Genomic DNA, 57,671 nt, shown 5'->3' on the forward strand with positions numbered 1-57,671 from the left:
CTCGGCGGCACCGCTGCCAGAGGCACACGGCCCGCCGCGAGATGGTCTGGCTCCGGCACCGGGGTGCGATCCCCCGGCGCAAATTGTCGGGAGCGCTGTTCGCCCGGCGTCTTAGCAGTTGATAAAATGCTATGCTTTTTGGAACGGCTCTACGGTACCCAGCAGTTCATCCTGGAAGGCGTGCCTATAGTGGTCAAGAAGCATGGTAAGGACATCGGTTCTTCAGCACGAGATACCTGTTAAATGTGCCTCTCACAAAACCGGCGGCAGCGTACAGGCGCCTGCGCCCATAACGCCTGTCCCGGGCATCGAGATACCTGGGGACAAGAAGGCTGGCACAGGCTACCTTGTGGATGAGATCAAGGCGGTCAGAGCCAACAAGGGCATGAGGCGGAAGCACCTCCACATAGCCGGTGCAGGTGTCCATGATAAATTCATTGAGGGCGGAGTGGAGTGTGCCAGGGCTTGGATGGAAGGAGACAGCAGAGGCAAGGTAGACCTGGCTAGGCTGGAGGAGAGATTCAAGGCGCATGCGGGCCTGGACATTACTGACCAATCTCAATGAGGGCGGGACCAAGTACTAAAACTTCCTCGTGGTGCTGGTGGTTCCCTGGTTTTCTGTTAGCGTGTCAACACTAACCCTACAAGGTTTGGCATGCATTGAGGCGTAAGGGCCTCTTAACATGCGAGACAATGCGCAACGGATAGCCGGTTGTCACAAGGCGGAGCTAGTGGTGTGCGTGGGGTCGTTGAAGGTGAAGAATATGGTGCAAAGCCACACAGGTGCGAAGGCCGTCCAGAAGAGTGCTGGACTGAAGTGGGCTCCAGAGAAACGAATCCCGGAGGAGATGTTCAAGATGAGGCTTTCCAGGAAGATCGGCCAGGTCACCGCGGGCATGAAGGAGAGGGGCATGGACCTGCTCCTCATAGGTACAGGCACTGATCTGGAGTACCTGACCGGCTTGAGTTCCATGGCCTGCGCGCGGTTCAAGGCCCTCGCCATACTCAGTGACGGGAGGCACTTCTTCATCTGCCCAAAGCTCTACTACGAGGAAACCCGAGAGGCCATGGGGGAGGGTGAAACCATCCTTGTGTGGGATGATGCCGAGGGGTTTCTGAAGGCCTTGAGGGAGGCCGGCCAGATCTACGGGCTCAAGAAGAGCAACATCGGGGTGAGCGACGTAATCAGGGCCGTTGACGCCATTGCCATCAAGGCGGAGACTGGTGCTGAACTGCTGGATGGAACCGGCGTGATGGAGGCTGTGCGGCAGATCAAGGACCAGGACGAAGTGGAATGCCTCAAAGGGGCCGCCCGCATAGCGGATAGTGTCTTTGAGGACATAGTGGGGTGCATAAGGCCTGGGATGACCGAAGGGAACATCGCCAGGAGGATAAAGGAGCTATTCGAGGACAAGGGCGCGGGGGGACTTGCCTTTAATCCCATCGTTGCCTCCGGGCCCAACAGCTCCCGGCCTCACTACAACGATGACAAGGGGGTCATCCAGGAGAATGACATCATAGTCCTGGATTTCGGGTGCCGCTACAAGGGTTATTGTTCCGACATCTCCCGGACGGTATTCGTGGGAAAGCCCAGCCCGGAACAGGAGAGGATCTACGACATTGTGCTCAGGGCCAATAGCGAGGCTGAGCTCTTGGTAAGGCAGGGGGTAACCGCCGGTGCCGTGGACAGGACCGCCAGGGACCTGATATCCCAGGCAGGTTACGGACGTTACTTCCTGAGCCGCACCGGGCACGGCATTGGGATGGCGGTGCATGAGGCCCCCTATATCAAGGAAGGGAATGACGTGGTGCTGGAGAACGGTATGGCCTTCAGCGTTGAGCCGGGCATCTACCTCCCAGGGAAGTTTGGCATGAGGATAGAGGATATCGTCCTGGTAGAAGAGGGAAAGGGCAACGCGCTGAACAAGGTCACCAAGGAGATGATCTGCCTGTAGGTCTTGCTCCAGGAACCTGGCCTCTCTAAGAGAGCGGGAACAGGTGATCCCCTGGGTTACAGGCCCGCTGGATCACCCGCTGCGATCCTGTGGGGGAACCTCTTTAATGGAGTCTAGGGGGACGGCCTGTACTCCACCAGCCGGGATTCCTGGATTTCCGCATCCTTCTCCATCCTCACGTACAGGGCCAGGGGGACACCAGGGGCAACGCACACCTCCGCCTTGAGGCTTCCGTCCTCCACCCACCGGCCAAGGTAGCCCTGGACCCCGGCGTACTCCCGCAGTTCAACGATTTCGAAGGAGGATGAGCCCAGGTCAGAACGGAAGGACCACCCGGCTCCCAGTTCCCAGCTATGGCCTACGAAGAAAATCCCCCACCAGGGTGCCAGGAGGGTGGAGACCACCGGTGCCGCGGAGGGCTGCATCATCAGGCCAAAGAGCATGTGAGCCATGACGTCTTCAGAAGGGGCCGTCAGCGTGGAAGAGAAAGACCCCCCATCCATTTCCCCTTGCCACCGGGCGGTGATATGACCGTCCTGGGCATCCACGAAGTCTACCGAGAACCAACCGGTTGTCCAGGTGCCATCCCGGGGTCCACTGCTGATCTCGTACTTGAAGTACTGGCCAGGCTGGAACAGGAAGGGCTCCCAGTATTGTGCCTGTGCCGGGCCGGGGGTATTGCTCTCTTGTCCTCCCGGCTCCTCTATGCCAGCAGGCAGTCCCTCCAGGCCAGGTGAAGGGTCCGGAGCGGCGCTCCTGGCGCACCCCGCCGCCCAGGCCACTAGCACGCACACCAGGAACCAGTAGAGCAAGGGGGGCGAAGAAAGCCAGCGCACGTTTCCACCTCCGTGCATATCTTCCCCGGTCCAGCAAGGTTTCTTCCAAGGGATACGGGGACACAAGGGCAAGGGCACCTCGGCCCAAGACTACTGGCCCTATTCGCCCGGTCCCTGTGAAACCCCTGCCTCATAAGTCTACCCGGGCCCGCACGCTATGGCCGGTGGAGGATTCGAGCAAGATAGAGCGAAGGCTTCTGCCCAGGAGAGTACTCTAAGGGGGACCGGTCCATGGTCATATCCGTACCGTACGGCAGTGGGCACCTGAGCATACCCCTGCCCCCAGGGGTAAAGGCCAGGGTTCTGGAGACCAGGGTGCCGCCTGGGGCGGCCGGCACCCGCGAGGCCATAAGAGAGGCCCTCATTAAACCCATAGGCGCTAAACGCATCAGTGAATCGGCTCCTGCCGGGGGGCAGGTTGTAATCATCATCAACGATATCACCAGGCCCACGCCAACCAGGCTGATGGTCCAGGAGATACTGGAGGAACTGGACAGCGCTGGGGTTCGCCGGGATGATGTGACCGTGGTGGTAGCTACCGGGAGTCACCGGCCTGCGACTCCCGGTGAGCTCTTGAGTATCCTGGGGGATGACCTGGCCAGATCATTGCGGGTAGAGAACCACGACTGGCGAGCCAAGGACCTGGTGTTCCTGGGAACCACCACCAGGGGGGTCCCGCTGTACATCAACGCCAAGGTGGCCAGGGCTTCCTACAAGATAGTCACCGGGGTCATCCTGCCCCACCAGGCTGCCGGCTACAGCGGGGGCCGGAAGAGCATCCTCCCAGGGGTTGCCGGCGAGAAGACCCTGGTAATTCATCACTCCCTTCCCATAAGGATGTTTGACCCGGCGCCCGGCATCATCCATGGCAATCCATTTCACGAGGAGGCCCAGGAAGCGGCCTTGAAGGTGGGCGTGGACTTCATGCTGAACGTGATACCAGTGGATGATTCCAGTGTTGTGGCAGTCGTGGCAGGCCACATTGTCCAGGCTTTTGAAGCTGGAGTGAGGTTGGCCGAGGACCTCTACACGGCCAGGGTGGAACGGGCCGCAGGCGTGGTTGTTGTAAGCCCAGGGGGTTACCCTAGGGACATCGACCTGTACCAGTCGGTAAAGGCGCTCTCCATAGCCCAGATGGTTGTGGAAGATGGGGGTAATCTGGTGTTGGTGGCCGAGTGCAGGGAGGGTGTGGGAGGGGGTGCCTTCTACCAGTGGTTCAAGGATGCCTCGTCGCCTAGGGACGTGGTGGAAAGGTTCCGCCTGGAGGGTTTCACTGAAGGCTCCAATACTGCGTTCATACTGGCAAGGGCACTCCTGAAGGCTCGCGTGGTAACTGTATCCTCAGGGATCGGGGCGCCCACTCTCAGGGACATGTTCATGGAGCCGGCCCCCAGCCTCAACGAGGCCCTGGAGGTGGCCCTGGTAGGGCAGCCCCGGGGACAGGAGGTGCTGGTGCTTGCAGATCCCGTCCGCCTGGTGCCCACTATGGGTTCTGCCGGTTCCCGCTAGCCCCAGCCTGCCTAGAGCCATCTCCCGTGTTACCAGGAATCACTCTCCTGCACTGTGAAAACAAGGCTTATCAAGGCAGTCTCTCCGTTTGCCGCACCTTCGCCTCCCCTGCCGTCCTACGACAGTCCTGCAACTTGGCCGCCTTGACAGGCTAGAATGTTCAAGACCTTGGCGTGCCAAGGCCCCTCGCCCCTTGGGGATCATCCCGTCTCCCACCCAACCCCCATGTCCACGCGTTATCCTTCCGCCCTATCTCTTCTCTTCCCCTCTAGCACCAGCGCTTCACCCGTTGTCCATGGGCTGCAAGCCCGGCCAGAATACCCGGACTTAACAGCATTCACAATTCCTTCGATATAGACATTGGGTACCGTCTGGCCAGGTCGCTCCAGGCAAGGAAGATCGCAGGCCTTTGCCTGAACCCAAGGCTCAAGCTCGTTGATCCATAGGAGACTGTGCCAGCTAAGGGTGCCAACGAGCCCATCTCGAGTGAGGCGCACCAGCATGAGCACTCTGTCTTTGTCCCTGTCCTTGCTCCTTTTCTTTAGCAGCGTCGTGTATTTATACCTGGGAGCCTGCGTGTTCTGGCTCGACCGCAGGGCCGTTTTGAGCATGACGTTCCTGGCCCTCTGCGCCTGCCTTGGCATATGGGCCTTTGCCTTTGCCTTTGCGCTCAACGCCCCCAGCATGGAGGCGGCCTTGTTCTGGCGGCGGGTTGGCGCCGTTGGCTGGTCAACAGTCTATAGCGTGATGCTGCATTTTTTCCTGGTGCTCACCGAGACACATTGGCTGGTACGCAAGGGGTGGACCTATCCCCTTGTCTACCTCCCTGCGGCCGTCTGGGTCTACGTGTTCTCGCTCTCTGACAGCATGGCCACGGCACACCATAACCTGGTCAAGACGGCTTGGGGCTGGTACAACCTGGGTGTGAATACCGGGTGGGGCTGGGCGTTCAACCTCTATTGCCCGGCCGTGGTTATCACCAGTCTTGGCCTCACATGGTACTGGGGGAGAAGGTCCGCACATGCCAGACACAAGAAGCAGGCGACCCTGATCGCATCGACGGTCATGGCTGCTTTCCTGATAGGCTACGTTACGGACATCGTCCTACCTGTCCTGGGGGCGGCGGTCATCCCGGGCATAGCGGTGATCGTGGCACTCGTACCGGCATTGGGCATCTGGCAGGCGATGAGGAAGTACCGGCTCATGCCGCTGACCCCTGAGAACGCATCCAAGGACATCCTGCGAACCATGCAGGAAGGCCTGCTTGTCGTGGATACCAGCGATACCATAAGGATGACTAACCCGAGCACACAGGCGCTCCTGGGCTATGATGAGGATGAGCTCCTGGGCCAGCCCGTGAAGATGCTCTTTCCCAAAGAGTGCCAAGTCTTTGGGACAGGCCCGGCTGGTAGTCAAGACCGTTCTGTTCACTTTGAGGAGACAACGATGATTGCCAAGACGCAGGAGAGGCTTCCCACCCTTTTCTCCATCTCGGTCATGCGAGATGAATGGGGCGATAGCCTTGGGTACGTGTGTACCTTCAGGGACATAATTGACCGCAAGATGGCGGAAGAGGCGCTGAGGCGCTCCCATGACGAGCTGGAGAGAAAGGTGAAGGAGCGGACCGAGGAGCTAGCCAAGGTCAACGAGTTCTTAAGGGCCGAGATCATCGAGCGCAAGAGGATACAGGAGAGGATCGAGCACCTGGCCTATCACGATCACCTGACGGAACTTCCGAACAGGCTGCTATTCACGGATCGCCTTGAGCAAGCCATAAGGCAGTCGCGAAGGGCTGAGAGACCGGCTGCGGTCATGTCCCTGGACCTGGATGCCTTCAAGAGAGTCAACGATACCATGGGGCATGCGCAAGGGGATGAGCTGCTCAGAAAGGTGTCCAAACGCTTGAAGAGCACCTTGCGGCAGAGTGACACTGTCGCGCGGCTGGGTGGAGACGAGTTCATCATCCTGCTGCAGAACCTTACGGATGCAGCTGTTGTCACCAGGATAACGGATAAGATCCTGCGCAGCTTCGACAAACCCTTCAAGTTGGAGGACCAGGACTTCCACATGAGCGCGGGCCTGGGGGTGGCGATCTACCCCATCGATGGCGAAGACGCTGACACTCTCATCAAGAACGCTGACATTGCTATGTACAAGGCTAAGGAGAAGGGCAGGAACCGGTGTGTGTTTTGCTCTTCGCTTATGAAGGCTGAAGTAATGGAGACGATGAAACTCACCAACAGCCTGTACCGTGCATTGGAGCGCAATGAACTGGTGCTTCACTACCAGCCACAGGTGAGTTGCAGCACGGGGAGGATCGTCGGGGTGGAGGCGCTTCTGAGATGGCACCACCCTGAGATGGGGATGGTTTCCCCTGGCCGGTTCATTCGCATTGCGGAGCAGACGGGGTTGATCCTTTCCATTGGAGATTGGGTGCTACGCACGGCCTGCAGGCAGAGCGTGAAGTGGAGAGAGCGTGGCGTCGCCAGGATCCGCATGGCTGTGAACCTCTCGATGTACCAGTTCCAGAGCCCTAGCATTGTTGGGGAGGTGGCGGGGATCCTGGAGGAGACGGATATGGACCCCCGCCAGCTGGAGATCGAAATCACCGAGAGCGTTCTCATGAAGGAGACGGAACACATGGTGGAGATCCTGACCTCCCTCAGGGCACTGGGCATCACAATTGCCATCGATGACTTCGGGACCGAGTACTCGGCCCTGAACTACCTGAAGCAACTGCCCATAAACCGTATCAAGATCGCCATGCCCTTCGTCCACGGTATCTCAGTGAGCGACAGGGATGAGGCCATCACCAAGGCCATCATTGTCCTGGCGAGCAACCTGGGGCTGAACGTGATCGCCGAGGGGGTTGAGACGGAGTGCCAGGTGAGGTTCCTGACCCAGCGGATGTGTGACGAGATCCAGGGCTACTACTTCCACAAGCCGATGCCGGCCTGCGAGGTCGAAAAGGTGCTCGCGCAGCAGAATCGCTAAATCCCCGTGACCCTGGAAGCCCCCGGGAGACCGTTTGGCTGCCCTGCCTCCCCTTGTGGACGTTTCCCTTCCCAGGCTCGGGAAGAGGCATTCAATTTTTCACCGGCACTCTTAACCTTACTTTAACCCTTCTTGAACACAGGCTTGATGACAGCCTGCCCTCTCCGTTGTAGCATGGGTGTGAGAGCACAATCCATTATGATGGGAGAGGGTAGTTCAATGATATCCAGAAGGGGTCTGAGTGTGGCTTGTGTCCTGGTGCTGGTGAGTGTTGTGGCAGGATGTGGCGGCAGCCCGACTCCCGCCCAAGAGCCCTCTGAGGAGCCCGCAAAGGTGGAGCCCGTGGCGCTTGAGGGCTCCATAGATGTGAGGGGCTCCGATACCATGGTGAACCTTGGTGCCACCTTCGCTGAGGCCTTTATGGACAAGCATCCTGAAGTGAGTATAGTTGTTCAAGGCGGCGGCTCTGGCACGGGCATCAAGGCCCTGATGCAGAAGAACACCGACATAGCCCAGGCATCAAGAAAGGCCAAGGACTCGGAAATCGAGGAGGGTAGGGCTAACGGAGTTGACATGGTGGAGACCGTGGTGGCCTGGGATGGTCTCTCGGTTGTGGTAAACCTCTCAAATCCCCTGGACTCCATAACCATGGAGGATCTTGGCGCCATCTACAGGGGGCAGATAACCAACTGGAAAGAGCTGGGCGGGCCTGACCTCGCCATAGCGGCGCTGGCCCGCGATACGGCCTCCGGCACTCACGTGTTCTTCAAGGAGCATGTGGTGCAGATGGGCCACAAGGATGCCGAGTACGGTGACGCCGTGCAGATGCTGCCCTCCACCGCGGCCGTAGTGGCCGAGGTGGAACAGAGCCCCAACGCCATCGGCTACATCGGCTTGGGTTACTATGACCCCAGCAAGGTGAAGATGCTGGGCATACCTGATGCCAGCGGCAACCCGGTCATGGCCAGCATCGAGACGGTCAAGAGCGGGACCTACACCCTTGCCAGGCCGCTTCAGGTTTATACCAACGGCCAGCCTTCTGGCTTGATCAAGGAGTATGTGGACTTCATGCTGGGACCGGAGGGACAGGGGATCGTCCTGGACCTGGACTTCGTGCCCGTCAAGTGAAGGGGGGCCTATAACATTGGGGGGGCAATCTCCCGCCTCTCCGCCCGCTTGGCCTCGCCCTGGGGGGAAAGCAGCCGGGATACCGGCTGCCTTTCCCGGTTCCCGGGCAAGGGTACGGGCCGCTGAGAGGCTAGCCATGAACGTGGCGGCCGCCTCGGGCTTTGCCGTGGTGGCCTTTGTAGCGCTGGTATTCGCCTTCATGCTCCTTGAGGTCTGGCCCCTGGCACGGGTTATGAACCCCTGGGGCTTTGTCGCCGGGCCCAAGTGGTACCCTGTATCGGAGCCTCCCACCTTTGGGATCCTCCCCTTCATAATGGGTTCGGCCTGGATATCCCTGACGGCCCTGCTCTTATCCTTCCCTGTTGGCCTGGGAGGTGCCATCTACCTGGCGCACATTGCCAGGGGTCATGTGAAGGTGGTGGCCAGGGCCTGTCTTGAGATCCTGGCAGGGATACCCTCGGTGGTCATGGGCTTCATCGGTCTTACCATTGTGGCCCCCTTCGTACAACAGGCGCTGGGCCTTGCCACAGGTCTCACAGGGCTCACCGCCTCGCTGGTGCTGGCGGTAATGGTGCTTCCCACCATCATGAGCCTAGGGCAGGACGCACTGGAGAGTGTCCCAGAGGATTACTGGGCTGCCTCCCTAGCCCTGGGCGCCTCACCCTGGCAGACACTGGTACGGGTGGCATTGCCGGCGGCGTGGTCTGGCCTTCGTTCTGCCGTGCTCCTCGCGGCAGGCCGCCTTGTGGGGGAGACAATGGCCGTGCTCATGGTGGCAGGAGGGAGAACCGTGGTGCCCTCGGGAATAGCCCAGCCCATGCGGACCATGACCGCCACCCTGGCGGCGGAGGTAAATAACGCTGTGGTGGGATCAGACCACTACCGGGCGCTCTTCGGCATCGGTGTGGTGCTCTTTCTCATAACCATGACCCTGTCCACGGTGGCTGCCTGGGGCTCCTTCAAGAGGGAGGGAGGTACGGAACATGCATAACCTTTACTGGTTCGGTTCAGGCAGGCGTGAGACCGTGTGGGCCTTGACGGTGACTGGATGCTTCTGCTTGGCCATGTTCACCGTCATTGCCATCCTGGCCTACGTTGTTCTCAGGGGGGTTCCGGGGATGTCCTGGGAGTTCCTCACGGCTATGCCGAAGAACCGTGCCATTGAAGGGGGAATACTCCCCGCGCTCTTAGGGAGCCTCTGGCTCCTTGTGGGTACGTGTGTCTTCACGTTGCCGCTGGGGATCATGGCTGCCATCTACCTCACTGAGTACTCCCGGAAGGGCCCGGGTGTCGGCCTCATCAACCTGGCCCTTGTAAACCTGGCCGGGGTGCCCTCCATCGTGTATGGCCTTTTCGGCCTTGCCTTTTTTGTGCTGCTCCTCAGGTTCGGTCCTTCGCTCCTCTCGGCCTGTCTCACCCTGTCACTTCTGAGCCTGCCGGTGGTGGTCACGGCCGCCCGGGAGGCCCTCCTGGCGGTGCCCCAGACCCACCGCGAGGCCGCCCTGGCGCTGGGGGCGGGAAAGTGGCAGACCATCCACACGGTAGTGCTGCCCCAGGCCAAAAGGGGTATCCTTACCGGGACCGTCCTGGCCATGGGGAGGGCCGTTGGGGAGACCGCCCCTATCCTTGCTACAGGGGTGGCCTTCGTGCTCCCCAGGTTACCGGAGGGGCCGATGAGCCGGTTCATGGCCCTGCCCTATCACCTTTACGTATCTGCCACTCAGATCCCCCAGATGCCAAAGGAGCGGGTTTGGGCCACGGTGCTCGCTCTCTTGTTCCTGGCTGTATTGTTCAACGCCAGTGCCTTTGTTGTGCGCCGCGGGATTGGAAGGGGAGAGGCCAGAAATGGATAAACCACCAGGCAATACCGTAATCCAGGCAACGGGCTTCAGCCTCTGGTTTGGACGTGCAAAGGTCCTGAACGGCATAAACCTGGATGTTACCGAAAACCGTATCACCGCACTGATTGGGCCCTCGGGTTCGGGCAAGTCCACCCTCCTGAGGTCGATGAACCGTATGAACGACCTGATCCTGGGTTTCCGCCGGGAAGGTGACATAACGCTCCGGGGAGAGAGGATATACGATGGCGGCCAGGACCTGGTGTCGCTGAGGACCCGGGTGGGGATGGTGTTCCAGAAGCCCAACCCCTTTCCCAAGAGCATCTTCGAAAACGTGGCCTATGGTCCCCGGGTGCATGGGCAGAAAAGGCGCAGGGTGCTGGCGGAGATCGTGGAGGAGAGCCTGAAGAGGGCCGCCCTCTGGGATGAGGTCAAGGACAGGGTGCACCGGTCCGCCATGGAACTCAGCGGGGGCCAGCAACAAAGACTCTGCATTGCGCGCTGCCTGGCGGTCAACCCCGAGGTCGTTCTCCTTGACGAGCCCTGTAGCGCGCTTGACCCCCAAGCCACCGCCCGGATCGAGGATCTCCTGGTCAGCCTGAAGAAACAGGTCACTGTGATCATAGCCACCCACAACCTGCAGCAGGCCGCAAGGATATCCGATGTCACGGCCTTCCTCCTGGGGGGGACCATGATTGAAGCGGATGACACCGGGGTCATGTTCACATCCCCTTCGGATCCACGTACCAATGAATATATTACCGGGCGCTTTGGTTGATCTCCTAAGAAGGAGGAGAGGCTCATGCAAAGAACTGCCTTCAATGAAGGTCTCAACGTCCTGTACGGCTTGCTCCTGGAGGAGGAGGGCCTCATCGAGGCCATGTTGTCTGACGCTGTCAAGGCACTGAAGACCGGTGACCTCGAACTGGCCAAGGACGTAGTGGACAGGGACCAGCGGGTGGACCGCCTCGCCGAAGGCATTGAGGCCGAGGTAGTGCTACTTATTGCCCGCCACCAACCGGTGGGCTCAGACCTGAGGCGAATGGTGAGCGCCATAAAGAATGTCATAGACCTGGAGCGGGTGGGAGATCTCTCCACCAACATTGCGAGGGCTGTTCCGGAGATTGCCTCACAGGGACTGCTGAAACCCCTGATTGACATCCCCAGGATGGCAGGCATAGCCCAGGAAATGCTCAAAGACGGGATCACCGCCCTGAAGGACGAGGACATGAACCTGGCCAAGAGGGTATGTGCCCGGGATGAGGAGATGGATGCGCTGCACTGGCAGATATTCCGGGAACTCCTGGTCTTCATGATGCAGGATCCCAAGACAATCGGGAAGGCGCTGCCCCTCCTCTTCGTGGCGCGTCACCTGGAAAGGGTGGGGGATCACGCCACCAACATAGCGGAGACCGTGATCTACAATGTTACGGGGTTGCGCAGGAAGGCAAAGGAGTTTGAGGGCATGACCCCGGAGGGCTGAGGGGGTACGCCGGTGGGGAGGAATCTCAAGGTATTGCTGGTAGACGATGAAGAGAGTTTCGTGGCATCCCTCTCCTACGTCCTCTCCAGGGAAGGCTACGATGTCTCCGTGGCCTATGACGGTGAGAAGGCCCTGGAGATGGCCATGAGTGAGCATCCTGACCTGGTGCTCCTGGATGTGATGCTCCCAGGCAAGTCGGGCCTTGAGGTCTGCCGGCAAATCAAAGCCCGTGTGAGGGCCGCCATCATCATGCTCACCGCCAGGGACGGTGAAATGGATATGGTGGTGGGGCTGGAGGCGGGCGCCGATGACTACGTATCCAAGCCTTTCAACCTCAGCGTGTTGCTGGCCCGCATAAGGGCGGTGCTCCGGCGCCAAGCGGGGGCTGAGGAGGCGGTGAGCGTGGGCCCTCTAGTGCTCATGCCCGGCTCCTACAACGCCCGGTGGGATGAGGTCTCCCTCGATCTCACCCCACGGCTGTTCCAGCTCCTGCTTCTCCTGGCCGAGAACCCGGGAAAGGTGCTGTCCCGGGATGAGATCCTCGATAGAGTGTGGGGATATGAGTACCTTGGACAGACACGCACGGTGGACGTGCACATCCACTGGCTCCGGGAGGCGCTGGCCCAGGCCTCTGGGTCTCCGGACATAATACAGACCGTCAGGGGTGTCGGTTACAGGCTGGTGATTCCATGAAGGGCATAAGGTGGAAGTTGCTGACCTGGTTCACCCTGGTTATGGTACTCGTCCTTCTCGTCACGGGCCTTCTGGTCCTGAGGCACCTGGAGGCACTGGACACCGCCAACCTTGAGCGTGACCTGACCCGGCGCGCCCGGGTAGTTGCGGAGGTCATGGGACCTTTGCCCCAGGGTCCCGGAGAAGAGGGTGACGCCCTGGCCACCCGGATGTCCCAGATCCTGGAATGCCGTGTCACCCTGATCCAGGCGGGCGGGGTGGTGGTAGGGGAGTCGCTGCAGCCATCTGCCACGATGAAAGACCACTCTGGCAGGCCTGAGGTGGCAAAGGCGCTGGCCCAGGGGGTTGGCAGCGATACTCGCTCCAGCTCCACCACGGGACTGGACATGATGTACGTGGCGGTCAAGGTACCGGGAGGGGTAGTACGGGTTTCCCTCAGTCTCAAGGAGGTCCAGTCTCGCCTTAACGCCATTGGCTTGGCGCTGCTGGCCGGAGGCATAGCCTGTGTTCTAGGGGTTTTTGCCCTGGCTCCCCTGGTGGCCAACAGGATCATTGCCCCCTTGAAACACCTGGCGTGGGTCGCCGGGAGGCTGGCTACAGGGGAGTACGGTGTGACCGCCGAGGTTAACACTGATGACGAGCTGGAGGGTGTAGCCAAGGCCTTGAACACCATGGCTCGGTCCGTACGGTCCAACGTAGAGGCTCTATCCCGCCAGGGAGACCGGCAACGGGCCATACTGGATCACCTGGCAGACGGGGTCATCCTGTTTAACCAGGCAGGAAGGATCGTCCAGGCCAGTGACAGGGCCTGCCAGCTCCTTGGGCTCTCCCGGGTTGAAGGTTTCGGCCCAGAGGCATTGGGCAGGACCCCAGAGGTGCTGGTATTCGTTCGTGCCTCGCTATCCAGGAACGAGGAATCATCTGGCGTAGTCACCACCGTGTTTCCCAGGGACCAGGTGCTCCAGGCACATGCGGCATGGGTTCCAGACCAGGGCGGCAAGGGACTCCTCATTACGGTACAGGACATTACGGAGGTATCCAGGCTGAACCGGCTGAGGCAGGAGCTGGTGGCCAACCTGTCCCACGAGCTCAAGACTCCGGTGGGGGCTGTTAAGGCACTGGCGGAGTGCCTGGAAATGGGTGCCCTGGAGGAACCCGAGGAGGCCAGGGAGTTCGTCCGGAGGATCGTGAGCGAGTCAGACCGGATGTCCTACATGATCAATGAGATGCTTGTGCTCTCGGAGATCGAGGCAGGCCAGGACAGGGTGAGACAGGATGACCTGGACCTGTGGGGTCTCGTTTGCCAGGCCATGAAGGAGATGGAGCCCGTAGCCAGGGCCAAGGGGATTGCCCTGGAGAGCCAGGGGCATCCGGTGCCCCTCCGGGGGGATCCAGAGATGCTGAGAAGGGCAGTGGTCAATCTCCTGGACAACGCCATCAAGTTCTCCCCGCAGGGGACCCGGGTGAGGCTGAGACTGGGACTGGAGGCTAGAAGGGTCCTGCTCGAGGTGGAGGACCAGGGTGCGGGGATGACAGCTGACCACTTGCCCAGGGTGTTCCAGCGTTTCTACAAGGCGGAGCCCTCCCGGAAGACACCCGGGGCTGGTCTAGGCTTGGCCGTAGTGAAGCACGCGGTCAGGGCCCACGGGGGCGATGTCTTCGGCAGGTCAGAACTGGGGAAGGGATCCGTCTTCGGGTTCTGGCTTCCCTTGGGCCCTGAGGGGGCCCGGCCCGGTGCTGAGGAATGAAGGTGCTTGCACCTGCCCTTCCTGGCCTGGGATTCCGCCACATCATGGTGAAGCCTCAGGCTGTCCCTTTGGACAGGACGCTCGTGGTCAACGGCCCTGGCCTAACCGGAAGGGTGCTACTCATGGGATGGGGATCATGGTTGCCCTGGCGGGTCAGGGAGGCAGCCACTGGACATCCCTGATACTACCTCGCAGGGGCATTATAGGAACAGGGCTAAGACGGCAGGAACCCCCCAGCCCGGAAGGCGTGCACCCGCGGAGCCCCCTGGCGCGTCATGGAGGGCTTTGTGCGGGTGGGCGGCAAGGGACCCCTGAGTGGCACGCCGCAAGCGCCCTGCCGCTTTTTGGACTAACCCCCCTTACCCTGGTTCCCTGGAGCGGGGGGTCGTTTTGCGCCATGCCCCTGGATTGCCCTGATTGCCCCGTAACCCAATCCTATCGCTGCCAGGAGCCGGGACCACCTGTGCCCTGTGGAGAGTTGCCTCCACGTCATCACGAACATGTACTTCTCCATGAGATGGGTTCCCTTGTCCAGGGCAAGGGACACCAGGTTCACGCTGCGCCGGACCGAGTAGATGGTGGCCAGCACCTCCCGCTCCCCTCGCTTTATGACGCCCTCCCACTCCTTGAGGAGTCCCGACAGGGTGGATAGAAATCTGAGCAGCACAACACACAACACCAGAAGAAGCGCGGTGTTAAGGAGCGAGGACACCAAGAGTGCTATCACCAGTAGCCTGTCTGTCATAGTGGACCTAGGCCTGGGAGATTTCTTCAGCGGCCTGGTCCAGGACATCCTGAACCTCCCTGATTTTCGGGAGGCGCTCCCTGAGCTTCGCCATTAGATCCTTTGTCGCGCTCACGACCGAATCTGACTTCTCCTTGGCCTTCTCCTTGGCTAGGTCCCGGATCTCCGCACCCTTCTCCACCACCTGAGCCCTTGTCTCACTTCCCGAGGCTGGGGCAAAAAGGATGCCCAGAGCGGCACCGATGACCGCGCCCACTATCATGCCCGCGAGGAAGTCACCCTTGTTGTCCATGTTGTCACCCCCTGTCTAGCATATGGTGGTGCCCCTGGAAGGGCTACCACAAGATACCTTCGCTAGACGCTTGTCTTTCCCTTCAGCCCCCTGGCATTTCCTGGCCGGGGCAGGCCTCGCCAATCCACGCTATTGCCCCTCGTTTCCCTCCGTTATTGCCCCGGGGCCTCTGGCCATCTTGACAGGCTTTTCCCCCCGGTGATAACATCGTGTCAACATACCTAGCAAGGGTTGCCGCAGGGAGGAGAGAGCCTTTGACCATCCCCAGTCAGGCAAAGCCAGTGATCGAGATATATGAGACAACGCTCAGAGACGGCTGCCAGGGACCCGGGATATCCCTGACCATGCAGGACAAGATCAACCTCACCCTGGAACTGGACCGCTTGGGCGTCCACTACATAGAGGGCGGGTGGCCCGGGTCAAACCCCAAGGACTCCGCCTACTTCAAGGCTGCGGGCAGACTGCCCTTGAAGCGCTCGACCCTGGTGGCCTTCGGCTGCACCTGCCGGCCTGGCGGGAACCCCCCGGAGGAGGACGCAAACCTTCGGATGCTGCTGGAGGCAGGCACCGGGGTGGTTACCCTGGTGGGCAAGGCCAGTGCCTTCCAGGTCACAAGGGTGCTTCGCACCAACCTCGACGAGAACCTTCGCATCATCCGGGACAGCATAGCCTTCCTCATGTCTCACTCCAAGGCGGTCTTCTTCGACGCTGAGCACTACTTCACGGGGTTCAAGGAGGATCCAGGCTATGCCTTGGCCTGCCTTGAGGTGGCTCGGGAGGCGGGGGCCTCAAGGCTTATCCTGTGCGACACTACGGGTGGGTCCCTCCCCTGGGAGGTAGCCGCAGCTGTCCTGGCGGCCAGGGAAAGGTTAGACGTGCCCCTGGGGTTCCACGGCCACGATGATGGCGGCCTGGCCGTGGCGAATTCCCTGGAGGCAGTGAAGTCCGGTGCCATCCAGATCCAGGGCACCATAAACGGGTACGGGGAACGCTGTGGCAACGCAGACCTGTGTGCCATCATTCCCAATCTCGTGTTCAAGATGGGATACCCATCCATGGACCCCGGCGACCTGCAGAAGCTGGCCCGGGTCTCCCGTTACGTGGCTGAGGTCACAAACCAGAAGCTGGACCTTTCCCAGCCCTTTGTGGGGGTGGATGCCTTTGTCCACAAGGGTGGCCTCCACGCAGACGCCGTGGCCAAGGATGTCACCACCTACGAGCACATCGAACCGGGCTCCGTGGGAAACACCAGGAGGATCCCGGTATCAGAGCTGGCGGGCAAGAGCAGCATCCTAATGCGCCTGGACGAGCTGGGGATCGCGGTTGCCCCCGAAGACAGGGCCCGAGTGGCCTCGGAAATACTGGACCGCATCAAGATCATGGAACACGAGGGCTTCCACTACGAGGCCGCTGAAGCCTCCTTCGAGTTGCTGGTGCGGAGGGTCCTGGGGGAGGAAATCCCCTCCTTCGAGAACCTGGGTTTCAGGATCATTGTGGAGATGGCCCCACCAGGCGGGGCCCTGCCCTTTCTGCCCGGCCCTGGCACCAGCATGATGTCAGATGCCACCATAAAGCTGATGGTAGCAGGCAGGGTGGTGCACGCCGCTGCCGAAGGCAACGGTCCCGTGAATGCCCTGGACAATGCCCTGCGTAAGGCCTTGATAGAGTTCTACCCCTCCATCGGAAGGGTGCGCCTGGCAGACTACAAGGTGCGAGTATTGGACGGGCACGATGGTACGGAGTCGGTGGTGCGCGTCATGATAGAGTCCACCGATGGACAGCGCACCTGGAATACTATGGGGGTGTCCGGCAACATCATCGAGGCTAGCTGGCAGGCCTTGGTGGATGCTATCTCCTACTGGCTCATCCACTCAGAAGAAAGCGGCCTGCCCGGGTAGATACCGAGGACAGGGCGTTTGCCCGCAGGGCCGCGGCTTTGCACATCCTTCCTCCCCATCCTTCCCTGGGCCCGGGCAGAGGGTCCGGTTTCACCACCTGGATACCTGCGGCATAATATGACAGCGAGGGGGACAGCCCCCGGAGTGTGCGAGGGGTTACACTTCCGGGTGGGGTGAGGCGCTGGTGAGGCGCCGGGTGCTGCTGAGCCATGCCGCCTGCCTGGAGGAGCCGCCGGCGTCCACGGGATACACCCATAGGGCGCCCGGGAGCACCCCTCTAGAGAACGTGTCTTTGCGGCCGCCTTGCCAGGTTCCTAGTAGCTGCTACGCCTTCTTTGCCCTGGTGGCAGGGTCTCGTCGGCTAGCCACTGGGCCACCGGGGGGGTCTGTTCTGCTGCGGAGGGCGTGCACACCTCGATGAAGGTGGGTCGCCCGCTCTCCATGCCCCTCTTCACCGCTCCTCTCAGGCTCTCCCTGTCGTGGGCCTTCATGGCGTCCAGGCCATGGTCCCGGGCCACCGCCACGTAGTCAACACCCCTTGAGAAGTCCACGGAGAAGTAGCGCTCACCGTAGTAGAGGCGCTGTAGTGCCTTGATCCAGCCGAAGCACCCGTTATTGAAGTGCACGCATATCACCGGCAATCCCAGCCTGCTCAGGGTCTCCATCTCACCCAGGGTCATCCCAAGGCTGCCGTCGCCGAAGAGCCCTACCACAGTAGAGGATGGTCTTGCCATCTTGGCCCCCAGTGTCGCACCCAGGGCATAGCCCAGGGAGCCCTGGGCCCTGGGGACGAGAATTCTCCTGCCTGCGGACTTCAGGCGATAGTGAGCCATGACGTAGGGTGTGGGGGTCCCGGCATCCAGTACAAGGATGGTCTCAGCCGGAAGGGTCTGGGCCAGCACCCCTATGACCTCGCGGGGGTCCATGATTCCCTTGGGCACGGCTAGGGGCAGGAAGGCCGGTTCCCGGTCCAGGGCGGCTGCCCAGCAACGGGAGGCCCCAGTTGACGCCTTCATCCTCGCCCGGGCGGCCTCCGCCAGGTCTTCCAGGGCCAGGCGGGCATCCCCTAAGATGGGCACCTCCACCCTGACATTGTTCCCGAGCTGGATGGGATCCACATCTACCTGGATAACCTTGGCCAGTGGGTCTATGAGTGCCTTGCCAATGGTTATGCTGGCATTCAGCCGTGTCCCCACGCAAAGCAGCACGTCTGCCTGGGATACCGCGGCATTGGCTGCCTGCACGGCCCCGTTGGTGCCCATGACCCCAAGTGCCAGGGGAGAGATCTCCGGAAAGGACCCCTTGCCATTCACAGTGGTGGCCACCGGCGCTGAGAGGAGTCCGGCCAGGGTCTCCAGCTGTTCCCACGCCTGGGAGAGGAGCACACCGCCCCCTGCCACCACCACTGGCCTGGCGGCCTTCATGAGAACATCCATGGCCCTCTCCACCTGCCGGGGATCGGGCCTTGTCCTGAAGGCCGGATACTGGTGACACTCCGGCTCCCCGTACAGGTCCCCAGAGACATCCTGGCGAACCTCGGCGGAGAGCACATTCTCGGGGAAGGCCAGGTGTGTGGCCCCGGTCCGGCCCCCCGTGGCCGTGCGAAAGGCCTTTCTAAGCATTGAGGGGAGGGCTTCAGGCCGCGTGACCCTGTGGCTCCACCGGGTGATGGGCCTCATGAGGGCGACCTGATCCAGAGCGGTTAACGCGGAGTGCTCGTCGCTGGAGACAGGCACGTCGGATGACAGGATCACAAGGGGTATGGATGAGCCGTCAGCCTCGGCCGCAGCCGAGGCCACGTAGGTTACCCCGCCCCCGCTTGGTACCTCGCAGACCCCCGGCATCCCTGAGACCCGGGCATAGGCGTCTGCCATGTAACCTGCGGAACGCTCATCCCGGCACATCACGTGCTCCAGCCAGCGCGCGCGTTGCATGGCATCGTACAGGGCCATGCTCGTGTCTCCGGGGACACCGAAGACCTTCGTTACATTGTATAACCGGAGCATCTCGACGACGATCTCGCCTCCTAGCAATCCAGGTCACTCCTCGCTTGCGTGATGTGCCCTCTAGCAGCAAAACCCAAAGTCACGGGAACACGGAGGCATGGGTCTCCTGTGCTCTCCGGCAACTACACTATGGCGATGCCAGCCCTAGGCAAGGGGCAGCTGGCCTGCAAGGAATGGGTCTAGCCTTGCCAGCCTTCAACCCGGTGGGGCGTGACCGCCTGGCAGGCGGTACCCCTCCCCTTGGTGTCCAGAGCCCAGTCCTTGTCCTAGGAACCCGCCGGGCACCTGGCACGCCTCAGTTCCTTGGCGAAGGCGCTCTCCATTCCTGTCCTGGATACCCTCTCCCGGATCTCCCGGGCACAAGTGGTGTAAAGCCCCCTGGACTTCATGCGCTGGAAGTACACGGATCCAGAGAAGGTGTACTTCCGGAAGAGGCCTTCGCCCGTCTCCATCTCCTGGCGCACGTATCTGATAGCGTCGCCAACGGCCAGGTCTGCCGGGAGTTCCACAGGGAAGAGCCCCAGGGCCTGCCTGGCAGCGTTATGACCGGCGAGACTTCCGGTGACGATGGCCTCGGTGTGGCCAACTAGGGGGCCTGCCTTCTCGCCGGCGCAGAAGAGGTTGGAGAGGCCTTCCACCTTAAGGCAGTCGTCCCTGGGGGAGATGGCGAAGTAGCGCATAGAGTTTCCCTTGCCGCCGGCATAGGGGTCCTCGTAACGGGCGTTCTCCATCCCGGGGATGGTGCGAAGCTTATCAAGGGGGAAGTATGCGGCCATGAGCTTGGCGTGGCCAGTATCCAGCAGCACGAGGTTTTCCGCGTACTCCGGGAGGGCATACTGCTGGCATGCCTTGACTAGGAGCGCATCCTTCTTCTGCATTTCCTCGGGGATGGGCACCATCACAACGCCCTGGGCATCCAGGGTCTCCCGGATGCCCTTGCTAAGAGACTCCTTCAAGAGCTTGCACGAGCCGCTCATGGAGCCCAGGGTGCCTTTGGCAGTCCCGCCCACCATCTCCTTGACCCCTGCCTTGGCCGCCAGGCTCACCCTAGGGCCGAAGGTGGGGCACCTGAGAACGCACATCACGCAGCCGTTCCCGTACTTGAGGCAGTTGCCCTGGGGCCCCGCGGTTCCAGTGGCCTCCACGAACACATCCGCCTCCAGGGCCCGCCCGTCCGCCGTAACGACCGAGCGAATGGCCTTACCGTCCAGCTGGGCGTCCACAACCCTGGCCTCCAGCAAGACCTCAACCTGGTGAGCCCCCAGGAGGATTCTTGCGGCTGGTTCAGCCAGCGCCACATCATACAGGCTGGCGTGGCGGTGGCCAGGGAACTCGATGTCCCTATGCCGGGAGACGCTGTCCGTCAACTGGAAGAGGTCGCCAAAGCCCAGGGCGGTGGCTTCTTCAGCCGCCGTGTAGCGCCCGTTGTTCCGCATGATCCCCCCCACGAGGCCGGTTCCCAGCAGCTGGTCGGTTCTCTCCAGAAGGACCACATCAACGCCAGCCTTGGCCGCTGCCAGGCTGGCTGCTACACCCGCCCACCCGCCTCCCACCACCAGCACCTTGGCCAAGATGCATCCCCCCAGATCATTCTGCCTGAGATACCCAAAACCGGGTCACCAGGGTTCCCCGGGGAACCGCCTTACACGCCAGCCCCAGGTGCTCATCGTTGATGAGTAACTTGTTCGACGCGGTGCTTCCGGTTCCTGCACAGATATCTAAGATTTTATGAGATAGCTATCAATGTTCAGGAAAGCCTTCCCTCCGGGTGGGCCCTGTAGTATAATATAGGCGAACACCAGTTCGCAGGGAGGTGGCAAGAGTATGGCCCGAGGGGAGCCCATGAGTTTCTTAGAGTTTCAGGAACGCTTCTCTACTGAAGAAGCCTGTTATGAGTATCTGTTTAACGCCCGGTGGCCCGATGGTTTCGTTTGTCCACACTGTGGCTGCAAAGAATACTACCTGGTATCGCGCCGAAGGCTGTATCAATGCAGGTGTTGTGATTATCAAGATTCTCTTACTGCTGGCACTATCTTTCATAAGACCCGTACGCCGCTTCGAAAGTGGTTTTTGGCCATATTCCTGGGACCGCCATGGCCCTCTGCCACCTCGGGCGTTCCTCCCGTCTTGCCCCTCGCAGCTCCTTTGATGCCCTGGGCCTGGCGGGAATACGCAGCCAAGGACAAAAGAGGCATATCGGCTCTGGCCTTAATGGGCCATATTGACGTTAGTTACCCTACTGGCTGCCTGATGTTGCACAAGATCAGGGCCGCAATGTCCCATCGGGATGGCAAGTATCAATTATCCGGCTTCATCCAGTTGGATGAGGCATTTTCCGGTGGACCCAACGGAAAGCAGGGTCGTGGAACCGGAAAGGCCACTGCGTACGTTGCCGTATCAACCGCCGAGGATGGCAAGCCCCTCTACGCCAAAGCACTGGTCGTTGACCGCATTAACAAGGAGACGGCCGTTGATTTCGCCAGATACCTACTGCCCGGGTGCGCTGTGACCACTGACGGGTTGAACGTCTACCCCCGGCTGAAAGGACAGGGCTACGCTCACAAAGCCGTACCCTCGTCCTCTTCTGAAGCTGAGAGGGCACTTCAATGGGCCAATACAGTGGTATCTAATGCCAAGGCCTTCATATCCGGCACATATCACGGGCCCATGAAGAAGCACCTGCAATCCTACCTGAATGAATACCTTTACCGGTTCAACCGAAGGTGGTGGCAACCAGAACTCTTTGACCGTCTACTCTCAGCCTGCATAACCGGCCCAATTGTAACCTATGCTGACCTAACTTTATGATCTCCCGCCGGGAAAACCCACTCTTTTTAAGGGTGGGATGAAAGGCGGCTTGTATCTTTTCGTGCAACACGCTACAATTTAAGCAGGGTGATGGGCATGCTTAAGACATTTAAGTATCGTATTTACCCAACCCTAAAGCAGATTCGAGAAATGAACCAGTGGCTTGAAGAATGTCGCTGGCTCTACAACCATTTTCTTGAGCAACGCAAGGACGCATGCAAGCAAGAGCAAAGAAGCATCAATTACCACGCTCAGGCAACAAGCCTTCCTGAACTTAAGGGGCAGCGTCCTTCTCTTAACGGCGTTCACTCCCAAGTCTTGCAGAATGTTGCTGTTCGCATCGACCTTGCTTTCAAAGCCTTTTTCCGCAGAGTTAAAGCTGGAGAAAACCCTGGCTATCCCCGCTTTCGAGGCAAGGGCCGGTATGATAGCTTCACCTTCCCACAAAGCGGCTTTAACCTTGACGGTGATATGCTCCGGCTTTCCAAGATCGGCAGCATTAAGGTTGTTCTTCACAGGCCGATCGAAGGCAACCTGAAAATATGCACCGTCAAACGCTCTGGCACCGGCAAATGGTACGTGACGCTTTCCGTTAAATACGAGCAAGATTTTTTGCCGAAAAACGATCATGCTGTCGGTGTTGACGTTGGCCTTAATTCTTTTGCCACGCTTTCGACCGGTGAACAGACAGAAGCTCCGAAGTTCTTTCGCAAAGAGGAAAAAGAACTGGCCAAAGCACAGCGCAAATTGTCGAAGGCTGAGAAAGGAACGCCGGAACGGAAGAAATGCCGGAAGGTTGTTGCTAGGGTACACGAACGTATTGCATGGAAGCGTCAAAATTTTGCTCACCAACTTTCACGTAAAATAGTCAACCGGTTCGGCATGATTGCCGTTGAGGATATACATGTCAACCGCATGCTTCACAACCACTGTTTGGCTAAAAGCTTGTCTGACACGGCTTGGTCGGGGTTCTTCCAACAGTTGGCGTACAAGGCAGCGTGTGCCGGTCGTCAATTTGTGGCCGTTAACCCCGCCTATACCTCCCAGGACTGCTCCGGTTGTGGACACCGGCAGAAAATGCCACTGTCAGAGAGGGTTTTCAATTGTCCATGTTGCGGTATGGTTTTAGATCGTGACCACAATGCCGCGCTAAACATTTTGGGTTTGGGAAGGCAAGCCCTGGAGATTTCTCCTAAAAGCCCCTGACTTCAGTCAGGGGAGCCTTCACCGGAAATCCCATAATCGCCGGGCAGGTGGAAAGGAAAGGGCCCTGGCTCAAGGGCCAGGGCCCGGGCAATCCAGTCGAGGCTCACTTCCACTTGGGCCTTTCCACTAAGGGGATTTCAGAAGCGTTTCTCCCATTGGGGAATACCAGCCTTATCATGGCAGTCTCGTCGCAGCGGTGGAACTTGTCGCAGTAGACGCACTCTTTCCAAACCTTCTGAGGCATTTGCTCCTTACTGGCCACGGTAAATCCACACTTGTCAAAAAAGTCTTGCTGGTAGGTTAGGGTGAATACCCGGGCTATGCCTATCTCCTGGGCCTCCCTGAGCATGAACTCCACCAGGTTCCGTCCTATTCCCCGGCGGGACATGGCAGGCTCCACAGCCAGGGACCGGACCTCAGCCAGGTCATGCCAGAGCACGTGCAGGCACCCGGTGCCCACCACCCTGGTGCCGTCAACGGCAACCACCATGTCCCTGACCCCTTCATACAGCATCATCAGTGGCCGCCTGAGCATGAGGCCTTGGGACGCGTAGTGCTGGATCAGGTCATGGCACTGCGGGACGTCTTCCATGGCTGCTTTCTTGTAAATCACGGCGGGGCCTCCTCCAGGCAACAGGTGCATAATTTCCTCCAGTATACATGGGGCGGCGGGCGCCTGTCCAGAGAAAACGCACGATGCTGGAGGATTGCCCAAAGGGGCGCGAGGGGGCTGCGGGCTGGTATACAGTAGAGCAAATACTTATACATCCTAGCGCACCTGGTCTATAGCGCCCTGGAGGCCGGGGTAAAGTCGCACGGCCTCTGCCAGGGCCTGGCCGGCTTCCTCAAGCCTTCCTGAGTCCTGGAGCGTAACCCCCATCCAGAAGTAGTGGTAGGCGAGGTCCCTCCGCAGGCTGGCGTCTTGTTCCGGGTCATCCAGGAGTCTAAGGTCATCCTTCGAGAGGGCGATGGCTGCCTGGAATGCACGGAGCGCCTCGTAGTAGCGGCCCTGGAGCCGCAACACATCTCCCAGGAGCGCGTGGTACTGGTGGAAGTAGGGGTCTAGCCTCAGCGCCTCCCGGCATGCGTTCTCCGCCTTGGTCAAGCCTTCAGCTGGGTCCTCCCAGGTGTGATCCCTGTAGGCATAGGCCAGGAAGTAGTATATGTCTGCTGCCAGCCGTTCCTCCTCCTTCACGGCAATCTCATCATCCATAAGGCCGGCAGCCTCAAGGTACTGCCGGCTTTCCTCCCTTGCCAGTTCCAGGGCCTGTTCCAGCAGGTCAATGGCCTCCCCGTACCTGGAGACGCTGTAGGCCTCGATACCCTCGTACATAAGCTGGTGTGCCGAAGGGACCACATCGAAGTGATACTCTGCCACCTGGCCCTGGGCATACAGCCGCACACTCTGCCTACCCACAGGCAGGAACGCCTCGGGGTCTCCCTCCCGGGCAGCGATGTGGACCAGGGTGAAAACCGTCCAGTCTCCCTCCTGGCGGGTCTCCCAGGAATAATCTGGCCCTGAGAGGCTCCATTCCACCCGGAGGTCGTCGATGCCGCCGGGAGCCTTGACCGCCAGGGCGATTTCCGTCCGGGAACTCGGGAACTGGTCCCCCTCGTACCAGGAATCCGGGTTCTCCGCCCACCAGTACTGGCCCATCTTCACCTCGAGTTCCGGGGCCTTTGCCTGTGGGGAGCAGCCCTGCAGGACCACGAGGAGGGGGAGGACTACGGTGAAGCCCAGCCTTGACACGTTAGTTCCCTCCCTATGGGGGTCCCGGGCGATGTACCAGGTTCCCCAGGCAAAGGCATGGGCAATGAGCGCCCACTAGGGTACCATACGGCAAGAAGGCGCCAGATCCTCCCACAGCTTGGAGGGGGGCAGGATCAGGGGAGGCATCTGCCTTCCCGCGGCGGTCACCACGGTGGCACTGCCAGGGAGGACGAGAGGGGAGCCGGGGTGATCTTGCGGGCCATGTCCAGCTAGGAGAGGCGGACAAACCTCACGCCGGCCAGCACCAGGACCCCGCCCACCACCTGGAAGGGGTAGAGCGCTTCCTTCCACACTACGAAGGCCAGGATGATGGCGGTCACGGGGATGAGGTACTGGAACGCCACAACCTTCAACGGCCCGATCTTCGACACTGCGTAGTACCAGATGGCCAGGGATACCACGGTGGACAGCGCCGTGGAGTAGACCAGGCCTGCCCATCCCATGAAAGACACAGTCTCCCAAGCCTGGTTCAATAGGGGGCCATAGGAGGCAAGGCCCGAGATCACTGCGGCGCCCGTCATGGCGTAGGCCGTGACGCGGATGGCGCTGTAGCGGTCCAGGACCGTGGTACTGAAGTGGGTGAACAAGGCCCAGCACACGACGGCCAGGCCTATGATGACATCCCCCTTTATAGTGGCGGAGTTCCAGAACCCATGAAGGCCGGTTCCCTTGGAGGAGGCGATCACCATGACAACGCCGGAGAAGGCTGTTGCCAGGCCCAGGACGGTAAGGCGATTGAGTCTCTTGCCCCGGATTATGCCCAGGGCTGCTATGAGGATGGGGCTGGCGGAATAGAGGATGGACGCATTGGCGGATGTGGTCAGGGCCACCCCCTTGATGAAGAGCACGTAGTCTCCGGCCAGGAACACTGAAAGCGCGGCGAACCTAGCGAGGTCGGCCCGGGTCTTCACGAACCGGTTGCCCTCCAGGAGCACGCTCTTTTCGAAGAACCGCAATACCAGGAGCATGGCAGGGGCCCCCAGCAGGAGGCGCGTGGCGCCGAATGCCAGCGGGTCAATTTCCTTCAGGGAAATCTTGACGAAACCGAAGTTGGCCCCCCATATGAGGACTACCAGCAAGAGGAGTGCGTCGTGGCGTGAGATCTTCAACCGGGATAACCCCCTGCTCTTTCCAGAACCCTGCCACTACCATATCATCTCTGGGTCCAGGCTACAACAGCGGCCTTGGCGGTAGGGAGCGCCCGGGGGCCCCGGGACTCCTTGATTCCACGGCTAGCATGGGAAAGGGCAGGATCTTCCTGAAGGATGCCCTCAGCCTGGCGAGGAATAGGTTTGCTGTTTGTTGCAGGCCAGATATCTCGGGTTGGAGGAGGTCTCCCAGGGTGAAGACGGGCTTGGTCGCATGTCTGGTCGCTATGGCGGTGATGGTGGTGGGCTGCTCCACACCTCCTCCTGTCCAGGCTCCCGGTGTAACTACGGTTGTTGTCCAGATGTACTCGGGGCAAGAGGCAGATGCCATGGCCAAGGTCGTGGAGGAGTGGAACCGGCGGCAGGCGAAGGATGCAGGCTTCGAGGTAAGCCTTGAGACGCTCCCCCAGGATGGGTACTTCGAGAGGGTGGTATCCCAGCTGGCGGGGCGGTTGGGGCGCCCGGACATCGTGCACCTGGTATCCCTGAGCCTGGGGCGCCTGGAGCCCTACCTGGAACCCGCCGGTTCCCACGTGGACCCGGAAGGGACAAGAGTGGCAACGCTACTTGAGGCCCTCCCCGCTGCCACGACAGGCTCGGTCAGGGTGGATGGCAGGGCCCTCATGTTCCCCACCGGTGTCCACCAGCTGGTGATGTTCTACAGGAGTGATCTCATGGAGGAGCCGCCGGCTACCTGGAATGAGGCCCTGGAGGTGGCCAGGAACCTTACCCAGCGTCACAACTCCGATTCCCCCACGGAGTATGGGATGGCGTGGCCCGGGAGGCTGGACGTGTGGGGGTTTGCCGCGTACCTGGGCATCTTGTGGTCCTACGGGGGGGACTGGCGGGGCCCCTTGGGTGAGGTCTCCCTGGACCAGGAGGAGGCCCTGGAATCCATGAAGGTGCTGGAGGACCTCTACCGCCAGGCCGTGCTACCCCCGGGGGTGGAGAACCAGGGTCACGAAGATGTGGTGGAGGCCCTCAGGGAGGGCAGGGCGGCCATGGGGCTGGCATGGAGCTGGGCCTTTGACACCCTGGCGGACCGGGAGGACTCGCCGGGCACGTGGGACAAGATAGAGATGGCGCCCCCTCCAGGCGCTGACGAGGGGGAGTATACTACCAGGGGCATGTACCTTCACACCACCGGCCTCGCGGTTAACAGCGCGTCCCCCTACAGGAGCGAGGCCATGTCCTTCCTCGCCTGGGCGACCCTTGGCGAGGGTGCCAGGGTGTATGCCCAGGGAGGCGGAGATCCCCTCTGGGCCGGCCAGGACCTGCCTGGCTCCCTGGAGATGGTGTATCCCTGGGTAATGGAGTATGGGAGGTCCCCGAGGCCACACCCCAGGCTCACTGAGGTCATGCTGGCTGGCTCCAAGTGGGTGCGGAAGGTCCTGGTCGGCGAGGTTGGCGCCGCCGAGGCCTGCCAGGGCCTGCAAGGGGAGGCTCAGGCAATAACGGAGCCCGGCCGGTAGGCAGCTTCTGCCAGGCGGTTGGAGGAGATCCCGCCAGGGCATTGAACTAAGACTACCTGGGGCAGGTATGGTTACACTCCTGCCCCGGCTCAAGTTATTAGAGTCAGTCCGGGGAGGATGATCATGAGCAAGGGCATGAGCCCCAAGAGAATAGTCATGGCGCTGGGGGGCAACGCCATACTACGGCCCGGCCAGGCAGGCACCTTTGAAGACCAGATGGAGAACGTCCGTCGCACCTGCCGCCAGGTGGCCAGGGTTCTGAGGCAGGGACACGAGGTGGTCATCACCCACGGCAACGGGCCCCAGGTGGGAAACATTCTCATCCAGAACGAGGCTGGCCGGGGTTCGGTCCCGCCCATGCCCCTGGATGTGTGCGGGGCCGAGAGCCAGGGTTTCATAGGCTACATGATCGAGCAGGGCATGACCGAGGCAATGGAGGAGGCCAGGATAAGGCGGGAGGTTGTGGCCATAATCACCAGGGTGGTGGTGGATGCGGGCGATCCCTCCTTCTTGAGACCGTCAAAACCCGTTGGGCCCTTCTACACAGAGGAAGAGGCTCGCAGGTACATGGCAAAGAAGGGTGAGACCTGGAAGGAGGACGCTGGGCGGGGCTGGAGGAAGGTTGTACCGTCACCGGACCCAGCTGAGATAGTGGAGAGCGCCGCCATCCAGGTCATGGTAGAAGCCGGCTTCCTGGTAGTGGCCTGCGGCGGCGGCGGTATCCCTGTGGTGCGGGACGGCGGTTCCTACAGGGGTGTGGAGGCTGTCATCGACAAGGACCTGGCGGGACAGAGGCTGGCCACGGTCCTCAAGGCGAACCTCCTGGTGATACTCACTGACGTTCCCAGGGTTTGTCTCAACTACAGGACCCCGGATGAGGTCCAGGTGGCGCGTTTGACAGTAAAGGAGGCCAGGGAGTATCTCTCCCAGGGGCACTTCGGTTCGGGCAGCATGGAGCCGAAGGTGAGGGCGGCTGTAAGGTTCGTGGAGGCAGGGGGGGAAGGGGCTGTCATCTCCTCCCTGGACAAAGCGGTGGAGGCTATTTCGGGGTCCGAGGGCACCTGGATCACGGCATAGGGTAGCTGGCTGGCCCATTTCCCCAGGACCCTGCTTTTGCCCCCTGCGTTTGCCCTACCCTCCGGGCAAGGCCCTGGTGATGCTGCCAGGCTTTCTTTCTGTGAAATTGTCATTGTTGAGAAACATTTCTCATCCGTAGGAAGGGATCCTGGCGCTCCCCGCCGAAACCTAAAGGGGGAGGTGATGTCATGTCATGCCTCCGGCAGGTGGGATCAAAGGTTCAACGCTTCGCTGAGGCCGTGGCGTCCGCCCTCAAGGTAGAGGTGGAAATCCTGGATGACCAGCTCTACCGCCTAGGTGCTACCGGGCGCGTCAGGGGTCTTCTCAGGGTTAAGCAGAAGCGGGGCTTCGTCAACAGCCATGTGCTGGCCACCGGCCAGCCTTTCACCTTTTCCCGCCCCGGGGAACACCGGGTATGCGATCCCTGCGATGCCAGGGGAGACTGTATCTACACCGCAGGCCTCTTTTGCCCCATCATCTATGACGGCAAGAGCGTTGGCGTCATGAGTCTCATAGGCTTTGACGAGGCGCAGCGGGACATCATCCTGGGGAACGAGGTCAGCTACCTCGACTTCATGGCACGGATGTGCGATCTCCTGGCCACCATGGTCTCTGAGCATCATGCCATGAGGGAGCTGGAGAGAGCCTCCCAGCAGCTGGACACGGCAATCAACGCCGTGAGCGAGGGCATCGTGTCCGTGGACGAGCGGGGAACAGTTACCTGCTTCAACAAGGCTGCGGGGAGGATCCTGGGTTTGGCTTCCGGTGACTTGCTGGGACGGCCCCTGGGGGAGATCTTGCCCAGCTCCCTGGCCTTGGAGAGCCTGGGAACGGGGGCTTCCTTGGCTGGCAGGGAGGTAACATACAACGCTGGTGGAAGGCCAGCTACCCTCCTGTCCGCCGCCTATCCACTGAAGGCTGGAGGGAGGACCATCGGCGCAGTGGAGTCCTTCAGCGAGGTCCTGAGCATACTCCGGGCGGCCTCCCGTATGACCACGGCACATGGGGTCACGCGCTTTGAGGACATAAAGGGGTGCAGCCGGGGGCTCAGCGAGGTGAAGGAGAAGGCTCTCATAGTAGCGGCGGGGAGTTCCACGGTGTTGCTCCAGGGGGAGAGCGGTACGGGAAAGGAACTCTTCGCCAGGGCCATCCACGAGGCCAGCCCCAGGAGGAAGGAGCCATTCCAGGTCATCAATTGCAGTGCCATCCCGGAGTCCTTGCTGGAGAGCGAGCTCTTCGGCTATGAGGAGGGGGCCTTCACCGGTGCCAGGCACGGGGGCAAACCCGGGAAGCTGGAGCTAGCCAATGGCGGGACGCTGTTCCTGGACGAGGTGGGGGAGATGCCCATCCACCTTCAGCCCAAGATGCTCCGGGTTCTCCAGGAGCGCTGTGTTGAGCGGGTTGGCTCCACCAAGCCCACGTCCATCGACGTAAGGATCATAGCGGCTACCAACGCGCTTCTTGAGGAAAGGGTCAAGGAGGGCCTCTTCCGGGCGGACCTCTTCTATCGCCTAAACGTAATACCACTGCACATACCGCCCCTGAGGGATCGGCCAGAAGACATCCACGTGCTCCTGGAGCACTTCCTCTCCCGCTACTCCCAGCTTCTAGGCAAGCCAATCAGGGGCTTGTCGGAGGAGGCAAAGGGGGTTCTCACGGCCTACCACTGGCCTGGAAACGTGCGTGAACTCCAGAACGTGATGGAATATGCAGTGAACTTCGAGAAGTCCAGAGTGCTCCAGGTATCGAGCCTCCCCAGCCAGGTAAAGGGGTGCCGTGTGGAGGAAGCGGGCGCCTCAGTGAGGGAGCGCCTGGCCCGGGCCGAGAGGGACCTTCTCCTGGAGGCACTCAGAGGCCAGCCGGACAGCGTGGAGGGCAAACGAAGGGTGGCCAGGTCCATGGGGATCAGCCTGTCCACCCTCTACAGGATGATGAAGCGACTCGGCGTGCCCGGGCATGAGGGGCACCCGGGAGACAAGCCCCCCGGTGCCGCCGCCTAGACTGTCAGGCTGGGTGGGTGCTCTCTATGACGTCTATCCCCGCCTGGGACAGGCGGGCAAAGAACTCGTCCACAGGGACCACCTGTTCCGGAGCGAAGACACCCCGCTCGGATATCCTACACTCCCCTATCAACTCCATGACGATGGCCGCGGGATAGCCCGTCCACCTGGCGGTGGCCCTCAAGGAGCGCCCGGGGTCGCTCACCACCAGTGTCTCGTAGCGTTTCTCCAGCCGCCGGCCTCCCTGGGTTCCCAGAACGGAAACCCTGAGGGACTTGTTCTCGTCCATGCCTGTGGCCTCCGGGAACCGGCCCAGGTGCCTGTAGGTGAACTCCTTGGGGGTGACCATCCTTCCCTGGATCTCGACGGGGTCATCATTGAGGAATCCCAAGGTCACCAGGGAATCCATCATTGCAAGGAGCGCGGGGGCGAAGGCCACCCGGAAGGTCACCGTCTTCACGCCCTCAATGTGAAGGGGGAGGGTGGCAATTTCGGAGTGGATGGAGTAGAAGCCCTCCACCTCACCCACGGGTTCCGGGAGGGTGTAACGCTGGCGCCCGCTCAGCGGCTCGACGGTCTTGAACCGGCCGTCTTCGAATATCACAGGGTCCATTGTGACCTCATCCAGGATGGTCGCTGCGCTGTAAGCGAAGCCCTTGCCACCCCGTGCGCCAGTGCGTATGTGGATTTCCTCCACCGTGTCCAGGGCGCCAGCGCCCTTCCTGGCCGCCATATTGGTGATGCCGGGGCTGGCGCCTACGCAAAGGACCGCGGTGAGGCCTGCGTCCCGGAACTGCCCGTCAAGCTTCACCTGCTCCTTTGTGAAATGGTACAGACCCCCCAGGTCAACGTAGTGGGTGCCCGACGCCAGGCAGGACTCCATTACACGGAGGTTGAGTCTATAGACTGCGGCGTTGGCTACTACGTCAACGCCCTTCATGACCTCTGCGGTGCCCTCCACATCGGAGGCATCTACACGGAGTGCCTTGAGCTTGGGGCTCCCCAGAGCCCCCACCACCTCCAAGGCCATCTCGTGGTTGATGTCCGCCACCAAGACCTCGGAGACTGAAGGCGAGTCCGCCAGGTGACGTATTATTGCCCTTGCCATCGCCCCGCTTCCGCCCAGGACCATAGTCCTCACGTTTAGATCCTCCCTTGGCTGTGATAGGTGCTGTTCCATCTAGGCCGGCTCATAACGTGACGGCTTCCCTTCCCCCCTTGCCCCTGCATGGGAGATAGGTTGCCTACCCCCGGGCGAACATGAGCCCTGAGTAGACAAAGTAGAGAGCCAGCAGCATGAGGGCTCCTCCCAGTACGATGAGCAGGCCGCTGTACAGGCGGTCCGGGATGATCTTGCGCCCGAAGGTGACAGCGGCCGACACCGTCATGAACCACGCGAAGTCCGCCCAGATGTGCCCGAGGTAGAACGCTGCCACGGGCAGGGGCCTTCCCCCTCCCCAGGCAAAAAGGTAGGTGGTGCCCACGGTGGCCCACCACAGGAGCCAGTAGGGGTTCGCCACGGACACCAGGGCGCCTGAAAGAGACACCTTCCACCAGGGATAGACAGTGCCCGGCACCTCTCCAGGGTTCTGGAGCCCGGACAGGGAGGGGCTCTTAAGCGCCTGGGCTATCATGCCCCATCCCATGTAAAGGAGGATTGCCCCGCCCCCGGTAGCCACCGCTGCCATCACTCCGGGGCTTGAAGCCAGCGAGGCCAGGCCCAGGACGAAGGCAATGACCGCTACCATTTCCACCATTGCATGGCCAAAGGTGGCGAAGAAGCCACCCCTGAGGCCCGCCGTGGCGCTCTTCTGTATGGTAAGGGTGAGCAGGGGCCCGGGCATAATGGCGCCGGAAAGGCCCAACAAGAAGGAACTAGCCGCGATACCTATAATGGACATGGTGAGGGATTTCTACGCCCCGGGCACCGGCCCCTTCATCCTTGCGGCGAGGCTTCTCAAGGCTGACAAGGGCCGTGAGGGGTAAGGCCCTAGAGGGCTAGCGCTACCTGGATCCCTCTACAGGCTTAGCCGGTGGTACGGTTCTTGCACCGCAAATTGCCACCGCAGGCGCGGTGGACATGAATCCAAGGGGGTGCCCTTTGTGGGCCTAAGGGGTATGCCAGGCGGCAGTTACAGGGTCTTGAGCGACGGGGACATCCAGAAGATCCACGATTGTTCCATGAAACTCTTCGAGGAGGTAGGCATCGCTGTACACAACAAGAGGGCCCTGGAGCTCTTCCACCAGCACGGGGCGGAGGTGGACTGGAAGAGGCGAGTCTTCTTCGCCTCAAGGGACTGGGTGATGTCCAAGGTTGGGATGGCCCCCTCCTCCATTACCCTGTGTGGCAGGGAGGAAGCCCAAGACCTGGTGATCGAGGACACCAAGACCTACCTGGGAACAGGCGGCACCGCCCTGAACGTGCTGGACATGGAGACCCACAAGAGGAGGCCCTCCACCCTGCAGGATATAAGGGATGCGGCTCGCCTGGTCGATCACCTGGAGAACATCCACTTCTTTGTGCTGCCCTTGTACCCTCACGACGTGCCCGAAGAGAAGGTGGATGTCAACCGTTTCTGGGCTGGGCTTAGCCACACATCCAAACATGTGATGGGCGGGGTCTATACGAAGGAGGGGGTCCAGGATACCATCCGCATGGCAGAGGTCATCGCCGGCGGCCGGGAGGCACTTCGGAAGAGGCCTTTCATCTCCATGATCACCTGCGTGGTCAGCCCCCTGAAGATCGACGACACCTATGGGGAGCTTTTGATGACAGTAGCTGAGCAGGGAATACCCCTGGCCATCCCCACGGAGCCCCTGGCAGGATCAACCTCCCCTGTGACGCTGGCAGGGAATGTCGCCCAGCTCAACACAGAGGCCCTGGCCGGTCTCATCCTGGCCCAGCTGGTCAATCCTGGTACCCCAGTCCTTTACGGGTCTGTTGCCACCATCAACGATATGCGGCAGATGGCCTACCTTTCCGGGGCTGTTGAGATGGGGCTCATTAACGCTGCTGCCGCGCAGATGGCTCAGTTCTACCGGGTCCCCTTCTACGCTACGGCGGGTATGTCCGATTCCAAGCTGCCGGACATCCAGTCAGGTTACGAAAGGGCCATGACCGCCGTCATGGTAGCCCTGGCGGGCGCCAACTACATCCACGATGCCGCAGGCCTTCTGGAATTCGCTATGACTGTCTCCTTTGAGCAGTACGTGATAGATAACGACATCATCGGCATGGTCATGAGGGCGGTGAAGGGCATCGATGTTAATGACGAGACCCTGGCCTTTGACGTCATGAAGAAGGTGGGTCCAGGGGGCAACTTCATGTCTGAGAAGCACACGGTCCGGTACATGCGGAAGGAGTTCTTCTACCCCTGCCTGGCAGACCGGAACAACCGGGATGCGTGGGAGGCTATGGGGGCCAGGGACGCCTGCCGCAGGGCCAGGAAGGAGGCCAGGAGAATACTGGCTACGCACAAGCCGTTGCCTGTGGCGGACGAGGCGGTCAAGGAGATCAGGTCCAGTATCGACGGGATCGTCGTCTGAAGGAGGAAGAACATGTGAGGGACCATCTGGAACAGATAACCACCGCTGTCATCGACGGCGAAGAGGAGATCGTGGCTAGACTCGTCCAGAAGGCTGTCGACCAGGGTGTGAGCCCCAAGGAGATCGTCAACGGTGGGCTTGTACGCGGTATGGATCTGGTGGGCGCTCGGTTCAAGGCGGGGGAATTCTTCGTCCCTGAGGTGCTCATTGCGGCTAAGGCGATGTCCTGCGGCCTCTTTATCCTGAAGCCCTTGCTCGCGGAGGGGGATGTGCCCCGGGCAGGCAAGGTTGTCATCGGCACGGTCAAGGGCGACCTTCACGACATCGGGAAGAACCTGGTGGCCATGATGCTGGAGGGCTCGGGCTTCGAGGTGGTGGACCTCGGGATAGACGTGTCGGCGGAGGAGTTTGCCAAGGCGGTCAGGGTGCACGAGCCCGACATACTGGGGATGTCAGCGCTTCTCACAACTACTATGTCCTATGCCAGGGATGTGCTAGACCTCCTTAAGGAGGAGGGCCTGAGGAGCAAGGTAGTGGTGTTCGTCGGGGGTGCCCCGGTAACACAGCAGTACGCCTACAGCATAGGGGCGGATGGGTATTCCCCTGACGCGGCGGGTGCCGTGGAGATGGCCAAGGCCACCATGCGCAAGCGTTCCAAGTGAAGGAAAGTGGTGGGGGCCCTCGGTGACGAGGGCCTCAGGTTCTCAGGACAAAGTCCATGTCGAAATCTGGATGCATTGTCCCGACGCGTGGCATTGAACCCGCCCCTACCTGCGTGTTTCGAGAGTGTGGGGGGTCCGCATCTCCCAGAGGTGAATCTCAGATTTCCTGGCCGGCTATCTCCCACGAGGTCACGACCAGAATGCCAGGGTGAAGGCAGTGGCGGACCGTGCAGTACTTGCCAGCCAGCTCCAGGGCCCTGTCAAGCCTGCCTGGGGGGAAGGGCCCTCCCTCAAGCTGGTAGACTACATCTATCTCAGAGAAGCACGCCTCGGGTTTCTCAGGTCGCGTCGCCCGGACCTTCACCCTCATGCCGGTGACAGGGAGCGCCATCTTCCCCAGGATATCCAGGAGGGTCATGGCGCCGCAGGATGCCAAGGCTTCAAGAAGCAGGTGGGTGGGCCAGGGTTTGTCCTGGCTCACGAAGGTGGGTCCTGCTCCGTCCACCAGGGCGTTGAAGTCCCTGTTCCCCAGCCACTCCAAGCTGAGCGTGTAGTCTTTCACGTGTTAACCTCCCTTAGGACTTCTTTCTGGATGTTTCTCCAGGCCGTTCCGGTTTTCCTCGATCCGGTGCCGCAGCCTGGCATTGGCCCTGGCTGGCTTGGGAACGCCGGGTAGCGGGAATATTAGAACGGGAGGACCAAGGGGGGAGATGGCCTTGCGGGAAACCCGGCAAGACAGGAAGGAAAGGCTCAGAAGACGGGCACGGAGTGCCATGGCGAGGCTCGCCCTGGTGGGCACTATCTTGATCCTGGTAACGATACCTGTGGGTCTCCTGGCCCACTTCTACCTGCCTCCCTTCCTCACGGAGGAGATGCCGCGGCCTGAGCTCCCACGCCTGGAGCCGTTCACCCCACCGCTGGAAGGGGGGCCCGAGGGCGAGAACCGCGGTGTTCAGCCTCCCATTCCCCTGCCGGACGGGGTGGTGACACGCCTGGACACGGCAGAGCCCGTAGTAGCGCTGACCTTCGACGACGGCCCGGACCCCCTCTTCACTCCAAGGCTCCTGGAAATCCTGCGCGGTGAGGGCGTTGCCGCCACCTTTTTCGTCATCGCCAACAGGGCTGCGGCCCGTCCCGATCTGGTCAGGCAGATGCTTGCCGACGGCCATGAAGTGGGGAACCACACCCTCTCCCACGGCCGCCTCACGGACCTGCCCGAGCTAGTGGTGAGGCACGAGATCCTTGAGGCCCAGCGAGTACTGGAGACTATCACCGGTGAAAGGGCAAGGCTATTCCGTCCCCCCTACGGAAGGATCAACGAGTCGATCTTCCGGATGGCCAAGGAGGAGGCGGGTCTGACCACTGTCATGTGGTCGGTGGACAGCCGCGACTGGGAAGGCATCAGCGCCCGGGAGATCAGGGAGAAGGTGCTTGCCAACTTAGCGCCGGGTTCCATCATCCTCATGCACTGCGCTGGGGGAGTATCGGAGGGCTTCACATCCACCCTGGAGGCCTTGCCTTCCATCCTGGAGGCCCTGAGGTCCAGGGGTTACCGCCCAGTGACCCTGGGCAATGCCCTGGGCGGGTAGGCCCGGAGGGCTAGCCAGGCTTGCCTTGGCATAGGTATGTGGTGGAGTACAGTCCAGGGGAGGAGGTTGGGGGAGGTGGATGCGGAGGTATTCGGCGTCTCAGCGGTGCTGGTGGTCATGGGTCTTGTGCAGCTGGCGAAGAACCTCGGTCTTTCCCCAAGGTATGCAGGGGTCCTGGCGGTCCTCATAGGTGTTGTGGGGAGCCTGGGCTATACCTACCAGGCCGATGCGCCGTGGCTGCAGGCGGTGTACGTGGGTGCCGCCATAGGATTGAGCGCTGCCGGTCTCTACTCGGGGGCCAAGGCAGTCATGGGCAAGTAGCGGGAACAAAAAGCCGGGATGAACGTCCAGCAGTTGCAGGGGGAACATGTCCCTGTATCCTGCTGGAGGTGGAGTCCTGTGAGGGGATGGCAGGTCCTCCTTGCCCTGGCATATGTCCTTCTGCTTGCCGGGTGTTCCCAGGCAACGCCTGAAATGGCTGGGCCCGAGGCCCCAGGGGGGGATCCCCTGGAGCCAGGGATTTCACCTGTTGAGGCAATTCCCGAGAACGAGCGGAGCCCCCACGACTGGATCGTTGTGGGGGCCCGGGAAGAGGTGAGGAGGCGCACCCGGTACGACTCGGCCTACGTGGTCCTGGCCTATCCAGGCGGAGATGTGGAGCTGGGCAGGGGTGCCTGCACCGATGTGGTGGTCCGTGCCCTCAGGCAGGCAGGGTACGACCTGCAGGTGCTCATTCACGAGGACATGAGAGACAACTGGGACCTTTACCCCAAGAACTGGGGCCTGGCATCACCCGACCCCAGCATCGATCACCGCAGGGTGCCAAACCAGATAGTGTTCTTCCAGCGCCACGGCCAGGCCTTGACCACCAGCACACGCCCGGAGGACCTGTTCCACTGGCGGTGGGGCGACATTGTGTACTGGCGATTCCCCAGCGGCCAGGACCACTGCGGTGTGGTGAGCGACCGGGTGGGCCCCAGTGGGCTGCCCCTGGTCATCCACAACGCAGGCATTGCCATGGAGGAGGATTGTCTCACGCGCTGGGAGATCACTGGGCACTTCCGTTATCCCCCTGAGTCTCCACGGGAAGAGTGACGGGGTATCCACCGGTTCTCTGGGCATTGTTGCTAGGCCCCCATGACCAACCCGGAAAACCCTTCCCCCGCTGACAGCCAAAACCCGTTGCCCCGGCGAATCCAGGCACTGCAATTCCCTGTCACCTGGACACTGTGTCACCGCTGGCCTCCAGATACCATGACAAGCCAAGCCCGGTCCCCTCAGAGCCAGGCCTCCCTCCACGTTCCGGTTGGGTTCCACTGGCCAGGCCATGTTCACCGGGTCGCCAACCCGGGAGAGAAATCTCCTGTAGCCGCAAGGGTTTCGGGAGATTTTACCCCTTGTTATCTGTTAAACTCAAGTTCTAACACGCTATCGGGTGGCAATTTCCGATTGCACAGCCGCCTAGGGGGCGCCCTGCCTGTTGTTGAGCATCACCCTCAGCGTGTTCAGCATAGAATCCCGTCAAATGCGCCCATTGCGCGGAGGAAAAGTCGTGACGATTTGAGCCGTCCCTGCCGGCCAAGCTCTTTTACTGAAAAACGCATCGAATGAAATGGATTAAATCGTACACAATGGTACAATAAAGGCAAACACAACGCAAGCGAAAGGAGTGAATGACATGCGTGTGTCAGCAACCGAACTCAAGGTGAACATGAGCAAGTATATCGACCGCGCCGCCGTTGAGGACATCATCATCACCCGCAACGGAAAGGATGTAGCGCTTCTCACAAACGTCGAGGGCAAAAAGAAAGACGCGCTCAAATCCCTGCGCGGCATCATAAAGGGTGCCGAACTCACCCGCGACGAAATCCGCGAGGAAAGGTTGGGCAGGTACAGTGAAAATTCTTATTGACACCAACGTCATCATTGATTACCTTGCCGACCGGGCACCCTTCGCGGATCATTCCGAACAGGTGCTGGCTCTCTGCGAGAGGGGAGAGGTCGACGGTTTGGTTACGGCCAACGCCATTACCGACATCTACTATGTGGTGCGCAAAGTGGCCGGGAGAGAAAAAACACTGGAAGCTATCCAGACGCTCTGTTCCATCTTGGATATTGCGGTCGTAGGGAAAGCCGATATCCTGAACGCGATGGAACTCGATATGCCCGATTATGAGGATGCTCTGGCCGCACAGTGTGCAAAGCGCATTAAGGCTGACTGCATCGTCACGCGCGATGTCACCGGCTACGCCAACTCGCCGGTTCCAGCAAAAGAACCTGTCACCTTCCTAAGACAGTTTGAATAACAAGTAACACCGACGCAAGGCGGCTTTTTTTATCCCTAGCCGATCTTAATCCCCCTAAAGGGCATAGGAATGGGCCCGAAGGGGCCCGTTTACAGGCATGAAGGTTTAGGAGTGCTAGGAATTCAGTAGACTACGGCGATAGGCGTCAATACTCTTCCACCAGCCAAGGTCCTCCAGTTGGTCCTTGATGCCTTTTCCGATATCCCCCAGCGACCACTGCCATTCACTGCGAGAATGCTCTCCGGCCTCCAAATGGATCTCCACGAGCCGGAGTTTGTCCCAGTCCCTGAGCAGGGGGGCTACCTCCCTGTGATCCTGCCCCTTTCTGAGCTCGAGTTCGATCTTCCTCACAAGATAGTAGGTGAGGAAACAGATCAAGACATGGGCTCTTACGCGCCTTTTCTTGTAGTGGTAGATGGGCCGGATTCTGAGGTAACTCTTGATGTTCCGGAAGGCCCGCTCCGCAAGCTGAAGTTGCATATAAGCCTCATGTACCTCCAGGGGACTGCACTCTTCCGGTGGAAGGGACGTCTGGAGCAAGTACTTACCCTCAAGGGACTCACGCAAGGCCACAGCCTTTTCGTCCACCTCAAACGACAGTTCAAAGAGCGCTTTGTCTTCGGGGGGATCCACAGGTTCAAGGGGACTGATTCTCACTTTGTAAAGCCCCGTCACCTCAGAGTCCTTCAAGAGGTTGTTTACCTTTTCCCTTAGACGTACCCATGAGTAGTACCTGCCCTTTGGGGCCGTCTGGGAAAGATGGCCAAGCTCCTCCTCGACTTCCTTCATGCTCTCCAGGGTGTGGATGAACTGATCTCCACGTGATGCCTGCCACCGGGCCTGGGGAGAGGGATGATCCGCAGGCTCTTTCCCCACATGCCCGAGCGTACATGGCGGGCATCCTTCCATTCTCCGGCCCTAGCAGGTGCACGTGATCGCCAGCCATGCCCAGCGCCACTTCCAGGTCATGACGGGAGTTCACCCTGTCCCCATCCACCGCCAGGATCACATCGGCCTGGCGGGGCGACCGCTCAACTCCCGGCGGTTGCCCAGGTGGACCACGGCTTCGTGGCCGAGCGCCGAAAGGAGCACTGCCCCCCACTGGAGAACCGACTCCGTGAGGAGGCCACCGCCAAGCCCAAGAGCACGGACTTAAACGGCGAGATTGACCGCGCTCTTCAGGCATTTCCCTTCCTGGCAGTGTTACAGCCAGGTTACCGTATCCCAGGGCCGCGACGACAGGAAAGACGAAAAAGGCGAGGCCGGGGGCAGCCAGGGGCACAACGGGGTGTGGCGCTATCAGGGGCCACCAGTCCGGCACCGGTATGGCACCTCCCGCCTCGGGCATGGTCCCCAGGATCAGCACAGTCAAGGGTATGGGCTAGAAACGCTGCAGGGAAAACCCGTATACCACCTGCCCTGCCTTGTTTCGCACATACAACGGGGTATTGCACGAAATCCTTCCAGAGGGGTCAAACGGCCTGGGCATGAGCCGCGGCGCGTTTTCTGCGTCGTCGGCTCCATGCCCTTGTTAGCCAGCTCCCGGTGCGCTTTCGCCGCATTAACGACGAAACGTATACGTATAAGAGTTCAACTCCTCTTTAACACGCCTGTAATTATCTTGCAGGCCCGGCGAAGTCGATAACTGATCCAAATAACCAGCCGTGGCGGTTCTCAAATCTTCAATTAGGTACATCAAGGCCAGGTTCAATGTTTTGAACTCGCCGGCATCCTCAAGGGTGAAATGCTGGTCACGAGGCAAATGATCACGCCAATGGAGCAGCCACCGATAGGTTTTGCGAGTAACCTGATCAACGAGATATCGTGGCTGACTGGTACGCATCAGTTTGTGACGCCATACTTGGATGGCAAGGCTGTTTGCCTCGGTATTACGGCGGACGAAGGTGTCTAGGAACTCCGTCATTCGATCTGTCTGTCCCGTTGAAGATGCGTTTCCCTTCCAATATGCTGATAGGATGTCAAACCGTGCGAAGACAGCCATCATTAAGCCATAAAGGGTCTCTGGGAATCCATGCAGGGCCCCACTCCAGTTGGGCAGCACGAGCGTCGTGTAGATCTGAGACACCTCACGTTCAAGCGCGTCAACTCTGTCCATTTGGTGTTTTTGCTCTTGGTTGAGGTCAAACATTGTCGGTCACCACTGAGCGGCCTCGCCAGCGCACGAAAGCCACGATCAGCCCTCCTCATTTGGGGTACTTGACACTTGTGTCAAGTCTCGAGCTCAATAACACAAGATTATCGGAGCGTGTCTCACGAAGATCTGCCATGCGGGCGGATTTCCATGTTTGGCTGAAAATGAATATTGAAGGTTTATCTGTGATGGCAGCCGTATTGGTATGTGTGATTGGTTAACCAGTTTCTACCACCTCAGCAACCTGTCCTTCTGAAAGAAATGCTATTTCTATCCATGGATCCAGTCATTACTACCATCTACTGGGGCTTAACCGAATACCCATGAACCAGATCTTAACTGCCCCAAGCAAACCCCCTGCACTATGGCCCTGGTTGGGCTTTTTTCATCTCCCCGAAGGGGGGAAGTTGGGCTAGGGCTTGAGCGCAGGGTTCACCAGGATAACCCCCAGAACTCGTCAAGGACACCACTCGAGTCATCACCGGCCGGGCTCCGGGCGATTAACGCCCAGAGGGCGGCAAGGGAGACCTCCTTCCCCGGCCCCGAACCGGGAAGGGCGTCCCCCCTAAAGCACTCTTCGAGGCGGAGGCCGCCCTCACCAGCGGTCTCCGCCGCTGCCAGATGCGCCTTCCAGCCATCGGGCCCCGCCGGAATCCACTCCGCATATCCGGGCTCCCCCACCCGGGAGGCCTCTCACCCCAGGAGCTCCCAGGCGGCCTCGCGGAATACCTCGGTATGAAAGTCCACGTCCCCCCTTGACGTCACGGGGCACATGAGAGCCATGTTGTGAAAGGGCGTAAGGAGGATCCCCCTGTTGAGAGCGTACAGGTGCATGAAGCGGTCAAGGTTGCTGTCTCGTGCGGCTGCTGCCTCCCTCCCGTTTCTCGGGATGCCGGGCTGGAACCGGTATTCCGCCCGGCACCCCAGGCGAACGACGTGCCAGGGTGCCCCCGTCTCGCGGATGACCCCTTCAACGCCCTCGGTGAACCTCTCACCAAGGGCTATCATGTGGTGAAACGCCTCCTCCGTCAGGACCTCGGAGAGGGTTGCCTTGATGGATGCTATAGAGAGGGCGTTGCCCGAGAGCGTGCCCCCTATTCCCCCGGTGTCTGACGCATCAAGGATCTCCCCCCGCCTCTTCATCACCATCGAGGCTACCTCCTCGGTGAACCCGTAGGCTGCCGCGGGAACACCCCCCGCTATGGGCTTCCCGATGGTCACGAAATCCGGGCTGAGGCCGTGGGCAGCCGTGTACCCGCCGGGGCTGGCGCAGATCGTGTGCGTTTCGTCGATCACGAGGAGCGTCCCGTAGCGCCTGGTGAGCTCCCTAAGGGCATCGTGGTACCCAGGCTCCGGGAGGATTATTCCGATGTTGGTCATCGCGGGCTCAGCGAGGACGCACGCGACATCCCTATGGGAGAGGGCCTCTTCGAGCGCGTCCGTATCATTCCACTCGATTACCCTGGTGGTAACGGCCGGGTTGACTGGGGGCCCCACGTTACCCTCCCTCGGGACAGGGACCCCGTCTTCCAGCGTGATCAAGGCCTCATCAACTGTGCCGTGATAACACCAGTTGTATACCAGGACCTTCGGGCGATGCGTTATCTCCCTGGCCATCCTCAACACAAAGCGGTTCGCATCAGTGGCCGTGAGGGCAAATTGCCAGTATGAGACCTTGAAGCGCCTCCCAAGCTCCTCCGCCACCCATATTGCGTCCTCCACGGGCAGCATGGCTGTAATGCCCTTTTTCGCCTGTCTTGCCACGGCCTCCACCGTTGCCGGGGGGGCGTGTCCCGTCATGGCGCCAGTGTCCCCAAGGCAGAGGTCTACGTAGGTATGGCCATCCACATCAGTCACCCGGGCACCGGTGGCCTCCTTTACGAACACCGGGTAAGCCCCTGCCCACTGTGTCATCCAAGGCATGGGCACCCCGCCAAGGAGCGAGCCCCAGGCCCTCCGGAAGAGTCTCCCTGATTCCAGATGCTCTTTCTTAAACCTTTCTTCCTCGCGGGACAGCAGCCGTTCCAGGCGCGATGGCTTCACATCCCTCACAGCGTCACCTCCCTGGGTTCTTCTCCACCAGGGCCCCGTAAGTCTCGGGCCTTCGCTTGGCCAGGTAGTCCAGGCCATCCCTCGACGCCTCGTTGGCGGCCAGGTCCACCCAGGCAAACCCGACGCATTCCTCGTACCCCAGGTCTAGGATGGTGCGCCCCAGGGGGTCCCTCACGCCGCTCCTTCCAAAGAACTTGTACTCCCCTGAGGCGCCCACCGTATTGCACACCGCCGTGTGAACGTGGTTTTCCATGGCCCTCGCCCTCATGTACACCTCCTGATAAGGCTCGAAGGGTACCATGTTTGCCGTGGGACATATGAGGATCTGGGCGCCCTTCAAGGCAAGGGTGCGCGCCACCTCCGGGAACTCCGAATCGAAGCAGATGAGAACGCCTACCCTGCCTACATCGAGGTCGAAAACGGGGTAGTCCCCGCCGGGCTCCACGTAAAGGCCCTCCTTCCCGAAAAGGTGTACCTTCCGGTACACGTGAGCTTTCCCGGTTGACCTCTCAACCACGGCTGCGGAGTTGTACATCTTCCCGCCGGCCCCACGTTCGGCAAAGCCGAATACAAGGTTGATCCCCTCTTTCACCGCCAAGTCACCCATCGCCCGGACAAGGGGACCCTCCGGCGGTTCGGCCGTCCCGGCGAGGGCCTCCATGTCAAGGCCCTGGAGAAACATCTCCGGGAATACGAGGAGGCTCACCCCTGATACGCCGGCGGTCTTAGCCGCCTCCCCAGCCGCGGCCAGGTTCTTCTTAGGATCAGGGGACAATCTCAACTGGGCGAGTCCTATCTTAAACCTCACGGCAAAACCCTCCCCGGCACCGGCTTGGCGAAGGACCCCCTATTCGAGGAGCCTCCCGTAGGTGCTTGTCCTCCGGTCCCTGAAGTATGGCCACCACCTGCGTGCCTTCCTCACGCATTCCAGGTCTATCTCACCCATAACCACTTCGTCCCCATCCCGGGAGGACAGCACCGTCACCTCACCGAGGGGGTTTGCAAAGAAACTCCCCCCGAAGAACCGGATATCTCCTTCCTGTCCCACCCGGTTGAGGACGCCCACCCAGAGAAGATTCATGCAGGCCTGAGCCCTGTTTGCCAGCGTCCACATCTCCTTGACACGTTCCCCGGGAACCTCGGGGTGGCTTGGGCCGCCGCCGATCGCCGAGGGGAAGAACACCATCTCCGCACCGTTCAGGGCAAGGCTCCTCCCGGTCTCCGGAAACCACTGGTCCCAGCATATGCCAACCCCTATCCGGCCAAGGCGCGTCCGGAACACAGGGTACCCAAGGTCACCCGGCTTGAAGTAGAACTTCTCGCAGTAGCCTGGCTCGTCCGGTATGTGGTTCTTCCTGTAGAGCCCAAGGAGGCTCCCGGATTCGATGACAGCAGCAGTGTTGTAGAACAGCCCTTCCATGACCTTCTCAAAGAAGGGCACGATCAGCGTCACCCTCCGGCTTTGAGAAATGTCCTGCATGGTGCTTACGGTGGGGCCCGTAACAGGCTCTGCCATGTCGAAGGACTCGTGCTTCATCTCCTGCGGGAAATAGCGGCTGGAGAACACCTCCTGGAGACAGATGACCTCAGCCGAGCCCCCCACCGCATCGTCAATGAGAGAGGCCGCCTTGTCGACGTTGTGCTTTCTGGAGCCGGAACAGGCCATCTGAATCAAGGCAGCCCTGAACAATGTCTCTCACCCCCTACGGGAAGGCGTACCCCTATCGTTTCGACTGCCGCCCGAGAAGCCTGTTGGCCGAGACCACAGCCACCACGATAGCCGTAAAGAAGCCGATGGAAAGAACCACCTGTACAGCAGTTTCCGACATACCTGTCATCCCCTTTCTCAGAGGCTGTATCTTTCAACGCCTCTTGCGAATGTCCTGAGCACCTTAATGGAATCTATGGCCTTTGGGTGGACTGACCTCGGGTCCAGATCCAGTACCACCAGGTCCGCCTGCTTTCCCGTCTCCATGGAGCCTTTCTGGATTTCCTCAAACCCAAACCTCGAGGCCTCAACGGTGTAGAGCCTCATCGCATCGTATACGGTGAGCGACTCCGTGGGAAGACTCCTGTGATTAACCGCCGACTGGATGTCAAAGAGCGGGTTAATGGGTGAGACGAATGCGTCTGAACCACCGGCCAAGCGGATCCCCGCCCTAAGCATCGTATTGTACAGGTGCACGCGGTTCATCGTCTCCGCCCCCAAGTGCTCCTCGTACTTGGACCCGAAGGTCCTCAGGTGGCTAGGTTGCATGGCAACGTGCACACCCAGCCGTGCGATCCTCCGGATCTGCTCGTGGGTGATGACCTCTGCATGTTCGATCCTGTGGCGGTGATCATAGCGCGGGCATTCCCTTAGCGCTCTCTCGTACGCCCTGAGAACCTGTTCCACAGCCCGGTCGCCGTCACAGTGTATGGCAATCTGGAGCCCCGCCCTGTGAGCCTTCGTGACGAAGTGTTCCATTTCCTCATCAGAGTAGTATAGGGAACCGTGTGTCCCGTCCGTGTAGGGGCTGGAAACCGCAGCCGTGTATGCCTCTATGGAGCCGTCCGCAGTGAGGCACCCCCCGATCCGCCCGAGCCCCCTTTCTAGAACCCTGTCAACATCCGTTGTCTGGTCCCAGAGGATAAGGTCAATCTCACACGCGTCCTTGTTCTTGTATATGAAGTCTGAGTCAATATCCCCGAAGAAACCTCCGCCCTCAAGGGCATGAACGGTGGTTACCCCCTGCCGCAGGCACTCCTTCACAGCCAGGGAGACAGATTCCTCTCGCTGCTCCTCACTCACAAGTCTCGCGTTGGCCACCCTCGAAAAGGTGTGGTTAGCCTCGGCCCTCAGGACCCCGCTGAATTCCCCGGCTTCGTTCCTCCCGATACCCGGGGTGGAGGGATCAAGGTCCAGCCAGCGAAATGTGGCGCCGTTCGTCAGAGACAGGTGGCCGCTAAGCTGGGTTATCTTGAGAAGCCGCCCGGGTGCTGCCTGGTCAAGCTGCTCCTGCGTGGGGAACCCCTTTTCTTCCAGGTTCATCTCATCAAAGTACGCCATTATGAAGTTGCCCCTGAATTCGCGCGCCTCACGCGCCAGCTTTTCTAGAAGTCCCGGTATCGAGTCCGCGTTCACCAGATCGATCGAAAGCATCTGGAGACCTGTTTGCACCAGGTGCACGTGGGTGTCTATGAAGCCTGGGAGGACCACGGCGCCCTCCAAGTCAATCACCCGCGTGCCCAGCCCCTGAAGCCCCTCAAGTTCATCGCGGGATCCCACCGCCTGGATGAGGCCATCCTTGACAGCAACGGCGTCACCGCGATCAGAGAACGGATCCTGGGCGAACGTGACTAGCCGGGCATTCGTCAATAGGAGGTCACTCTTTCCATCAGGCATTTTGTACCTCCAGGCCGGGCTCAGACAGTATATCCGCATCCTTCATGGTCATTGTCGCAAAGACCTCATCGATGTCCTTGGGCGCTGGGAAGGCCAGCGCGAGGATGAGGTACACGGCGAAGTTCACTATCAATCCGAGAAGACCCGCCTGCAGCCCGGCGAACTGCGGGATATAAAATGGGGCTGTGAAGGAGTAGTACCCCGTAACGGCGAGCCCCGAAAGGAGCCCGCCCCAGGCAGCCACGGCGGTTCCCCGTTTCCAGAATATGCCCAGTATCAAGAGGGGGAAGATCTGTATGATCCCCTGGTACATTACCATCACAAGCTCAATGATGGTTGGCAAGGGAAGCGTTGCAACTATCACGCCGAGGCAGCCAACGATGAAGTTCATGATTAGCACCAGGCGGCCGAGCCTCCGGCTGTCCCAGGAAGGGAGGGCAAGGCTGAACACGTCGTTTACCACGACGGAGCCCCAGGAACTCACCATTGAATCACACATTGAAAGTGCACCGTTTAGTATTAACACAGAAATGATAGCGATCGCCGCCGGGCCCATCGCTGAGATGATCTTTAGAAAAGAGTACTGGTGGTCATCCCCCAGCACCTCCTCGGGAAATGTGCCGAACCCAACTGCAAGCCAGATGATGAGGAGGCCGTACACAACCACGATAAAGGGCGTAACGAGGCTGGTCTTTTTCAGCTCACGCGAGCTGGAGGCCGCCATTATGCGGGCGAATAGGGATGGCCAGCAGTAGGCCCCTACCGAACCGGAGATGATCAGGGACACCCAGAAGAGGGGACCTGGAAGCGGGTCCCACCCAAGGCCGGGAAGGGCCAGGCTTTCCGGCCTCTTCTCTAGTATGGTGGCAAACATCGGCAGGAAGCCGCCGAAATAGTAGTATACCCCGCAAATCACAAGCAGCACACCACCAAATATCCACATCCATCCCTGGTAGAAGTCGGCGATTATCACCGCCCTAGCGCCCGCAAATGTCACGTACGCTATGAAGAAGGCCCCCACCAAGATAACTCCTGCGGTTACCGGTACGACCCCACGCGTGAGGGCGTAGATCACATATCCTGTCGCCAGGAGCTCAGCGACGATCCACGGGAACTCGATTATGACCGTACAGAGTGCAACGAAAACCCTTAGGGGCCTGGAGCGATACCTGAGTTCGAAGAACTGCCCCTGTGTCCGAACGTTGTACCTCTTCCCTACCTTCCAGTAGCGCCCGCCTATGAGGTAGAGGAAGAACAGGCCCCCGAGAGTGTAAAACGCCACGTAACTTGCCACGACACCATTGTCTATTGCCATTTGGGTGAACCCCACGTACATGACGCCGCCATACCACGTCCCAACAATTGTCATCGTCATGAAAAGCCACCCGAAGCTCCGCCCCGCCACGGTTACCTCATCAAGGTCGATTTTGGGGAGAGGATGAGAGTAGACCACGTAAGCCATTCCCGCGAAGTAGGTGAGAACCATAAGTATGGGGAGCCACATCATGTCAGGCCCCTTCCTTCATAGATATTTGCATCCAGGGGGCACCCTAGAAGTCGTTGCGGATGTTCTGAATTACAAAGGCCACTGCCAGGAGCCCTGCCAGAAGAAGTGTGATGACGAGTTCCCAGAATATGAACCTCGGCAATCCTAAGATAGTGGGTAGAGGTGAGTTGAACGGTACAGCCAGAGCCACAAGATAAAGGACCGCTATAGCCCCTATGAGGCAGCCGTAAAGGACCTCCCCCCTAAGGGACTTAAGAAACCGTGCCATTTCGATCTCCTCCTTGAGTTCCCGAAGTCGAAGGTGCCTCTGGGTCACTGGGGCCCGGGGCGTTCCCTAGCAGCCGAGCCGGGGTGTCCATCACCTCCTGTCATGCGATACATGACGCACCGGATGGCTGCCCCAAGACTCGTGCCCCAGCCTGCGGTTGTGGGATCCTGGGCGGAGCCACGCCGGTTCCTTGAATGTGGTACAACGCAAGAACTGTGCCTGGTGAGACTTGGCTGTTCAGGGGCCCTCAGTGTCCTTGGATTTATCAATCCAGATAACAAAAGCGCCGGCGTGCCCCCTTCCGGTGCTTATCGCGTTCGATAAGGATTATTGTTTTGAATAAACATCTAGCTCCGGCAACAGGAAGAACGCGAGAGCCCGGCGCCATGGAACCCTACAGGCTGACCACGGGAAAACAAACTCGCCGGAGCGATCGGGGCTTCAAGAGGGAACGCTGGCTTGGGGCGTTCCGGGGAGGGCCTGCAATTTGGGGGCTAAACCTGTGCCCCCTACAGGGTTACCGTGTTCCCCAGGCTCACCCTCTCACTGATCTCGTACATGTTGGTAACCCGGCCTACGGACAGCCTTTCCCTAAGCCCGTAGAAATCCAGGCAAGTACCGCAGGAGAGAACCTCAGCCCCGGCTTCCTCCAGGGCCTTCAGCACATCCACCTGCTCGGAGCCCTCTGTAGTAAGGAAAACACCCTCGTTCATGAAGATAAGGCAGCACGGAGGGTTCTCCAATTCCGTGAGGGTGTACAGGAAGGTCGCCATGAGGGCCCGGCCCAGTTCTGGATCACCCTGGCCTACGCGGCGCCCAGTTACCAGGTAGACACACCCGCCGCCAGATGGCGAAACGGCGCAGGCGGTCTTGTCTATGAGAACCTTGAAGGCCTCCCCCTCGGGGTGTATCCTTGCGTCGAAACCGGCACGCTTGGCGTAGGCACCCACGTTCTCAGCGGCCTCCTTGGTGTCCACAAGGCACTCCAGGCGCCCGGAGTCAATGTCCTCCAGGGCCCTCTTCGTCTTCACCACTGGGAAAGGGCATGCCAGTCCCCGGCAATCCAGTAACACAAGCATCCCTCCAGAATGTAGACTTGGTGGTGCATTCTATAGGGTGCCCCGCATACCCTTCCGCACTGGCAGGAAGAATGCGCTGCGGCGCGGAACCAATTAGTTATGTTAACGTCTAAGAAGATATCACAGCACTAGGGGGATACCGGTGCGCCTGCGCACGCAGCACTCAGCCATCTTGGTGACGATACTTGTGATGTGCGCCTGGGCACTGGCCGGGTGTGCCCAGGACCCCAGGGCCGGTGAACCCAGGGGGAGGCCTGGGGGGCTCGCCAGCGAATGGTGCCTCATCCAGGAGGCCATGGGCCTTGAGGTTCAGGATGCCCGTATCCTGGAGATGCAGCTGTCCGTGGACTATGATACCCAAGACATAAAGGCTGCTGCCATCGCCTTCTACGTTCCAGGTGATGGCGGCAGCGTTCACTTCGCCCAGAGGCTCCTGGGGGAGGCAGCCTACCGGATCACCTCCTCCCGGCCCTCGTACCCCATGGATCCTGGGGAAATGGTACCATTGGATGATCTCATCGCCCAGGTCGACCTTGCCGGCCTTGATGCCCTGGTATACCACGCCGGTGAGTACTCCTGGCTTGAGGTGTCCCTAGTGGAGGAGACCGGTCAGGTCTTGGGGATTGAGCCTGGCAGGACCTGGTTCCTCCTTGAGGACGGGATAGCCGAAGAACTCAAAGACACCGAGGTGGCCGTGGTCTCGGGGCGGCTGGTGTACCTCTACACCGCCCCGGTAGGGGATCGTTCCGGAGACACCGGCCAGCCGAAGCGCCGGGGCTATCTCCTTACTGGGCTGGGGGGTACGGTGTCGAGGGTGACGTTGGAACCCCCGGACCTCCAGGCGGGGGAGGAGTGGATCACCAGCAAGCTCGCGGACCTGGACGGCGACGGGTTAGGTGAAGTCATCCACCTCGTGGGTACGAGGAGCGAGGAACACCTTCCCGCGCCTGACCGGAAGTGGCTCCTGGTAGGGAGCGGCAGCGAGGCGCTCAGGCTGGAGGTGCCCAGTGGGGACACTCAGTATGGGACCCACTTCGAGCTCAGGGATCTAACCGGGGACGGCTGCCCGGAGATGCTCTTCTACGAGTACATAGGGGGCAGCGGCAACATAGTGGACCTGAACGTGTTCTCCCTTAGGAACGGAGGGCTTTGGCCCCTTTTTGTCGCGGCCGACCATCACAATATCCCCGGGATCCATGTGGAGTACCTTGGGGATAACATGGCCAGCCTGTACCTGCCTTCACTGGGCCTGGCGTGGGTGTTTCCCCTTTGCGGATCCTACCAGGGAAGCATTGTCTCCCCGCAGTTTCACCCAGACTGGGTTGACCCCTTCTCCGACTACGACCTGGTGGACCTGGATGGTGACGGTGCGGTTGAGATCATCGGCTACCAGAGGGTGTGCGGCTCCGCCCACGTGGACATCATCGCCGATCTCCGCCAGGTGTTCTCCTGGAATGGGGAGGCCTTTGTGCTCCAGGATGTGCTCCTAAGCACCCCCGGCTGGGGAGGGGAGTTGATCGAGCCCTTCGTTCACCCGCCGGTGAGGTTTGTGTTGCCCGGGACCACCGGTACCAGTATAATGTTTGTAAGAGGACAACCGAATACAGGCCCCACGGGAACCTCGTGAGAGGGAAGAGGGAATCGGGTGCGAATCCCGAGCGGTCCCGCCACTGTAACCGGGGAGAGAGCCCGCGCTGATCCACTGTCCTGGATGGGATGGGAAGGAGCGGGTCATCCATGAGCCGGAAGCCAGGAGACCTGCCTGTGGCGGTGCGTACGATACCCCTTCGATGGAAAGAGCGGTGTACGTGAGGCTTAGTTGATAGGGCCTTCTACCATAGGGGTAGAAGGCCTTGAAGTTTCCCGGGGAGGTGGGAGAATGCTGAGGGCTCCACGACTGGTAGTGGCAGGGACCCACAGCGGGGTGGGCAAGACCACGGTGGCGACAGGCCTCATGGCGGCGCTCTCCAGGAGGGGCCACGCCGTCCAGGGCTTCAAGGTTGGCCCCGACTACATTGATCCTGCGTTTCACGCCTCTGCCAGCGGGAGTCCATCACGGAACCTGGACCCGTGGCTAACTGGAGAGGACGGCGTCCTGGGGATCTTCACCTCCCGGGCCAAGGAGATCTCGGTGATCGAAGGGGTGATGGGACTGTTCGATGGCGGTCCCCGGCCAGAGGGCGGTTCAGCCCTGGCACCCGGCGGGGGATGGGGGAGTACAGCCCATGTGGCCATGATGCTCAAGGCCCCTGTGTTACTTGTCCTAGACGCAGCAGCCCTGGCCAGGAGCGCAGCTGCAATGGTCAAAGGCTACCTAACCTTCGAGCCTGGCCTTCATGTCTCGGGGTGTATTGTAAACAAGGTATCCGGCCCGGGCCACATCAGGTCCCTGAAGCGCCACATAGAGGGGGAGGCAGGGGTGCCAGTGGTGGGGGCGATCCCGGCCAGCGCGGGGCTACGACTGCCCGAACGCCACCTGGGCCTCGTGCCAGCCAGGGAGACGGAGGCCCTGGCCGAGGTCATCCACCACATGGGCCAGGTTATTGAGGAACACGTTGACCTGGAAGCCCTGTGGGACCTGGCCAGTGCCGCGCCCCCGCTGCCCAGGCCAGCACTTCCGCAACCCTCCAGGTTCCCCGGGGTACGAGTAGGAGTGGCCATGGACCAGGCATTTCACTTCTACTACCAGGATGCCCTGGACCTCTTGGAGAGCATGGGGGCGGAGATTCGCCTCTTTAGCCCGCTGGAGGACCGGTCGCTGCCTGCCGTGGATGGCATCATCATCGGAGGAGGCTTTCCCGAGGTGTTCCTGGAGCCCCTTTCCGCCAACAAAGGGCTCATGGAGGAGATTGTGTCCAGGGTCAAGGAGGGTATGCCCCTCTACGCCGAGTGTGGTGGCCTCATGTACCTGTGCCGTGAGGTAGATGACCTCGACGGCCGGTCCTATCCCATGGCCGGCCTGGTGCCCGCCCGGGCTGTCATGACCCAGGGCTTGGCGGGGTTCGGCTACGTCACCGCTCTTCTTGCCAGGGACTCCATACTCGGCGGCGCTGGTGATAAGGTCCGGGGGCATGAGTTTCACTACTCACGCCTGGTGCCCCTGGGAGACCTGGGGGTACAGCCCTATCTAGTATCCTGGGGCGTGGACGAAGAGGGATGGCCCGAGGGGTACCAGTTCCGGAACGCCCTGTGCTCCTATGTTCACATTCATCTCTTGGGAAACCCCCGGGCGGCCCAGCGCTTCCTGGGTGCCTGCATGAGGTTTCGGATGGGTGAGGCCTAGGGGCGTGAATTCCAGCGGCCGGCGTGAGCCCCGCCGCGAAAGGGGAAGCGGCATGGACAGGCAGGGTCTCGTGATGATATTCACTGGGGACGGCAAGGGCAAGACCACCGCCGCGGTGGGGCTTGGGGTGAGGGCAGCCGGGCATGACAGGCGGGTCCTGATGATACAGTTCCTGAAGGGCTCAGGCAGGGACTACGGAGAGGCGAGGGCGCTGCAGTCACTCCCATCATTCAGGGTGGCTAGGTATGGGCAAGGCTTTGTCCTCGGTGATCCCGATGAGGCTCACATCCGCAGGGCTCGGGAGGGGCTAGCCAGGGCCCGGGAGGCCATGGCTGCCAGGGAGTGCGACCTTCTCATCCTGGATGAGATCAATGTGGCCATCGCATGCAGGCTGGTGAGGCTGGAGGAGGTCCTGGACCTCCTGGCGGGAAGGCCCCAGGACATGGATGTGGTACTGACTGGAAGAGGAGCACCAAGGGCCCTCATGGACCAGGCCCACATGGTCAGCGATGTCCAGGAGGTGAAGCACCACTACAGGACGGGGGTCCAGGCGCAGGCAGGGGTGGAGTTCTGAGGGGCCGGAGCCGGGTGGCGCTAGGGCTGGCTGGAATGTGCTGGCCCCCTCTCAAGTTGCCTCGCGCTGTCCCTGAGAGCCGAATGGTAGAGGGGGGTCCCGGACTACCCTGAGCAGCCAGGATCGCGGGCGACACTGGGTGCCAGGCGCCCTGGTGATGTGGTCTTTCGCAGGACCGCCCTTCCGGGAAGAGGATGCTAGGACGCAACGTCGAAATCAGCCCAGGTTAGCGCCAAGCAAACCCGGTGTGCTTGGATTGGTCACCGGGTCTCAGGCCCTGGGGAGAACGCTCCGCTACCGGCGGCATGCTCTGATGAGACAGGGGTTACCTAGTGAGAATTCTTTCATCTGAGGAAAAGGGTTACTTGATGGCAGCAGGCTCAGCAGCTGTGCTTTCCACAACCGTTCTCATGAGCAAGTTCATGTTCGCCCTGGGAACAGGCCCGACAGTGGTAGCTGCCTACAGGGCGGTGGCCGCCGCGGCACTTCTGGCAGTGGGGCTGGCTGTGGGGAACTCCCGGCTGCTGAAGGTGGAAGGGAAGGGGCTGCTGTCCCTGGCCGCCATGGGTCTGGTCATGGGCCTGTCCAACGCTTTGTACTTCAACGCCCTCCAGCGCACGGCTGCGGCCGTTGCCGTCATGCTCCTGTACACCTACCCAGGCTTCCTGACCCTCTTCGAACGGCTGGTGGAGCACAGGCCCATCGGGAAGAACAAGACCACGGCACTCATCCTGACCTTCTCGGGCTGCCTCGTCCTGACCGGGGCCTACCAGCCCTCGATCCTGGTGTCCAACCTCCCGGGAACCCTCCTGGGAATTGGAGCCGCAGCGTGCCTCGCCCTCTACGCCATCCTCGGAAAGCGCCTCACGCACCGGCATGACCCCCTTACCGTCAACCTCTACTCCTTCGTGTTCGGCGGGGCCTTCCTGTTCATGGTGTCACCACCCCAGGCCTTCCTCTCGGCTCACCTGGGGCCCCGGGAGTGGGGGGCAGTCCTCTATCTCGCACTGGGTCCAATGATCCTGGGTTACTGGCTTTTCTTCAAGGCCTTGAGACACCTGGAGGCCAGCCGGATGGGGATCACAGGCATGCTGGAGCCTGTCCTGGGCGCGGTGTGGGGCTGGGTGTTCTTCAATGAGGCACTCACCTTGAGCCAGGGATTGGGGGGTGCCATGGCCCTGCTGGGAGTGGGCACGCTCCGCCTCCTTCCCGAGGCAAAGCACCGCGAGACCGCCGGGACTACCCAGGAGACTCCCGCTCGGTCTTCACGCTGAAGGACTCCCCGCCTGTGGTTATCACGATGGTGCCGTGCAGGTCAGTCCGGAGGATCTCCACCTCCATACCCTGGAGTCTCTCCAGTACCTCCTGGTGGGGGTGCCCGTAACTGTTGCCCTCCCCCGCGGATATAATCGCAATTGATGGTGAGACAGCCTCAAGGAAGACCTCCGAGCTGGACGACTGGCTCCCATGATGCCCGGCCTTTAGGATGTCTGCCCTGGGAGACATGGATGAAGACAGGAGCATGTGGCCCTCTGACTCCGCCTCGGCATCCCCTGTAAATAGAAGAGAGACACTCCCGTACTCCACCTTGAGCACCGCGGAGGAATCATTCAAGGAGAGCCCTTCCCGGGGGAAAGGCGCCAGGAAGGAGGCCCTGAGACCAGGCTCGTCAAGCATGGTAACACCAGCCCGGGCCTCCGTTATCCGGAGGCCTTTCTCTTGGATGGCCAGTAGAAGCCTCTCATAGGTGATGGTGGTGTGGGATGTCCTGGGCATGTAGACCTCCCCCACGCTGAATTCCCGGATTACCGCTGCCATGCCCCCTATGTGGTCGGCATGGGGGTGAGTGGCTATGAGGTGGTGGATGTGGGCAATGCCCTGGACCTTGAGGTAGGCGATGACAGTAGAGGAGGCGCCATTATCACCCGCATCAATAAGCACGCTCTCCCCGTTAGGCAGCCTGAGGAGGATGGAGTCTCCTTGTCCCACATCGATGAAGTGAGCCGAGAGTTCGCCTTCCCCAAGGCTAGGCTCGCCTGGAGCCGACCCGGCTTCCGGGGCTGGGGGTAGCTCTTCCTGGACTCCGCCCTCCCCGTCTTGACCCCAGCCGCAGCCGGGGATCACCAGTGACAGGGCAACCAGCACCAGGACCATGAGTGCCAGTAATCTGGCTCTAATCTTCACGGGCTACCCCTCCATCTAGCGGAACAGATCGTCCTCCAGGCTTTTAATCCTGCTTTTGCGCTTATTTGTAGTGTCGATGTCAACGGCGATGCTGATGTGGAGAACGTCACCCTCCTTGGCTCCAGAAGGCAGCAGTGTCTTGGGGAGGTTGAAGGTCGTCCCCTGGTACTCCACCACTGCCCACTCTCCTTCAAAGCGATCTACGGTAAGCAACCCGATCCCCCCATAGAGAGCTTGATCTCCTCGAATTATTTCACCCGTACTTCACAGTCTCCTGCCGGGCAATAGGATTAATGCAAGCCAGGGCCTGGCAAGGAAAACGGCTGGCCATCCCCCAAAAACCCCTGGAGAGGGGAAGGAGGCGTCCAATGGTGCCAAGCGGCCTGCAAGGCTATCGCCCTCCGGGGCAAAGAGGGGGTGGTTTCGGGTCAGCCAGCTAGAGCAAGATATCTTCGCTATAGAAGAACCCGGGCACGTGAGGGCCTTCCTCATTGACGGGGAGCGCCGGACTGCGAGACAGTGGCATGGACTTTGCCGATATCAGGGCCTGCGTAGAACCCTACGCCAGGGAGGGCATCGTCGTCCTGAACACCCACTAGCACACGGGGGATGCCTGGGGACTGGAGGTGACTTGGAGCAGCCAGTACCTGCAGGAGATCTACATCAGCGAGTGCGTCAAGAACGGGGTCCCCCTTCCTGTAGGTTTCAAGCCAGGTGCCTACCAGATACCCGCGAGTCCAGCCTCTGCCCCCGGCGTGAGCCTGGCTCCGGGGCCTAATCCCCGCTAATGGCAATGTAGGCGTGGTAGTCCTGGGGAGACTTCTTTGCTAGGTGGAGGCCCAGGTGGGAGCCCCAGGAATGGCCCACCAGGTAGATCTTGCCAGAGTTGAAACGCTCTTTGAGGTACAGGGTGAGCTCGTGGGCGTTACTGATGGGCAGCCCCGGGCCCACCGTGTAGCCACAGCAAGACCGGGTTTGATGTGTCCTCCCCCCGCATCAAGACCCACTGGTCCATGCCACCCAGCCGGATCCTCTACAGGGAGGCAACGGCTTCAGGAAGGATGTTCCCCTCCGTCCCTGACGGGCGGGGTTGAGCCCGGTGACAGGCCGTAGAAGACTGCTAGGAGGACTGCCAGCGGTGTAAGGCCGAAGATTAGTAGTCCTTTGCCAAGCGACATGTCGCACCTCCTGGCTGGGAGGACTCCACGAGCTAGTCTCCCCAGAACCACTTCCATCCCAGTTCGCTTTCCTGAGGACCTGGTATCATCGCGTATACTTCAACAGTTTGTAGACCATCCAGATTGCCGACACGACAAAGACAATCCAGATCAGCCAGATAAACCTGGAGAAGCACTCAGCAAAATAGGTGCCAAGCAGGATACCGAAGGTGATCATCAGGAATTTGAAGAAACCGTAGTCGACGACAGTGTATTTCTTGGCGGCACTCATAACAATTCCAACCGGATTAAGCATGATTATGACCTCCTCTGAGAGAGATATACCTTTCGTCCATTCTAAAGACGAGATGAGATACTGGCTCGCCCCACCCACATGCTTGGGACTTTGTGCGGCTAGGTTTATCTCAACCTCCCTCACCACTATATTAAGGGTACACCAATTAGTAACAGTGGGCAATTAGAAAAAGACCCCCATGATCGATGAATATGGCTGTCGTTCTTATCGCAAGAAGGTGGCCTCGCATTTGCCTACCAGCGCTGCACTAGCACCGGGGGCGTACTTGCAGAACCTCTTCTTTCACAGGGGATTCCCTCCTTGGCTAATCTGCGTTGCTATCACTTCACAGATTCGCCCTCAGGACGCGGCATCCTCTGCTTGCCTCAGCCTGATCTGCCGGTCTCCTGTAGCCTCTTGCCTGACTTTTTCAGGGGCCACTAACTACCTTCAAGAAACAATAGAACGTGGGGACAACGCCCCACGTTACATTTCAGGTGGTGTCGGGAGCGGGACTTGAACCCGCACGGCTGTTGCCATACGCCCCTCAAACGTACGCGTCTGCCAATTCCGCCATCCCGACATTATTAACATGAATGGTGCCGAAGGTGGGATTTGAACCCACACAGGCGTTCGCCTACGGCGCCCTGAACACCGCGTGTCTGCCAGTTCCACCACTTCGGCACACAATGCACCATCATATTAACACACGAACACGAGGCGTGCAAGGTCAACTGGCCAAGCGGGAAAAGCGTCAGATTTGCCGGGTAAACAGCGCATTAGTTCAATACATCCGAAGGAATGTCAACAGCGCCCAGACCGCCAGGCCAGTTAGCAGCGCCACCGATAGGAGCAGCATCAACCCTGCGATTGTTCTTCCGGCCCCTGTTTCACGCGTTTTCGCCATTCCTAGTCCACCGATATCCTTAGGTATTCGCCAATCTCAACCAGGGCGACATCGACCCTCCCCCCATATAGTAACCCGTAGGCCGCGCGGGCAAACCGCACCCTGCGAATGAAGTGTC

55 protein-coding genes, 2 tRNA genes and 1 riboswitch (1 of these 58 running past the window's edge) are annotated in these 57,671 nt (G+C 60.4%); of the genes, 28 read left to right on the forward strand and 29 right to left on the reverse strand.

All coding sequences use genetic code 11. From position 1 onward, the window contains the following. Positions 1 to 202 precede the first annotated feature (202 nt). Both AB1576_10205 and AB1576_10210 read left to right on the forward strand, forming a co-directional pair. Entirely contained in the window at positions 203 to 565 is a 363-nt protein-coding gene (locus tag AB1576_10205) for a hypothetical protein (protein MEW6082127.1), read from the forward strand. A 199-nt stretch (positions 566 to 764) separates the two neighbouring features. Continuing rightward, complete coding sequence (locus AB1576_10210) at positions 765 to 1,955, forward strand: Xaa-Pro peptidase family protein (protein MEW6082128.1); 1,191 nt, start codon at positions 765 to 767, stop codon at positions 1,953 to 1,955. A gap of 113 nt (positions 1,956 to 2,068) precedes the next feature. Here the strand turns inward: AB1576_10210 and AB1576_10215 are convergent, their stop codons facing one another. Then, the gene (locus tag AB1576_10215) at positions 2,069 to 2,791 is read right to left on the reverse strand and encodes a hypothetical protein (GenBank protein ID MEW6082129.1); all 723 of its coding nucleotides are present in this window, start codon (positions 2,789 to 2,791) and stop codon (positions 2,069 to 2,071) included. 231 nt (positions 2,792 to 3,022) lie between these two features. Here AB1576_10215 and larA point away from each other — a divergent pair, with 231 nt between their 5' ends. From larA to AB1576_10260, 9 genes are all read left to right on the forward strand, one after another. Further along, positions 3,023 to 4,300, forward strand: a complete 1,278-nt coding sequence (gene larA / locus AB1576_10220; GenBank protein MEW6082130.1) for a nickel-dependent lactate racemase — start codon at positions 3,023 to 3,025, stop codon at positions 4,298 to 4,300. A gap of 501 nt (positions 4,301 to 4,801) precedes the next feature. Then, positions 4,802 to 7,294, forward strand: a complete 2,493-nt coding sequence (locus tag AB1576_10225) for an EAL domain-containing protein (protein ID MEW6082131.1) — start codon at positions 4,802 to 4,804, stop codon at positions 7,292 to 7,294. Positions 7,295 to 7,513: 219 nt separating this feature from the next. After that, a complete protein-coding gene (locus AB1576_10230) occupies positions 7,514 to 8,422 on the forward strand; it encodes a phosphate ABC transporter substrate-binding protein (protein ID MEW6082132.1) in 909 nt (302 codons plus the stop codon). A 136-nt stretch (positions 8,423 to 8,558) separates the two neighbouring features. Beyond that, the gene (gene pstC / locus AB1576_10235) at positions 8,559 to 9,413 is read left to right on the forward strand and encodes a phosphate ABC transporter permease subunit PstC (GenBank protein ID MEW6082133.1); all 855 of its coding nucleotides are present in this window, start codon (positions 8,559 to 8,561) and stop codon (positions 9,411 to 9,413) included. Continuing rightward, a complete protein-coding gene (gene pstA, locus AB1576_10240; GenBank protein MEW6082134.1) occupies positions 9,406 to 10,275 on the forward strand; it encodes a phosphate ABC transporter permease PstA in 870 nt (289 codons plus the stop codon). Before pstC ends, pstA begins: the two co-directional genes overlap by 8 nt. Continuing rightward, positions 10,268 to 11,038, forward strand: a complete 771-nt coding sequence (pstB, locus tag AB1576_10245) for a phosphate ABC transporter ATP-binding protein PstB (GenBank protein ID MEW6082135.1) — start codon at positions 10,268 to 10,270, stop codon at positions 11,036 to 11,038. Before pstA ends, pstB begins: the two co-directional genes overlap by 8 nt. A gap of 24 nt (positions 11,039 to 11,062) precedes the next feature. Then, positions 11,063 to 11,743 carry a phosphate signaling complex protein PhoU gene (gene phoU / locus AB1576_10250; GenBank protein ID MEW6082136.1) on the forward strand — a complete coding sequence of 227 codons (681 nt, stop codon included), beginning with the start codon at positions 11,063 to 11,065 and terminating at the stop codon, positions 11,741 to 11,743. A gap of 12 nt (positions 11,744 to 11,755) precedes the next feature. Continuing rightward, positions 11,756 to 12,436: a response regulator transcription factor gene (locus tag AB1576_10255; GenBank protein MEW6082137.1), complete on the forward strand. Its 681-nt coding sequence runs from the start codon at positions 11,756 to 11,758 to the stop codon at positions 12,434 to 12,436. Then, positions 12,433 to 14,184: an ATP-binding protein gene (locus AB1576_10260; GenBank protein MEW6082138.1), complete on the forward strand. Its 1,752-nt coding sequence runs from the start codon at positions 12,433 to 12,435 to the stop codon at positions 14,182 to 14,184. Before AB1576_10255 ends, AB1576_10260 begins: the two co-directional genes overlap by 4 nt. Positions 14,185 to 14,533: 349 nt before the next feature. Here AB1576_10260 and AB1576_10265 read toward each other — a convergent pair whose 3' ends face one another. After that, complete coding sequence (locus AB1576_10265; protein ID MEW6082139.1) at positions 14,534 to 14,977, reverse strand: hypothetical protein; 444 nt, start codon at positions 14,975 to 14,977, stop codon at positions 14,534 to 14,536. After that, the gene (locus AB1576_10270; protein ID MEW6082140.1) at positions 14,937 to 15,221 is read right to left on the reverse strand and encodes a YtxH domain-containing protein; all 285 of its coding nucleotides are present in this window, start codon (positions 15,219 to 15,221) and stop codon (positions 14,937 to 14,939) included. Before AB1576_10270 ends, AB1576_10265 begins: the two co-directional genes overlap by 41 nt. A 254-nt stretch (positions 15,222 to 15,475) precedes the next feature. Here AB1576_10270 and cimA point away from each other — a divergent pair, with 254 nt between their 5' ends. Continuing rightward, positions 15,476 to 17,119 (forward strand): citramalate synthase, encoded by a 1,644-nt coding sequence (gene cimA, locus AB1576_10275; GenBank protein MEW6082141.1) that lies wholly within the window; start codon positions 15,476 to 15,478, stop codon positions 17,117 to 17,119. 314 nt (positions 17,120 to 17,433) lie between these two features. On the opposite strand, the gene AB1576_10280 is transcribed toward cimA, so the two are convergent. Together AB1576_10280 and AB1576_10285 are read right to left on the reverse strand one after the other, a co-directional pair. Then, positions 17,434 to 19,152: a thiamine pyrophosphate-binding protein gene (locus AB1576_10280; protein MEW6082142.1), complete on the reverse strand. Its 1,719-nt coding sequence runs from the start codon at positions 19,150 to 19,152 to the stop codon at positions 17,434 to 17,436. Between the two features lie 239 nt (positions 19,153 to 19,391). After that, on the reverse strand, positions 19,392 to 20,696 hold the full coding sequence (locus tag AB1576_10285; protein ID MEW6082143.1) for an FAD-dependent oxidoreductase: 1,305 nt from the start codon (positions 20,694 to 20,696) through the stop codon (positions 19,392 to 19,394). A gap of 253 nt (positions 20,697 to 20,949) precedes the next feature. Between AB1576_10285 and AB1576_10290 the strand changes: the two genes are divergently transcribed. Then, the gene (locus tag AB1576_10290; GenBank protein ID MEW6082144.1) at positions 20,950 to 21,933 is read left to right on the forward strand and encodes an IS1595 family transposase; all 984 of its coding nucleotides are present in this window, start codon (positions 20,950 to 20,952) and stop codon (positions 21,931 to 21,933) included. A gap of 96 nt (positions 21,934 to 22,029) precedes the next feature. Further along, the gene (locus tag AB1576_10295) at positions 22,030 to 23,139 is read left to right on the forward strand and encodes an RNA-guided endonuclease TnpB family protein (GenBank protein MEW6082145.1); all 1,110 of its coding nucleotides are present in this window, start codon (positions 22,030 to 22,032) and stop codon (positions 23,137 to 23,139) included. Positions 23,140 to 23,242: 103 nt separating this feature from the next. Here the strand turns inward: AB1576_10295 and AB1576_10300 are convergent, their stop codons facing one another. The 3 genes from AB1576_10300 to AB1576_10310 form a co-directional block, all read right to left on the reverse strand. Then, positions 23,243 to 23,752, reverse strand: a complete 510-nt coding sequence (locus AB1576_10300) for an N-acetyltransferase (protein ID MEW6082146.1) — start codon at positions 23,750 to 23,752, stop codon at positions 23,243 to 23,245. A gap of 156 nt (positions 23,753 to 23,908) precedes the next feature. Then, the gene (locus AB1576_10305; GenBank protein MEW6082147.1) at positions 23,909 to 24,889 is read right to left on the reverse strand and encodes a tetratricopeptide repeat protein; all 981 of its coding nucleotides are present in this window, start codon (positions 24,887 to 24,889) and stop codon (positions 23,909 to 23,911) included. Positions 24,890 to 25,119: 230 nt separating this feature from the next. Further along, complete coding sequence (locus AB1576_10310; protein ID MEW6082148.1) at positions 25,120 to 26,019, reverse strand: DMT family transporter; 900 nt, start codon at positions 26,017 to 26,019, stop codon at positions 25,120 to 25,122. Here AB1576_10310 and AB1576_10315 point away from each other — a divergent pair. From AB1576_10315 to AB1576_10325, 3 genes are all read left to right on the forward strand, one after another. Then, a complete protein-coding gene (locus tag AB1576_10315) occupies positions 26,007 to 27,530 on the forward strand; it encodes an extracellular solute-binding protein (protein MEW6082149.1) in 1,524 nt (507 codons plus the stop codon). The two genes, AB1576_10310 and AB1576_10315, sit on opposite strands and share 13 nt — an antisense overlap. A 123-nt stretch (positions 27,531 to 27,653) precedes the next feature. After that, entirely contained in the window at positions 27,654 to 28,607 is a 954-nt protein-coding gene (gene arcC, locus AB1576_10320) for a carbamate kinase (protein ID MEW6082150.1), read from the forward strand. Positions 28,608 to 28,795: 188 nt separating this feature from the next. After that, positions 28,796 to 30,607 (forward strand): sigma 54-interacting transcriptional regulator, encoded by a 1,812-nt coding sequence (locus AB1576_10325; protein MEW6082151.1) that lies wholly within the window; start codon positions 28,796 to 28,798, stop codon positions 30,605 to 30,607. Between the two features lie 4 nt (positions 30,608 to 30,611). Here the strand turns inward: AB1576_10325 and AB1576_10330 are convergent, their stop codons facing one another. Continuing rightward, entirely contained in the window at positions 30,612 to 31,739 is a 1,128-nt protein-coding gene (locus tag AB1576_10330) for a saccharopine dehydrogenase NADP-binding domain-containing protein (GenBank protein ID MEW6082152.1), read from the reverse strand. Between the two features lie 112 nt (positions 31,740 to 31,851). After that, positions 31,852 to 32,508 carry a LysE family transporter gene (locus tag AB1576_10335; GenBank protein MEW6082153.1) on the reverse strand — a complete coding sequence of 219 codons (657 nt, stop codon included), beginning with the start codon at positions 32,506 to 32,508 and terminating at the stop codon, positions 31,852 to 31,854. 202 nt (positions 32,509 to 32,710) lie between these two features. Here AB1576_10335 and AB1576_10340 point away from each other — a divergent pair, with 202 nt between their 5' ends. Both AB1576_10340 and AB1576_10345 read left to right on the forward strand, forming a co-directional pair. After that, positions 32,711 to 34,153, forward strand: coding sequence for a trimethylamine methyltransferase family protein (locus AB1576_10340; GenBank protein ID MEW6082154.1), 1,443 nt, complete (start codon positions 32,711 to 32,713; stop codon positions 34,151 to 34,153). Between the two features lie 14 nt (positions 34,154 to 34,167). Next, on the forward strand, positions 34,168 to 34,815 hold the full coding sequence (locus AB1576_10345) for a corrinoid protein (GenBank protein ID MEW6082155.1): 648 nt from the start codon (positions 34,168 to 34,170) through the stop codon (positions 34,813 to 34,815). A gap of 157 nt (positions 34,816 to 34,972) precedes the next feature. Here the strand turns inward: AB1576_10345 and AB1576_10350 are convergent, their stop codons facing one another. Beyond that, positions 34,973 to 35,377 carry an OsmC family protein gene (locus tag AB1576_10350; protein MEW6082156.1) on the reverse strand — a complete coding sequence of 135 codons (405 nt, stop codon included), beginning with the start codon at positions 35,375 to 35,377 and terminating at the stop codon, positions 34,973 to 34,975. A 154-nt stretch (positions 35,378 to 35,531) separates the two neighbouring features. Here AB1576_10350 and AB1576_10355 point away from each other — a divergent pair, with 154 nt between their 5' ends. The 5 genes from AB1576_10355 to AB1576_10375 all read left to right on the forward strand — a co-directional run bounded on the left by AB1576_10355 (position 35,532) and on the right by AB1576_10375 (position 38,710). After that, the gene (locus tag AB1576_10355; protein MEW6082157.1) at positions 35,532 to 36,404 is read left to right on the forward strand and encodes a polysaccharide deacetylase family protein; all 873 of its coding nucleotides are present in this window, start codon (positions 35,532 to 35,534) and stop codon (positions 36,402 to 36,404) included. Positions 36,405 to 36,479: 75 nt separating this feature from the next. Further along, entirely contained in the window at positions 36,480 to 36,725 is a 246-nt protein-coding gene (locus AB1576_10360) for a hypothetical protein (protein MEW6082158.1), read from the forward strand. A 78-nt stretch (positions 36,726 to 36,803) separates the two neighbouring features. Beyond that, positions 36,804 to 37,499 carry a DUF1287 domain-containing protein gene (locus AB1576_10365; protein MEW6082159.1) on the forward strand — a complete coding sequence of 232 codons (696 nt, stop codon included), beginning with the start codon at positions 36,804 to 36,806 and terminating at the stop codon, positions 37,497 to 37,499. A 583-nt stretch (positions 37,500 to 38,082) separates the two neighbouring features. Continuing rightward, complete coding sequence (locus AB1576_10370) at positions 38,083 to 38,316, forward strand: type II toxin-antitoxin system prevent-host-death family antitoxin (protein MEW6082160.1); 234 nt, start codon at positions 38,083 to 38,085, stop codon at positions 38,314 to 38,316. After that, positions 38,300 to 38,710, forward strand: a complete 411-nt coding sequence (locus tag AB1576_10375) for a PIN domain-containing protein (GenBank protein ID MEW6082161.1) — start codon at positions 38,300 to 38,302, stop codon at positions 38,708 to 38,710. The genes AB1576_10370 and AB1576_10375 overlap by 17 nt, the downstream gene beginning before the upstream one ends. 114 nt (positions 38,711 to 38,824) lie before the next feature. Here the strand turns inward: AB1576_10375 and AB1576_10380 are convergent, their stop codons facing one another. From AB1576_10380 to yedF, 10 genes are all read right to left on the reverse strand, one after another. Then, positions 38,825 to 39,499, reverse strand: a complete 675-nt coding sequence (locus AB1576_10380) for a hypothetical protein (GenBank protein ID MEW6082162.1) — start codon at positions 39,497 to 39,499, stop codon at positions 38,825 to 38,827. A gap of 772 nt (positions 39,500 to 40,271) precedes the next feature. After that, on the reverse strand, positions 40,272 to 40,859 hold the full coding sequence (locus tag AB1576_10385; GenBank protein ID MEW6082163.1) for a hypothetical protein: 588 nt from the start codon (positions 40,857 to 40,859) through the stop codon (positions 40,272 to 40,274). A gap of 435 nt (positions 40,860 to 41,294) precedes the next feature. Then, positions 41,295 to 41,543 (reverse strand): hypothetical protein, encoded by a 249-nt coding sequence (locus AB1576_10390; protein ID MEW6082164.1) that lies wholly within the window; start codon positions 41,541 to 41,543, stop codon positions 41,295 to 41,297. A 12-nt stretch (positions 41,544 to 41,555) separates the two neighbouring features. Continuing rightward, positions 41,556 to 42,905 carry an aspartate aminotransferase family protein gene (locus AB1576_10395; GenBank protein ID MEW6082165.1) on the reverse strand — a complete coding sequence of 450 codons (1,350 nt, stop codon included), beginning with the start codon at positions 42,903 to 42,905 and terminating at the stop codon, positions 41,556 to 41,558. A 13-nt stretch (positions 42,906 to 42,918) separates the two neighbouring features. Further along, positions 42,919 to 43,722, reverse strand: coding sequence for a nitrilase-related carbon-nitrogen hydrolase (locus AB1576_10400; GenBank protein MEW6082166.1), 804 nt, complete (start codon positions 43,720 to 43,722; stop codon positions 42,919 to 42,921). 39 nt (positions 43,723 to 43,761) lie between these two features. Further along, positions 43,762 to 44,604, reverse strand: coding sequence for a nitrilase-related carbon-nitrogen hydrolase (locus AB1576_10405; GenBank protein MEW6082167.1), 843 nt, complete (start codon positions 44,602 to 44,604; stop codon positions 43,762 to 43,764). 156 nt (positions 44,605 to 44,760) lie between these two features. Then, positions 44,761 to 46,299 carry an amidohydrolase gene (locus AB1576_10410; protein MEW6082168.1) on the reverse strand — a complete coding sequence of 513 codons (1,539 nt, stop codon included), beginning with the start codon at positions 46,297 to 46,299 and terminating at the stop codon, positions 44,761 to 44,763. Further along, positions 46,292 to 47,806, reverse strand: coding sequence for a sodium:solute symporter family protein (locus AB1576_10415; GenBank protein MEW6082169.1), 1,515 nt, complete (start codon positions 47,804 to 47,806; stop codon positions 46,292 to 46,294). Before AB1576_10415 ends, AB1576_10410 begins: the two co-directional genes overlap by 8 nt. Before the next feature lie 43 nt (positions 47,807 to 47,849). Further along, positions 47,850 to 48,074: a hypothetical protein gene (locus AB1576_10420; protein ID MEW6082170.1), complete on the reverse strand. Its 225-nt coding sequence runs from the start codon at positions 48,072 to 48,074 to the stop codon at positions 47,850 to 47,852. A gap of 509 nt (positions 48,075 to 48,583) precedes the next feature. Further along, positions 48,584 to 49,153 (reverse strand): sulfurtransferase-like selenium metabolism protein YedF, encoded by a 570-nt coding sequence (gene yedF, locus AB1576_10425; GenBank protein MEW6082171.1) that lies wholly within the window; start codon positions 49,151 to 49,153, stop codon positions 48,584 to 48,586. Positions 49,154 to 49,295: 142 nt separating this feature from the next. On the opposite strand from yedF, the gene AB1576_10430 reads away from it, so the two are divergent. The 4 genes from AB1576_10430 to AB1576_10445 all read left to right on the forward strand — a co-directional run bounded on the left by AB1576_10430 (position 49,296) and on the right by AB1576_10445 (position 54,284). Then, a complete protein-coding gene (locus tag AB1576_10430) occupies positions 49,296 to 50,780 on the forward strand; it encodes a hypothetical protein (GenBank protein MEW6082172.1) in 1,485 nt (494 codons plus the stop codon). Then, a riboswitch (cobalamin riboswitch) is annotated at positions 50,742 to 50,934 on the forward strand. Its footprint overlaps the gene before it by 39 nt. A 98-nt stretch (positions 50,935 to 51,032) precedes the next feature. Then, on the forward strand, positions 51,033 to 52,436 hold the full coding sequence (locus AB1576_10435) for a cobyrinate a,c-diamide synthase (GenBank protein MEW6082173.1): 1,404 nt from the start codon (positions 51,033 to 51,035) through the stop codon (positions 52,434 to 52,436). A gap of 52 nt (positions 52,437 to 52,488) precedes the next feature. Continuing rightward, positions 52,489 to 53,010 carry a cob(I)yrinic acid a,c-diamide adenosyltransferase gene (locus AB1576_10440; GenBank protein ID MEW6082174.1) on the forward strand — a complete coding sequence of 174 codons (522 nt, stop codon included), beginning with the start codon at positions 52,489 to 52,491 and terminating at the stop codon, positions 53,008 to 53,010. 332 nt (positions 53,011 to 53,342) lie between these two features. Continuing rightward, entirely contained in the window at positions 53,343 to 54,284 is a 942-nt protein-coding gene (locus AB1576_10445; protein ID MEW6082175.1) for an EamA family transporter, read from the forward strand. On the opposite strand, the gene AB1576_10450 is transcribed toward AB1576_10445, so the two are convergent. The 8 genes from AB1576_10450 to AB1576_10485 all read right to left on the reverse strand — a co-directional run. Beyond that, positions 54,250 to 55,194, reverse strand: coding sequence for a ComEC/Rec2 family competence protein (locus AB1576_10450; GenBank protein MEW6082176.1), 945 nt, complete (start codon positions 55,192 to 55,194; stop codon positions 54,250 to 54,252). The genes AB1576_10445 and AB1576_10450 overlap by 35 nt on opposite strands. Positions 55,195 to 55,209: 15 nt before the next feature. Continuing rightward, a complete protein-coding gene (locus AB1576_10455; GenBank protein ID MEW6082177.1) occupies positions 55,210 to 55,407 on the reverse strand; it encodes a DUF3006 domain-containing protein in 198 nt (65 codons plus the stop codon). A 561-nt stretch (positions 55,408 to 55,968) separates the two neighbouring features. Beyond that, positions 55,969 to 56,145, reverse strand: a complete 177-nt coding sequence (locus AB1576_10460) for an alpha/beta fold hydrolase (protein MEW6082178.1) — start codon at positions 56,143 to 56,145, stop codon at positions 55,969 to 55,971. A gap of 101 nt (positions 56,146 to 56,246) precedes the next feature. After that, positions 56,247 to 56,372 (reverse strand): hypothetical protein, encoded by a 126-nt coding sequence (locus AB1576_10465; GenBank protein ID MEW6082179.1) that lies wholly within the window; start codon positions 56,370 to 56,372, stop codon positions 56,247 to 56,249. An 85-nt stretch (positions 56,373 to 56,457) separates the two neighbouring features. Then, complete coding sequence (locus tag AB1576_10470; protein MEW6082180.1) at positions 56,458 to 56,829, reverse strand: hypothetical protein; 372 nt, start codon at positions 56,827 to 56,829, stop codon at positions 56,458 to 56,460. 315 nt (positions 56,830 to 57,144) lie between these two features. Continuing rightward, positions 57,145 to 57,229: transfer RNA gene (locus AB1576_10475), tRNA-Leu, on the reverse strand. A 14-nt stretch (positions 57,230 to 57,243) separates the two neighbouring features. After that, positions 57,244 to 57,330 (reverse strand) — tRNA-Leu (locus AB1576_10480). 225 nt (positions 57,331 to 57,555) lie between these two features. Beyond that, positions 57,556 to 57,671, reverse strand: partial view of a lytic transglycosylase domain-containing protein gene (locus AB1576_10485; GenBank protein MEW6082181.1) — the end only. Its footprint extends 487 nt past the window's final position; 116 of the gene's 603 nt are visible here — the last part of the coding sequence; its start codon lies off the right edge, out of view; it ends in the stop codon at positions 57,556 to 57,558.

It is taken from the genome of Bacillota bacterium (assembly GCA_040754315.1).
Classification (GTDB): domain Bacteria; phylum Bacillota; class Sulfobacillia; order DUSP01; family JBFMCS01; genus JBFMCS01.

Excerpts from the sequence above, each read along its gene's own strand:
- AB1576_10465 (MEW6082179.1), bottom strand. The coding sequence starts at position 56,372 with ATGTCGCTTGGCAAAGGACTACTAATCTTCGGCCTTACACCGCTGGCA.
- AB1576_10415 (MEW6082169.1), bottom strand. The coding sequence starts at position 47,806 with ATGATGTGGCTCCCCATACTTATGGTTCTCACCTACTTCGCGGGAATG.
- arcC (MEW6082150.1), top strand. The coding sequence starts at position 27,654 with ATGAGCAAGGGCATGAGCCCCAAGAGAATAGTCATGGCGCTGGGGGGC.
- AB1576_10370 (MEW6082160.1), top strand. The coding sequence starts at position 38,083 with ATGCGTGTGTCAGCAACCGAACTCAAGGTGAACATGAGCAAGTATATC.
- AB1576_10265 (MEW6082139.1), bottom strand. The coding sequence starts at position 14,977 with ATGTCCTGGACCAGGCCGCTGAAGAAATCTCCCAGGCCTAGGTCCACT.
- AB1576_10435 (MEW6082173.1), top strand. The coding sequence starts at position 51,033 with ATGCTGAGGGCTCCACGACTGGTAGTGGCAGGGACCCACAGCGGGGTG.
- AB1576_10270 (MEW6082140.1), bottom strand. The coding sequence starts at position 15,221 with ATGGACAACAAGGGTGACTTCCTCGCGGGCATGATAGTGGGCGCGGTC.
- AB1576_10385 (MEW6082163.1), bottom strand. The coding sequence starts at position 40,859 with ATGTTTGACCTCAACCAAGAGCAAAAACACCAAATGGACAGAGTTGAC.
- pstB (MEW6082135.1), top strand. The coding sequence starts at position 10,268 with ATGGATAAACCACCAGGCAATACCGTAATCCAGGCAACGGGCTTCAGC.
- AB1576_10410 (MEW6082168.1), bottom strand. The coding sequence starts at position 46,299 with ATGCCTGATGGAAAGAGTGACCTCCTATTGACGAATGCCCGGCTAGTC.
- AB1576_10260 (MEW6082138.1), top strand. The coding sequence starts at position 12,433 with ATGAAGGGCATAAGGTGGAAGTTGCTGACCTGGTTCACCCTGGTTATG.
- AB1576_10440 (MEW6082174.1), top strand. The coding sequence starts at position 52,489 with ATGGACAGGCAGGGTCTCGTGATGATATTCACTGGGGACGGCAAGGGC.
- AB1576_10230 (MEW6082132.1), top strand. The coding sequence starts at position 7,514 with ATGATATCCAGAAGGGGTCTGAGTGTGGCTTGTGTCCTGGTGCTGGTG.
- yedF (MEW6082171.1), bottom strand. The coding sequence starts at position 49,153 with ATGCTTGTGTTACTGGATTGCCGGGGACTGGCATGCCCTTTCCCAGTG.
- AB1576_10290 (MEW6082144.1), top strand. The coding sequence starts at position 20,950 with ATGGCCCGAGGGGAGCCCATGAGTTTCTTAGAGTTTCAGGAACGCTTC.
- larA (MEW6082130.1), top strand. The coding sequence starts at position 3,023 with ATGGTCATATCCGTACCGTACGGCAGTGGGCACCTGAGCATACCCCTG.
- AB1576_10210 (MEW6082128.1), top strand. The coding sequence starts at position 765 with ATGGTGCAAAGCCACACAGGTGCGAAGGCCGTCCAGAAGAGTGCTGGA.
- AB1576_10205 (MEW6082127.1), top strand. The coding sequence starts at position 203 with ATGGTAAGGACATCGGTTCTTCAGCACGAGATACCTGTTAAATGTGCC.
- AB1576_10330 (MEW6082152.1), bottom strand. The coding sequence starts at position 31,739 with ATGGTCCTGGGCGGAAGCGGGGCGATGGCAAGGGCAATAATACGTCAC.
- pstC (MEW6082133.1), top strand. The coding sequence starts at position 8,559 with ATGAACGTGGCGGCCGCCTCGGGCTTTGCCGTGGTGGCCTTTGTAGCG.
- AB1576_10380 (MEW6082162.1), bottom strand. The coding sequence starts at position 39,499 with ATGAAGGAAGTCGAGGAGGAGCTTGGCCATCTTTCCCAGACGGCCCCA.
- phoU (MEW6082136.1), top strand. The coding sequence starts at position 11,063 with ATGCAAAGAACTGCCTTCAATGAAGGTCTCAACGTCCTGTACGGCTTG.
- AB1576_10420 (MEW6082170.1), bottom strand. The coding sequence starts at position 48,074 with ATGGCACGGTTTCTTAAGTCCCTTAGGGGGGAGGTCCTTTACGGCTGC.
- AB1576_10225 (MEW6082131.1), top strand. The coding sequence starts at position 4,802 with ATGAGCACTCTGTCTTTGTCCCTGTCCTTGCTCCTTTTCTTTAGCAGC.
- AB1576_10295 (MEW6082145.1), top strand. The coding sequence starts at position 22,030 with ATGCTTAAGACATTTAAGTATCGTATTTACCCAACCCTAAAGCAGATT.
- pstA (MEW6082134.1), top strand. The coding sequence starts at position 9,406 with ATGCATAACCTTTACTGGTTCGGTTCAGGCAGGCGTGAGACCGTGTGG.
- AB1576_10335 (MEW6082153.1), bottom strand. The coding sequence starts at position 32,508 with ATGTCCATTATAGGTATCGCGGCTAGTTCCTTCTTGTTGGGCCTTTCC.
- AB1576_10325 (MEW6082151.1), top strand. The coding sequence starts at position 28,796 with ATGTCATGCCTCCGGCAGGTGGGATCAAAGGTTCAACGCTTCGCTGAG.